A 57,671-nucleotide genomic window follows, 5' to 3' on the forward strand; every position below is an offset into this window, starting at 1 on the left:
CGCCTTTTTGCCGTCGATCAGCATGGAATCCTTTTTAGTAATGACCGATCGAAATGCAAATAAAGAGTCGCTCCTTTTTAAATAACTATTTACCGATTTGACGTACCCGGTATCGATACTGACATATGGTTTGAATTTTGCCGACATAAACGACAATACAATATTTTCGCTGGTATAGCTTGAGGCGGTAATTTTCTCAATGTTAAGATTATTAGTATTGGAAGTACTTGAATCGGGCGGTATGATAAATGGAGACCTTATCGAAAATGTAGAGTCGAAAAGCCTATACTCGATTGCTTTTGAATCCGGTGAAATATTCTTGTCCTTTTTATACCAGTGGTATAGTGCATTAAGTACAAAAAAAATCACAAAAACAACCGCCATTGCTTTTAAAAGACTATTTGAACTTTTTGACATTTATTACGAATTGGTATCACAACTAAAATACAAAAATTACCATGCTATCCTACCATCGCCCAACCGCAACACCATCTTTACAAGTCGTTAACATTCAACATCAATAATTCCCGTATATTTGCTCTCCATATTATTACCAAAATATCATGACTGCATCTGTGTTAGCGCAAAACCTGCGGGGATCTGAGATCATCAAGATCGCCGGCGAGGTGAATGAAATGAAACGACAAGGGCAAAACATCGCCAATTTAACCATCGGCGATTTTGATTCGAACATCTACCCTATACCCAACGAACTGAAGCAAGGCATTGTTGAAGCGTATGCCCAAAACCAAACCAATTATCCGCCTGCGGATGGCGTGCTGGCTTTGCGCGAATCGGTGTCGGACTTTCTGAAAGCTAACTACAAACTCGATTATAAGGCCAACCAGATCCTGATCTCGGGCGGCTCGCGTCCGCTCATTTATGCTACTTACCTGGCACTGGTTGATCCGGGTGATAAAGTTGTTTTCCCGGCACCATCGTGGAACAACAACCACTACTGCGACCTGTTGAAAGCTAACGGCGTTTCGGTTGATACCCAACCCGAAAACAATTTTATGCCTACCGCCGATGAACTGCGCCCGCATATTAAAGGCGCTACCCTGCTGGCTTTGTGCTCACCATTGAACCCTACGGGTACCATGTTCAGCAAACAAAACCTGGAAGAGATTTGCGACCTGGTTATTGAAGAAAATAAAACCCGCAAAGCAGGCGAAAAACCATTGTACATGTTGTACGATCAGATCTATTCGCAATTAACCTTTGGCAGCTACCAGCACTTCGACCCGGTTACCTTACGCCCGGAGCTGAAGGACCTTGTAGTTTACATCGACGGCGCTTCGAAATGCTTTGCCGCTACCGGCGTGCGCGTAGGCTGGGGCTTTGGCCCGGCCGATATCATCAACAACATGAAAGCCATCGTAGGCCACATGGGTGCATGGTCGCCTAAAGCCGAACAGGTTGCCATGGCAGCTTTTTTAAAACAAACTGCCGACGTTACCAACTATTTAACCAAGCTGAAAGGCAATGTGCAAAAAAGCCTGCAAACTTTATACACCGGTTTTAAAGCGTTAAAAGCCGAAGGCTTTGCTGTTGACGCCATCGAACCGATGGGCGCCATTTACCTTACCGTGAAAATAGACTATACCGGCAAGACCACCCCGGATGGCGACCTGATCAAAAACTCAACGGATATGAATTTTTACCTCATCCGCGAAGCAGGCTGCGCACTGGTACCGTTCTCGGCTTTCGGTACCGAAGAAAGCCTGAACTGGTTCCGCGTATCGGTCGGTGCAAGTACGCTGGCTGATATAGAAGCTGTGTTACCAAGGGTGAAAGCAGCGTTGACTAAGTTGAAATAAACCGAAATAGCGATGGGTTTGAAACCCATCGCTATGGATATATAACACAAAAAGCCCCGGCAATCGCCAGGGCTTTTCTATAAAAAAATCGCAAATTCTTTTTAAAGTCCTCCCTACCGGGGGAAGATTTAGGATGGCCTGATTAAAACGGCAAATCATCGTCTTCACCCGGTGCAGCGCTCAGGTTAACCGGGGCAGCATACTCGGGCGAGGCAGCAGCAGCTCCGCCACTCAGTATATTAACTTTCCACAATTGCAGCGAGTTAAAATAGGTTTTTTTGCCTGTTTTATCAGTCCATGGGCGGCCTTTGAGGTTAAAAAACACTTCCACATCTTCGCCAACTTTTACATTATCCAACAGGGCGCACCTGTCTTGTATAGCTTCAAACTTTAAATACTCAGGGTATTGCGGGTTTTCTATATATTCAAGTATCAATTCTCTTTTTTTAAGCGACTCGGTAACCTGCATGGTGGCCGAAACTTCGTGTACTTTGCCTTTTATTTCCATTACTCTTAAAATTAAAATGTAAAGTTAAGCGATTGTAAATAAAATCGGCAGGTTTTAATCCGTAAATTCGCACAATATCATGCAAGTTTTCCACAACGAAAGTAAAATCATCCTAACCTGCAATAAAAGGTTATCATCTTATTTACGCGATGAAGTTGAAGCACTGGGCTTTAGCATAAAGAGAGAGTTCTCCACGGGTATCGAACTAAGCGGTACCGTTACCGATTGTATCCGCCTTAATCTTAACCTGCGCTGCGCAAGCCAGATTTTGTACTCGCTGCAAAGCTTCAAGGCCGCCGATCCGAAAGAACTTTACGATAACCTCGTGAAAATAGAATGGGAAAAACTGATCGATTTTGCAGGCTATTTTTCCGTAACATCCAATGTTAATAACGAGCATATTTTAACGCCGCTTTTTGCGAATGTGAAGGTTAAGGATGCCATTGTCGACAGGATTAAAGAAGTAAAAGGTATCCGCCCAAACTCGGGCCCGGAGCTCAACAAAACCGTTATCCACCTGTACTGGCAGGATGATAACGCCGAAATATTCTTAGATACATCGGGCGAAACCCTGGCCAAACACGGTTATCGTAAAATACCCGGTAAGGCGCCTATGTTAGAAGCCTTAGCCGCCTCAACCATTATGGCTACCGGCTGGGATAAAAAATCGCCTTTTGTAAACCCGATGTGCGGTTCGGGCACTTTAGCCATCGAGGCTGCTTTGCTGGCAACCGATAAAACACCGGGCATTTTCCGTATGAATTATGCCTTTATGCATATTTTAGGTTATGATGAGCAGGTATTTTTTGTGGAGCGCCGCCAGTTAAAAGATAAAGCCATCAAACAATTGGATTTTAAGATCGTTGCTACTGATATTTCGGCCGACGCGGTCGACATTGCACAGAAGAACGCCAAGACAGCCGGTGTCGACCACCTGATTGATTTTGCGGTGTGCGATTTTGCCGATACCGAAATACCGGAGCAGGCCGGTATAATTATGTTTAACCCCGAGTATGGCGAGCGCTTGGGCACCCATACCAAGCTCGAGGCAACATACAAACGCATGGGCGATTTTATGAAGACCAGTTGCAAGGGTTACAAAGGTTATATTTTTACCGGCAACCCCGACCTGGCCAAGAGGATCGGCCTGCGGGCTTCGCGCCGGATAGAGTTTTATAACGGTAAGCTGGATTGCCGCCTTTTAGAGTACGAATTGTACGAAGGCAGTAAACGCGAACCTAAACCAGAAGAGTAAAATGAGGAAAATATTTATTTTGCTTGCCGCGATCATGATATCGGGTATGGCCATCGCACAAAAAAAAGAAACACAACAACCTAAAGAGCAAGCCCAGCAAAAAGAATTGCCACAGCCTTTTCAAGGTGGCAACGAGGCCTACAACCAGTTTTTTAAGGATAGCTTACAGGTTACCGGGGATATCATCAAAGCTAAAGCATCAGGCACGGCTATATTTAAATTTACAGCCGATGCTAAAGGTAATATCAGCAAGATCGTAGTTTATTATGCCGATGATTACCTCATCGCGCAACCGGCAATCGAAGCGTTGAAGAAAACAAACGGCAAATGGGTTATCCCCGATAAAATGAAGTTTTACGATTTTGTGATCCCATTCACCATCAACTTCATCCCATCAAATGCCAATCGCTTGCTCACGCAAAAGGCTATGTACACGTTTTACACCACCCGTAAGCCGATTGTAGCTACTAACCAGGTACCTTTAAACCAGGCCACCTTGTTGCCAACGGTTGTGGTAAATTACGAGCAGTAATATCTTCTCAACATATGGATACCAAACAAGTGATAGAAAGCACGGTTATTTTTGTGCGCGAAACTTTGGCCGGTGCCGAAGCCGGGCACGACTGGTGGCACATCAACCGGGTTTGGAACAACGCTAAATTGATAGCCAGCCACGAGCAGGCCGACCTGTTCGTAGTTGAGCTGGCGGCCCTGCTACACGATATTGCCGACCCCAAATTTCACGGTGGCGACGAAGAGGTTGGCCCGCTCACGGCAGGCAATTTTTTGAGCGGCTTGGGGGTTCAGCAAGCCGTTATCGAGCATGTACAAAACATCATCAGGTATATGTCGTTCAAAGCAAGTTTTGGCGAGGTTACCTTTCATTCGAACGAGTTAGCCATCGTGCAGGATGCCGACCGTTTAGACGCTATAGGCGCCATCGGCATAGCCCGCGCGTTTACTTATGGTGGTTATAAAAACCGCGAAATGTATAACCCGGATATTGCGCCTAACCTCAACATGAGCAAAGAGGAATATAAAAACTCCTCGGCGCCAACCATCAACCACTTTTACGAAAAGCTGCTATTGCTCAAGGATAAAATGAACACCCAAACCGGAAAAGCCATTGCGCAGCAGCGCCATGCCTTTATGGAGCAGTACCTGGAGCAGTTTTATGTCGAGTGGAACGGGATAGAACGGGAACAGAATCCGGAGAGGCAGTAGATAAGATGTAAAATAACTTATGATCTATGGCAATGCAAGTGCCCATATAAGATGCCCGAACATAAAGAAAAAGAAAATGATGTGGTTAAAAACTACATTTAACCAGCCGAGTGCATATTTTTTTACCACCTCGGGGAGTGTTGTCCGTCGTTGCATCCGACGTGTAGCAAATATACCTATACTATAAACGACCAATAATTGAATTACCATGCCACACATCGTGGCAAAATCTTTAAATTTTGCAAGGTACGGGACATGTAAAAACGGCAAGTGAATTATAAAAGCAACTACCAGCGCGCCCACGGCGATCTTAAGCCAGAACTCCGTTCTTAAAACGCCTCGGCCTAAACGCAGATAAAGTAAAATATCTAAGGAGACAAAGAGCGTGAAATAGTAGATTTTTAAAAGTATTTGCATGAAATAGTAGACCAATGTACAACATTTTTTGCGAAGCAGATACTACACCTTTCAGAACCCGCAAACAAAAAGCCCTTAACATCAAATGCTAAGGGCTTTCTTTATATCAAAATACGTTTTATACCGCTTTTCTTAACCGTATCAGCCGCATCCAGTGCATCACTTTCATCACCGGGTAAACCGGGTCGAACTCGAACCATTTTTTGGCAAAATTGGCGCTGTTGGGGTGTTTGTGATGATTGTTCTGGAACAGTTCGCCCAGCATTAAAAAGTCGAACGGAGTGGTGTTTTTTGATTTATCGTTGTTATCAAAATTGGCATAGCCGTATTTGTGCCCGCACCAGTTAACAATAGCGCCGTGTATCGGCCCCATTAAAAAGTGGATCGGCAGCAGCAAAAACATCCACCACTCGGTAGCAAAAGCAACGTAGAACCAAACGTATAAGGCACCAAAAAAAATACGAGAGGCGATAGTCGAGCCGATACGGTCGATCAGCGGCCATTCTGGGTAATTACCGGCAAAACGGGCCTCGGGCTCGCGGGTGCGGCGCAGGTGATCGCTATAGGTCAGTACAGTCGCCCACATCATCCTGAAAACATCCTTAAAAAAGTGCGGCGAGTGCGGGTCTTTTTCGGTATCGCTGTAAGCGTGGTGTTCGCGGTGCATAATGGCGTAGGCGCGCGGGTTTAAAAACGAGCTGCCCAGGCATATATAATCCAGCAGGTACAAAATACGCTCAAATACCTTACTGGTGGTGAACATTTTATGGGAGGCGTACCTGTGCAGGAAAAAGGTTTGGAAGAACAGCGACAAAAACCAATGCGCCAGGAAGAATATAAGGATGTACATGTTATAATTAACGGAAATAGAACGTCTAAAGTTTTCGGCTGCAAAATTATTAATTTTGGCTTAATACACGAATCTAATTTTGCGATATTGATAATTTCGCAGCCGAAGTTCTTAATGCACGCGCATTACAGGCGTATCGGGCTCTATCCGTTTTAAATTAATGTTACTCACGGGCTTAACCACGAGCGGTATTTTTTCGATACGCGTTTCGCTGGTATCCAAACCAAAGGCTTTGGCCTCGCTTTGCGCCAGTTTTTTGATGGCGAAATAACTGTTCAGAATAAAGCTTTCGCTGGCATTGAAAAGGTTATTGTACGACAGGAATTTTTCCATGATCACGAACCTGAAATCGGCCGCCAGGTGGTATTGGCTCAACGATTTGTATTTGCTGGTGATGTCAATCTCCTTACGTTTCACCATATCTTCAACCACATGGCGGAACAGCACATTTACCCGCGGCTGTATCCTGAAACCCAGCCTGAACTCTACCCTGATCACTTTACCCTTTTCAAGTTCATCGACACTGTACTCCATGGTATACGGTTCGTCAGTCTGCTCAATGTGGACGAACCAATACGTATCGGCCCGCTTAGGCATCCGGCTCATGATGGAGTAAATGATCTTTTGCTCTATCTGTTTGCTGTTATTGGCTTTGGTTAAATAAATGAGGTGCGTAGAGTATTTCGGTACGGATTCATCGGCGCTCAGGGCATTCAGCATCGGTATCTGGTCTTTCAGATCGATAAAATGCAGAAAGCGGTTATTGATCTTACGGGCCTTATACCAGATGTACATGGTAAATATCAGGCCAAACTCAAACACCAGGAAGAATAACCGTTTAACGATCTTAACTGCGTTCGCTACAAAAAAGGCCGACTCGACGCACAAAAACACGCAAAGGATAATGGTTACCAACCAAACCGGCCAATGTTTAACATACCGCATAAAGTAGTACATTAAAATGGTGGTCATGAGCATGGCGATGGTAATGGAAAAGCCATAAGCGGCCGTCATGTGTTCGGATGTACGGAAGTACAGCGATACTAAAATACAGCCAATACACAATATCCAGTTAATGCTGGGGATATAGATCTGCCCGCGGATATTGGATGGGTATTTGATGGTGATGCGCGGCCAGAAGTTCATGCTCACCGCTTCGCTGATCAATGTAAACGAACCGCTTATTAACGCCTGGCTGGCTATTATGGTAGCCAAAGTGGCTATAACCACGCTTGGTATTAAAAAAAAGTGCGGTACGATCTCAAAAAATGGGTTCACACCTTCAAAATTATACCCTTGAGGGCGCGTTAATACCCATGCTCCCTGACCCAGATAATTTAACATCAGAGCGGTTTTAACAAATATCCAGCTTACCTGGATATTTTTACGGCCACAGTGCCCCAGATCAGAGTATAGCGCTTCAGCACCGGTGGTACATAAAAACACTGCGCCCAGAAGCCAGAAGCCGCTTGGGTGATCAACGAGCAACCTGGCGCCGTAGTACGGATTTAAAGCTCTTAAAATGCTTAAATCGCCGGCTAACTGCACCGAACCCAGATAAGCTATCATTAAAAACCATATGGCCATCACCGGCCCGAATGCCGAGCCTACTACCTTGGTGCCAAACTGCTGGAAAAAGAACAGCAGCAACATAATGCTGATCACGATAATTAAAACAACGGCATTACCCGGAACAATATCCTTTGCAAAAGCCGGCACCAGGTTCAAACCTTCGATGGCCGAGGTTACCGAGATTGGTGGCGTGATGATCCCATCGGCAAGCAGGGTACCCGCGCCAACGATAGCAGGTATAGCCAGCCATTTGCCATAGCGCCTCACGAGTGCGTAAAGTGAAAATATACCGCCCTCGCCGCGGTTATCGGCCTGCAGGGTGATCACGATGTATTTGAATGTGGTTTGCAGGGTAAGCGTCCAGAAGATACAGGATATCGAGCCTAAAACAAGCGGGGCATCAACTTTGCCGCCTTCGTGCAAAAGGGTTTGAAAAACATACAGCGGTGAGGTACCGATGTCGCCAAAAATTATTCCGAGTGTGATTAAAAGACCAGCGAAGGTGACTTTTTTTAGATGGGGGTTCATTAAGGTGGTGTTATCAGGGGCATTTATTCATTGCGATAGATCAGATCGGCTTTATCGAAATGATAATCGCTATCAACGCACCCTGTGCCAATACAATGCCACCGGTAAACCTTAAATCTAAATCACTATTAAAATTCTGATTTTAAGTTAATTAAAAAAGAAAGGCCTGATCCCGGTCAAAAACAAATCCTATCAAAACGATAATTAATTTATCATTTTGATAGGGTAAATATGAGGGCGTTAGTCTCTATCGCGGCTCAATTTTGCAAAAACGAGCGGGTTTTCGGCCAGTTCGGCCGACTCTTTACGGTTACGTACAATATGGATAGCCGCAAACAAAGCTTCGCGAAACGAGGTTTCGGATGCCTGGTCTTTTCCGGCGATATCGTAAGCCGTACCATGATCGGGCGAAGTGCGCACTATGTTTAACCCAGCAGTAAAATTAACGCCTGATTCGAACGAGATCTGTTTAAACGGTATCAGACCCTGATCGTGATACATGGCCAGCACAGCATCGAATTTTTTGTACGATCCGTTGGCAAAAAAACCATCGGCTGCATAAGGCCCCATCGCCAGTATACCAGCCGATTTCGCTTCTTCAATGGCAGGGATAATGGTTTCTATCTCCTCGCCGCCAATCAGGCCGTTATCGCCGGCATGCGGGTTAAGGCCCAGTACGGCAATCTTTGGTTTACGTATCCAGAAATCCTTCTTTAAACTTTCATTCATCAGTTTCAGCTTCGAGAGGATACTTTCTTTGGTTACCTTTTGCGGGATATCGTTCACCGGGATATGGCCTGTAACCACCCCCACACGCAGGTCGTCGCTGATCAAAAACATCAGCGAGTCCTGACCGCCGGCTTTTTCCTGCAAATATTCGGTATGGCCGGCAAAATGGAAATTCTCGTTCTGGATGTTGTGTTTATTAATAGGCGCGGTAACCAGGGCATCAATTTTACCGGCAACAACATCATCAACGGCACGTTCGAGCGATTTAAAAGCGTATTTACCGCCGGTTTCGGTAGCCTGGCCCATTTCTATCTTCACATCCTCTTCCCAGCAGTTGATCATGTTGGCACGTTTGGCATTGGCCTGTGCGGGCTCGGTGATCACGTTAAACTGAAAATCGGTAATATTTAACGCCTTGCGATGAAACGATGCCACTTTGGTGTGCCCGTAAACAATAGGGGTACAATAATCCATTATGCGGCTATCGGCTAAAGTTTTAATAATTACTTCGAGGCCAATGCCGTTTACATCGCCTATGCTGATACCTATTTTTATTTTATCACTCATTTTATTTATGATTTCACCGGTGGGTTTTGATTTCACCGATTACATTCAAAGCTTATTAATTTATAATTGGTGTTCGCTTTCCGCTTTTGGCTTTCAGCTTTCTGCTCAAAATACAAATAAAAAGATTTTAAACCTCATTATCCGAACAAAGCACAAATATGACGTTATTTGCGTTAATATTAAATTTTATCGATGAGTATAGTTAAGGCGAAAAAACATTTGGGTCAGCATTTTTTAACCGATAAAAACATTGCGGGCAAAATTGTCGACAGCCTGAAACTACATGATCAATACACCCAGGTGCTTGAGGTTGGCCCGGGGATGGGCATTTTGTCCGATTTCCTGCTGCAAAAAACTGAATATGAGGCCTATCTTATCGATATCGACACCGAATCGTACCAGTTCCTGCAAAAAAAATACCCGCAGCTGGGCAGCCGGCTCATCAACGCCGATTTTTTGGAGATGGATTTTAAAACCGTTTTCCAGAACAAATTCGCCATTATCGGTAATTTCCCTTACAACATCTCATCGCAAATACTTTTTAAGGTGCTGGATAACCGCCAGCAGGTGATTGAGGTGGTAGGCATGTTCCAAAAGGAAGTTGCCGAGCGCTGTTCAGCTAAGCCTGGCAGCAAAGAATACGGCATACTGAGCGTTTTCTTGCAGGCCTACTATAAAGTTGAGTACCTATTTACTGTAAAAGCTGGTGTATTTAATCCGCCACCAAAGGTACTTTCGGCAGTTATCCGCTTAACGCGAAACGAAACAGGGCTGTTGGATTGCGACGAAAAGCTATTTTGGCAAGTAGTAAAAGCTGGTTTTAACCAGCGCCGCAAAACTTTACGCAATGCTGTTTCGGCAATTATCCCTAAAGATAGGATACCAGAAGATGCCCTGCTCGACCTGCGTGCCGAGCGTTTGAGCGTGGCGGATTTTGTAAGACTCACTAATATGATTAGTGATCAACGTTAAAACTTAAAAACCTCCTCAGTATACTTCGGCGCTTTTAAGTTGCCTTTGCCTTGCGCCAGTCTGGCTGGCGTATTCTCGGTTGAATGCCCATAGAAACGGGCAAAGTAAGTTTGATGTTTTTTAAAGGGTGTATCGGGTTTAAAGATGATCAGGCTATCGGTAATCTGATAAATACCCGGCTGCTCATTTTGATAATCTTTCATATCGGTGTCGGCAGGCATCCGGTAAACCGCCAATAGTTGTCGAAAGCCTTCTGCCGTAAGCGAGTCTTTTTTTAACTCCTGCAAAACAGCATAATCCAGCCCGCCCAAAATTACCGTTTGCGAATCCCTGCTTAGGCCAATGCGGCTATGATCGGCTTCGGTTACCGAAGCTGAGCGGCAACTTAAACAGGCCATCACCAAAAAAACAAGGTATCCGCGCCTCATATTTGAAATGCTTTTTATTAAAATTGTATCCTCAAATATACTCCGATGAAATTCATAGTCGAAATTTTGCTGACCGGCCTCGCCATTTTGATAGCCTCGTATTTTATACCGGGCGTACATGTTAACGGCTACTTTACCGCGGTCATCGCGGGCGTATTGCTGGCTGTAGTCAATGCCACCGTCGGCCTCATATTGCGTATATTGACCTTCCCGCTTAATATTTTAACACTGGGTTTGGTATCATTCATCATCGGGGTTTGTATGATATTGCTGGTAAGCCACCTGTTGGATGGTTTTTACGTGCATGGCTTTTTCAGTGCAGCGCTTTTCGCCATTGTGCTGGCCGTTATCAAAATGATATTTCACGGCGCCGAAAAAAGCCGGTAGTTATTTTTCAGCCAGGAGATCGTCGTTCAGCTTTTCAAACTCGCTGATAAATTCGGCATAGTAGTTACCCGTACCCGGCCCGCTAAAGCCGGTATGTATTTTACGCACATCGCCTTTTTTATCAATAATGATCGTTGTAGGGAAACCTAAAAAATTAGCGAGCATCGGCAGGCTTTTGGTAAGCTCCTTTTTATCGTTGGTATAACCGGTAATCAATACGGGGTAAGTTATATTGAAACGTTTTTTTAACTGTTCGATACTTTTTTTCGACCGGGCAAAATCTGTGCTCCGCTCATAAGCAAGGCCAACTATCTCTACACCTTTCGGGTGATATTTTTTGTAGAAATTTACCAGGTAGGCGGTTTCATCCATACAATTTGGGCACCACGAACCCATGATCTGCAGAATGACCACCTTGTTTTTGAAGCGGGCATCGCTTAACGATACCTTTTTACCGTTCAGATCCGTAAAGGTAAAGGCCATTTTTGTATAGCCGGGTTTTAAAGCTGTGAGCGAATACGCATCCGGTAACTTGGCGTTAGGGTCTTTTATGGCCGACCATTCATCGCTGCCCGAATAGCCCGAATAGAACTTGCCGCCGGTTAAGATGCAATTATTATTATGATTGATGGCAGCGGTAAACAAAAAAGCATGGCCGCCATCAAAGCACGAAAGGTACAGGCTATCGTTAGTGGTGGTACCCTCCAGGTACCGGTAATCGCCGGTGGTGGTTAAAAAGGTACCGGTAACTTTGGCGTCGGCCTGTTTAAATTCGGCAACGGTAGTATCACCACTGGCAAATATCGCGCTCCAGCGGCCTTGAACATTACAAGCTGCTTTGGGATCTTTAAAAAAACGATAATTTCCCGGTTCAGCGGCGAAAGCCATGGCCACATCCTTTTGTGGCAGGTGTTTTATCCAGTTCCCTTGCAATTTTCCATCAACCAGTCTGGCTTTAAATTCCGAATCGAATAACGGCATGTGGATAAATACCGAATCGCGCACCTGCTTTACGTCGGGCACTTTAAAACGCTCATTGCCGTTAATAATAACGATCTCTTTTTTGCCGAGTGTATCTTTAACCTCAAAGTTAAAAGGTATTTCGCGGCTGATGGAGTTTTGCAGCGTAGCATGCCAGATGCCGTTTTGAAGCCTGTTTTGTGCGAAAGCAAATGAAGATGCCAACAGCGCCGAAAGTAATATCAGGATTGATTTTTTCACAAAAATCAGATTAAAGTTTGTTGGATATCTCGTCAAGCTTGTCTAAAAAGCGTTCATTGAAAATCTGCTGACGTTCTAAAGCTGATAAAAACTTCTCATTAAAGGCTTCCTGAATTTCAGCTTGCTTGTGCTGCCACTCAAATTCCTTTATTGAAACATCGGTTAACACCTGCAAACGCTCATTAGTCTGGCTAATGAGTTTAGTATGAAGATCCAATATTTCAGCCTGTTGATCCTGCTTCCGCAGGAGTTCAGATATTCCAACCGGTAGATCTTTATCCGTCATATCACAAATATAACGAATCAATATTTATTTATTTCAGTACCTGTCGCGAGATGACAATCTTCTGTATTTCGGATGTCCCTTCATATATCTGGGTGATCTTGGCATCGCGCATTAAACGTTCTACATGGTACTCTTTCACAAAGCCGTAGCCGCCGTGTATCTGTACGGCTTCAACGGTGGTTTTCATGGCTACTTCGGATGCAAAAAGCTTGGCCATCGAGCTGGCCTGGGCGTAGGGTTGCCCATGATCTTTCAACCACGCGGCCTTTAAGCAAAGCAAACGTGCCGCTTCAATTTCGGTGGCCATATCGGCCAGTTTAAACTGGATGGACTGATGCTCGGCAATAGGCTTGCCGAAAGTTTTACGCTCTTTGCTGTAAGCGAGGGCCAGTTCGTATGCGCCCGACGCTATACCCAAAGCCTGCGAAGCGATACCGATGCGGCCGCCCTCGAGCGTTTTCATGGCAAAGGTAAAGCCGAAACCATCCTCACCTATGCGGTTTTCTTTAGGTACCTTAACATCGGTAAACATCAGCGAATGCGTATCCGACCCGCGGATACCCAATTTGTTTTCTTTAGGGCCAACGGTAAAACCCGGCGTGCCTTTTTCTACAATAAAAGCGTTAATGCCCTTGCTTTTTTTCTCAGGGTGTGTTTGTGCGATAACCAGGTAGGTTGACGCGGAGCCGCCATTCGTGATCCAGTTTTTGGTGCCGTTTAACAAGTAGTGATCGCCCATATCAACCGCGGTTGTGTGCTGCGATGTAGCGTCAGATCCGGCTTCAGGTTCAGAAAGGCAAAATGCCCCTATCTTTTCGCCTTTGGCCAAAGGCACCAGGTATTTTTGTTTTTGTTCTTCGGTAGCATAGTGCTCCAAACCATAGCACACCAGCGAATTATTAACCGAAACTACAACCGAAGCCGATGCATCGATCTTTGATAATTCTTCCATCACCAGCACGTAGGATATGGCGTCCATGCCGCTGCCGCCGTATTTAGGGTCGACCATCATCCCTAAAAAGCCCATTTCGCCCAGTTTTTTTACCTGCTCGGCAGGGAATTTCTGGTGCTCATCGCGTTCAATAACTCCGGGTTTCAGTTCGGTTTGGGCAAAATCTCTTGCGGCTTGCCTTATCATCAAGTGCTCTTCTGACAGGTCGAAATACATAAAATTGATAATGAATGGTTAGTTAACTGCACCAAATATAATAATATGCATGCATAGTAAATAAATTTTTAGCAAAAAAAGAGAGCTCTTTTGAAGCTCCCTTTCCCCTAATTAATTTAAACTATTGATTAAACCCAAAACAAAGAACACAAATCACTCAGCTTGGGTGTCTGAGAATTCAAGAACAATTTTTCATTGGTAGATGTAAATGTCTTTTTTTTCAATCGCCACACAATTGCTCTGTGGTTTAATAATAACAAAGGTATAGGCTGAAGGCTCGTCAAACAAATACGTATACGTCAGGAATTTTGATCTTTATCTAATATTTTAGTGCGTTTACTTATTCCACGATTAAATAATGAGGTAATTTTTTTAATAATTTGTTTAAAGAAGGCCCTTTATCAACGCATTGTTACATTTATAAAAATTTAATTCTTTAACTTTAGTTTTTCAACACCATACACACCGAGCACAATGTTGTTAACTGATTTTGAATATCTTAATACCTCCGAAATAGCTTTCAAAAAAAAGGTGGCGTTGCAGATCAAACGCCTCCGCAGGCAGAATCAGGTTAGCCAGGAAAAATTTTACAGCGAAACCAATATCAATATCGCCAGGCTCGAATCGGGCCGGGTTGATATCCGTTTAGATACTTTACGCAAAATATGCTACTATTTTGATGTATCGCTGTCGGGCTTTTTTCAGGGAATCTATTAAATGGACTTTGTAAGGGCGGTTGAAGCTTGGTGGCATGTGCAAAGCACACTCGAACTGATCGGGGTATTTACCGGTTTAATTTGTGTATGGCTGGCCGCCATCAATAACATCTGGAACTGGCCGTTCGCTATTATATGTACGGCTATTTATGTTTACATTTTTGAGCAGGCTGCCCTGTATGCCGATATGGGCCAGAATATCTATCTGCTGGGCATCAATATTTACGGCTGGTATTACTGGATCAAAAAACCAAAGGGTGAAGAAAAGCGACCGGTACTGCTCATCACTAAAAAGCAAATACTATGGTCGGTAATCGCGGTAACTGTTGTAACTCCTGCTTTGGGTTTTACCCTGGTTAGCCTGGCGCCGATATTAAATTACAAACCGGCCGCGTTCCCTTATCTCGATAGTTTTTGTACGGCCTGTAGCCTGGTGGGCCAGTTATTCCTGGCCCGCAAGGTATTGGAAAACTGGCTGATCTGGATTTTTGTTGACGTAATATACGTAGGCATTTATATTGTTAAAGACTTGAAGCCGACGGCTTTTATGTTTGGCGTGTATGTTGTGATAGCCTTATTTGGTTATCTCGACTGGCGCAAGGAGTATCGCAGACAAATACAAGCGGCAAATGGATAATGGCATAGTTAAAATAGCGATCGTCGGCGGCGAATCGACCGGCAAGTCGACCATGTCGGCTTACCTTGCTGACCATTACCATACGGTTTGGGTACCCGAGTACGCCCGCGAGTATTGCGAAAAGCTCACCGGGCCGCCTACCTGGCAGGATGAGATCAATATGTTCGACGGGCAGCTTGCGCTCGAAAATAGTTTGATCGGTAAAGCCAACAGGATACTGATTTGCGATACTACTTTTATTACAGTAAAGATCTGGAGCGACCATATGTTCGGGCAGGCGCCGCAGCAGGTGGTCGACGAATTGAGCCGTCACCATTACGATTTTTATTTACTGCTCAATATCGACCTGCCCTGGCAGGACGACCCGCTGCGCGATTTCCCCGATAAGCGCGAACATTTTATGCAGGTTTGGCATGATGAGCTTAAGGCCCTCAACGCCAGTTATGTATTGATATCAGGCTTGGGCCAGGATAGATATGACAATGCGGTACGCGCTATTGACAATTTTCTAAAATCTCTTCATTAAATTTAAGTTTTCGTGCAACGTTTTAAAAAACGTGGTGTCATTTATATCGAAAGCTAAAAACAACACTTGGAAGCCGTTTATGTCGACAAGCATTATGACCTGGTGGTCGAATGCAAACAAGGGAGCAAAAAGGCTCATTACGAATTATACAAGCTATACTCGAAGGCGATGTTAAATACTGCCTTCAGGATAGTGGATGATTTGGATGAGGCGCAGGATGTACTGCAGGAAGCATTCCTGGATGCATTCGCCCGTATAAACGATTTCAGGCAGGAAACAACCTTTGGCTTATGGTTAAAACAAATTGTGGTTCACCGGGCTATTAACCTGCTGCGTAAACGCAAAATGGATCTGGTTAGCATCGATGACGAACAAATTGAAAACCTGGCCGATGATGGTTTTTATGATGACGACGACCTGCAATACAAAGTGGCACAGGTAAAAGAAGCCATGAAGCTATTGCCCGAAGGTTACCGGGTTGTACTATCGCTTTACTTACTGGAGGGTTACGACCACGAAGAAATAGGGCAGATACTGAACATCAACGAAAACACATCGCGCACGCAATTTTTAAGAGCAAAAAGAAAGTTAATTGAAATTTTGAAACAGAGAGGTATAACATCATGAGCAAGCGATTAGAAAATTTCATCAAAAACAATAAACAAGAATTTGATGAACTGGAGCCGGATTTTGATTTATGGAATAAGATAGAACAGGGGCTAAACGTAAAGGAAGCAGCCATCCCAAAGCGCGAAGCCAAAACTTTTACATTGGGTTTTGTACTGCGTGTGGCCGCCATAGTATTTGTGGTAATGACGATAGGGTTTGTGTTTTATGTAAAAAACCAAAACTCAGGTAAAGCGACTCCAACAACCGAAATAGCCAAGGCCATTAACCCTGAATATGCCCAGCAACAGCAACATTATGCAAGCCTGGTGGCCAACAAACGCAGCGAATTAAAAACTTTGGCCAAGGCCGATCCTGAACTGTACAAAGAGTTTAGCGGCGAAATAGCCAAAATGGACTCGACCTATAAAAAACTGAATAATGATTTAGCAACCAGCCCTAACCAGGAAAGTGTTTTACGTGCAATGATCCGGAATTTGCAAATACAAACCGAGGTGCTCAATCAGCAATTACAGGTAATCGAACAGTTTAATCAAATGAAAAAAGAACAACAAAATGAAATCAAGAATATTTAACCCCTTATTAATTACTATAGTTATAGTAACCGGCATACATGGTATTGGCAAAGCCCAGACCACGACAGCCGAACAGCAAAAAGACATGGAAGCCCGCCTGAAGCAAATGGAGCTAAAGCTGCAGAACATGCAGGTAAAGATAGACAGTATGAAGCGGGTCGATAGCCTGCGGCTAAAGGAGAGAGTGGTTGTAGGCTACGGCTCAAATTTATACACCACGCCAAGGGCCATGAAGGTTACGCCAAGGACACCAACCACCGCAAGAACTCCAATGACCCTGACGGTACCTGCAACACCCATGAAATCGCTGGAACCGCTGGCTTTTAACAAAAGTTTTTCACAGGCATTCGCCAAATCGCTCAATTTGAATTTCGATGCCAGCGATAAAAAACTGGAAGAGCGCGTTAAAAGCGGCGAGGTGAAAGAAGTTAATAAAAGCTTCAGCAAAAGCTATACTATCGATCGCGACGACAAACTGGTGATCGATAATAAATGGGGTAAAGTAACCGTAAATACCTGGAACAAGAACGAGTTTAAGGTTGAAGCCCAGATACGCGCCGATGCCATGGAAACCGATGAAGCTCAAAAACTGCTGGATGCCGTTAAAATAGACGACAGCAAGGATGGTTCGGCCGTAACGTTCACAACAAAAGTTGAGTCGACCGATGGCAATAACTCATGGGGCTGGGGCACCAATAACGGCAAACCTTTTGTGCGCAAGGTGTTTATTAACTATACCATATATATGCCTGCAAAAAACCCGCTGCAAATAACCAACCGTTTTGGCGGTGTCGAACTGCCTGATTTTGATGGCAAAGTGACCGTTAACAGCAGCTTTGGTAATTTTACTGCTAAAAAGCTCGGCAATACCGCTAATGAGATAACTTCACGCAACGGCGCAACTACTATCGAAAGTTTGAACGGGGGCCAGCTAAAGGTGCAATATGGCAGCCTTGATTTGGGTACGGCAGAGAACCTGACCGTTGATGCCAATATCAGTGCGGTAAAGATCGGAAAGATCAAATCGGGCGCAACATTGAATGTGAAATATGGCCCGGGCGTACAGATAAGCGACCTGGATAAGAATGTAAAAAACCTGAACGTTACCACTTACATCGCGCCGCTCGAAGTTAATTTCAACAACAGCCAGAACTTCGATTTTGATGTAACGGTGCACAACAACAGTTTTGATTATGGCAACCACGATGTTACGGTAACCAGCCAATCGCCCGATGATACCCGCCGGTACAGCGCAACTAAAACCTACAAAGGGCACTTAGGAAAAGGTAACCCCGATAAACTGATCACCATTAAATCAAACTACGGGCCGGTAAAGTTTAATTTACAATAATCAACTCCACATATATCTATCTATTTAAAGCTCCCGCCTAAACGGTAAGGGAGCTTTAAACATTTTTGCTTATTATGCGTTGCCAAACCAACGTATACTTTATGCCGCAAAAAATCAGCATTTTTTGGTTCAGACGTGATTTAAGATTAGATGACAACGCCGGGCTTTACCACGCACTGAGAAGCGGGCACCCGGTTTTACCTTTATTTATTTTCGATACGGCTATCCTCGATAAGCTCGAAGATAAAGATGATGCACGCGCTACATTTATCTATCAAACCTTATCAGCGCTGAGCTTGCAATTGAAAAAATACCACTCGGATATCCTGGTAAAGTATAATACAGTTACCCATGCCTGGGATGAAGTGCTTAAAGAGTATAACATTACCGAAGTATACACCAACCATGATTATGAACCCTATGCCAGGGAGCGAGATGCGGCCATCAGAAAAAAACTGGCAGTCAGCGGCATTGCCCTTCATAGTTATAAGGATCAGGTGATATTCGAAAAAAATGAGGTTGTAAAAAATGATGGCAAACCCTACACCGTGTTTACGCCATATAAGCGAAGATGGTACGAAAAACTAAAACCCTTTTATCTGCAATCATATCCAACCGAAAAATACCTGCGCAACTTGTACAATACAGAATCCCTGAAAATGCCATCCTTGCAACAAATAGGGTTTACAGAAAGCCGTGCCGCTTTTCCCGATAAGGAATACAGATCTGTTATTAAGAATTATGCCGAAACACGCGACTTTCCTGCACAACCCAAAGGCACCTCGCATATTGGGCTGCACCTGCGCTTTGGTACGGTAAGCATCCGTAAACTGGCAAGCGATGCTTATCAGGCAGACGATAAAACCTGGCTCAACGAACTGATATGGCGGGAGTTTTATATGATGATCCTGTATCATTTCCCAAAAACTGCTGGTCACGCTTTCAAACCTGAGTACGATAATATTACCTGGCGCAATAATGAGCACGAATTTGAGGCCTGGTGTAAGGGCCAAACCGGTTACCCGTTGGTTGATGCCGGTATGCGTGAGCTGAATGCCACAGGTTATATGCACAACCGGGTACGCATGGTTGTTGCCAGTTTCTTAAGTAAACACTTATTGATAGACTGGCGCTGGGGTGAACGCTATTTTGCACGGAAGCTTTTGGATTACGAAATGGCCAGCAATGTTGGCGGCTGGCAATGGGCTGCAGGCAGCGGCACCGACGCCGCACCCTATTTCAGGGTTTTTAACCCCGAAATACAACTTAAAAAGTTTGACCCTAACCTTGAATATGTAAAAAAATGGGTTCCGGAGTATGCTGATTTCAGCACATATCCAAAACCTATTGTAGAACATGCTTACGCACGCGACAGATGCTTAAAAGCTTTTAAAAAGGCGCTGGCCGAAAAGCATTAATTGGTAACGCTTACTACGGTAACCTCAAATCTTAAGCAACTAAATGCAGGTATACTGCCAGACGATGCGTTGCCGTAACCCAAGGAAGAAGGTATCAATATAGATACTTGGCCGCCTGCAGTAGTTTTACTTATGCCCTCTGCAAAACCCGAAACCACATCGTATAATGTAAATGATGTAGCTGCGGTGCCATCGGTAGTTGTTTGCGTATCGAAAGTGGTGCCGTTAAGCAATGTACCGGTATATTGCACTCCAACAGTTGATGCAAGGCTGATAGGGTCGGTACCGGTGCCGGCTTTTACAATTTTATAGTAAAGGCCGGATGTGGTTTTGGTATAGCCCGACAGGCTGTTTGCCGTCATGTATTTTTGTATGCTGATATCGTCATAAATATCCTGGTTATTAATGTAGTTACCGGTTGCTGTGTTAATAACGGGTTTGCCGGTGGTCGGGTTAATATAAACGTCGTTATTAACCAGGCTAACCGTATAATCAAGGCATTGGTTACCATTAATGGTTATTGAGCCCGAATAATAGCCATTAACGCCAAATGCCAGGCGTGATGGTATCAGTAAGCGAACCTTACCGCCTTTTTTCTTTAGTATATTTTTAACCGCTATCTGTATATACAGGGGTGCGATGTGCCCAACATAAGTATTGGTATGATTGACGATCGTATCCGTTGCCGAATAGTCGTTATCAAAAGTATGATACGAGTATACATACGACACCAGGTCGGGGTAATCAACAACCGAGCCTGTGCCCTGCGTAATAATTTTGTAATAAATACCTGTAGTGTCGCCGCCCGTAGTATCGCGTTGAAAACCGGTTAAACCGTTTTGCGACATATAGGTTTGTATCGAGTTCTGGTCGAATTGTTTTATGGTAATATTATCGGAGCTTTTTCTGCATGATACTGATCCAAAAGTGACAACTGCGATAATGACGTAAAATAGTTTTTTCATTAAAATTTGTTCTTAGGCAGCGGGCTCGTGGCCTGTTGCCGCACGTTCAATCACGAACCTGGTATGTAATTAATTAGTTATATCGTAAAGTTTAATCGTAAAATCCAATATCGCATTGGCCTGCAGCCCCAACTGCGGTTGTGCATATGGGCCATAAGCATAACCCGAAGGTACAAACAAGCGGATAACACCGCCCTTTTTTATGTGCGGTATACCAATTTGCCAGCCTTGTATCACTCCGCCCAATGCAAACGACGGGTGAAAACTGTTGGTTTGTGCAAAATAGGTACTGCTGCCAAGCACCTTGCCCGTATAACCTACAGTAATAAGCGTTGAGCTTGTAAATAGTGCGCCCCCGGTTCCCAATGTATCGATAATGTAATACTCGCCTGTTGTTTTATCCCGGGCAGCCGAACTTAACAAATTATTGGCTACCAGGTAATTTTTGATGATCACTGTATCTTTGCCCAATTGTATCTGGGCCAACTCTGCATCGGTAGTTACCTTTTGACAAGCTGCGGCACAGCAACATAAAAACAAACCAATTAACAGTAACCTGCTCATAAACTATTCAAAGGGCAAATTTATCCTTTTAAAATTCAAAAACAGAACCTTAACATATTTTAACACATTTTATTGTGAAGTTTTTGCGGAAATAGAAAAGTCAGATTGAATTGCTTGTCACAAAACACAACCTTAAGCCCCCTTTCGAGCGGGTAATAGCCTATCATTTAACTAAATATTCGCGTTTAGTTCCCTCCTCGGGGAGGAGTGCGACAGGTAGTGATGTGGCAGGGAGGGGTTTGTTCGCCATACCCTGCGGAGAAACCCTCCCTACATCCTCCCAGGGGAGGGCATCGCACTTACCCTGTGCCCTTAAAACACAACCTGTCATCTGATGAGCTACGACCTCCGCAAGGAGGAAATAAAGCACAACAAAAAGGGCCATTACCTTTTCAGGTAACAGCCCTGGATATATATTAATGGTCAGTTAATAACAATATTTATTAGCCTCAATCAATTGTTTGGCAATACGTTGCCTTGCATCCTTGATATTAAAAGGCTCGGTTTTGGTAAAGCGTTTTAAGCCTACCATCATGGCCCGGTATTCGTCGCCCTCGGCAAAAGAGTTTAAAGCTTCTTTACCGGCAATGTACACATGGTCGGCAGCTTCGTGCAGATAAACGCGCATCATATCTAACTGGCCAGCGCAGGCTTCTTCGCCGCGTTGCTTTACCAGTTTTTCGGTACGTAATATAGTCGACTCTGCAATATATACATAACCAATAATATCTGCAATGTTCATTAAAATTTCCTGTTCTTTACCCAGGGTCATCATCAGTTTTTGCACTGCAGCACCGGCTATCATCAAACCTGTTTTCTTCAGGTTCTTCAGGATCTTTTTCTCGTACGCAAAAGGCGTTTCGTCAGGTTCGGCAAAATCAGGTATCGACATCAGTTCGGCCGAAACCGCCATGGCGGGCGTCATCAGGTCGAGCTCTCCTTTCATGGCACGTTTTAACAGCATGTCCACGATCAGCATGCGGTTGATCTCGTTGGTACCTTCGAATATGCGGTTGATACGGCTATCGCGATAAGCACGCTCCATTGGCGCCTCGGCGCTGTAACCCATGCCACCGTAAACCTGTAGGCCTTCGTCGACCACATAGTCTAAAGCTTCCGATCCCCAAACTTTCAGAATGGCGCACTCTACGGCAAACTGCTCAACCGATTTGAGCTTAGCTTTCGCCAGATCCATGCCGCCGGTGTGCAATGCTTCGTAAGCATCGTCAATGTTTTGCCCGGCGCGGTACGCGGCGCTCTCCACTGCATAAATGCGGGTAGCCATTTCGGCCAGTTTGTAACGGATGGCGCCAAATTTTGAGATTGGCAGTTTAAACTGGATACGCTCGTTGGAATAATTGAGCGCATGGTTAAACGCCATACGCGATGAACCTATGGCTGCCGCACCTAATTTGATACGGCCGATGTTGAGTATGTTAACGGCAATTTTAAAACCGTTTTGCCTTTCGGATAACAGGTTTTCGACCGGCACAGGGCAATCGTTAAAGAAAATCTGGCGGGTTGACGAGCCTTTGATACCCAATTTATGTTCTTCGGGGTTCATGGTAATGCCGCCGAAAGTTTTTTCGACGATAAAAGCGCTCAGGTTTTCATCGTTATCAATCTTGGCGAAAACAATAAATACATCGGCAAAACCGCCGTTGGTGATCCACATTTTTTGGCCGGTGATGAGGTAATGTTTTCCATCCGGACTTAATACTGCCTTGGTGCGGCCCGAGTTGGCATCCGAGCCCGAATTGGGTTCGGTTAAGCAATAGGCTGCTTTCCACTCGCCTGTACCCAGTTTAGGGATATATTTTTGTTTTTGCTCTTCGTTGCCGTAGTACAGAATCGGCAAGGTACCAATACCCGTGTGGGCTGATAGCGCCACCGCGAACGAGAAGCCTGCGCCAACAGCATCGGCCACCAGCATACTGGTATTGAAATTTTTGCCGAAGCCGCCGTATTCTTCAGGGATTGAAACACTCAGCAAACCCAACTCGCCGGCTTTATCCATTAAAGTTGGCATCAAGCCTTCCTCCTGCGCGTCTATCCTATCCAGGATCGGTAAAACCTCAGCGGCTAAAAAATCTTCGCAGGTTTTTTTGATCATCTGCGATTCTTCGTCGAACTCCTCAGGGATAAAAATGTCTTCGTAGGAGGTTTCTTTGATTACGAATTCTCCGCCTTTGATCGCCTTTTTTTCTACAGTTTCCATATGTTTTAGTATTGAGATATGCGTATTGCGTATTGCGATAGCTTATACGATAATATGCATTCGTTTTTTTTATGGCTTATATTTACTTTTTATCGGTATCAATTTTTTTCCGTCGCAGTACGCATAACGCAATACGCAATACTACCACTATAATATTTCAAAAACTCCCGCTGCACCCTGCCCGGTACCTACGCACATGGTTACGATACCGTATTTTTGTTTACGTTCTTTTAGCTCGTTTATTAATTGCACTGTTAGCTTGGCGCCCGTACAACCAAGCGGATGGCCCAATGCTATCGCACCGCCATTTACATTCAGCTTGCTTTGATCGATGCCTAATTCGCGTACAACTGCTAAAGATTGCGACGCGAAAGCCTCGTTTAACTCAAACAGGTCGATCTGATCCAATTTCATACCGGCTTGTGCCAATGCCTTTGGTACGGCGTATATCGGGCCGATCCCCATGATGCGTGGCGGCACACCTGCCACGCCGTAGCTTACCAGGCGGGCCAGTGGTTGTACGTTCAGTTCTTTTAGCAGCTTTTCGGAAACCACCAGCACAAATGCCGCACCATCCGATGTTTGCGATGAATTACCAGCGGTAACCACGCCATCGGCGCTGAATACCGGCTTTAGTTTCGCCAGCTTATCGATGCTGGTATCGGCACGCGGGCCTTCGTCGGTATCAACTACGTACTCGCGGGTTTTCTTTTTCAGGTTATCGTCGAGGTAGGTTTCCTTTACGGTGACGGGCAGGATGCCGTTCTTCATCCGGCCATCGGCAATAGCTTTGATGGCTTTTTGGTGCGACTGGTATGAAAACTCATCCTGATCCTCCCGGCTAACTTTATATACTTTGGCCACTTCTTCGGCTGTCAGACCCATGTTCCAGTACCAATCTGGGTGCGTTACCGCGATATCCGGGTTCGGCACGATCTTCCATCCGCCCATCGGTATCATCGACATGCTTTCCACACCACCGGCGATGATACAATCGGCCATACCCGAGCGGATCTTGGCGGTAGCTGTAGCAATTGTTTCCAGGCCGGACGCGCAATAGCGGTTCATGATGACGCCCGGAACTTTATCGGTATCCAACCCCATCAGCGAGATCAGGCGTGCCACGTTCAAGCCTTGCTCCGCCTCGGGCGAGGCATTGCCTACGATCACATCATCGATACGCTCTTTATCCAGGCCGGGCACCGATGCCACCAACCCCCGGATAACTTCTGCGGCGAGGTCATCCGGACGGGTGAACCTAAAAACGCCGCGCGGTGCCTTTCCTACGGCGGTACGGTATCCTGCTATGATATATGCTTCTTGCATCTCTTTTCAAGTATTTAGTAGTTGGTACAGAGTAGTTAGACTTTTTTCAATTTTTGTTGCAAAGAGAAATTCATCTTTTGTAATTCTTCTATACTCTCCAATAATTTATTTAACTCTTCTTTTTTAATATATCCCAAATTATTTGAGACTATTAGTTGCGTTTCTAATTCGTATGATGAAGCATGAGCAATTGATAAAAACTGAATAAACTCTTTATCTGAATTTCTACCAGCACCTTCGGCAATGTTTGATGGAATTGAAACCGCTGCTCTATTTATTTGGCTAATCAAGTTAAATCTTTCTTTGTCAGGAAAAGAACCTGTTACCAGATAAATTTCAGTTACAAGCGTTATCGATTTTTTCCAAACTATCAGCTCTTTGTATTTATGCATCCTCCATCTAAATACTATGTACTAAATACTCAGTACTAATTCCGTAACGTTTTACCTTTCGTTAGTATACTCTGTATTCTCTCCAACGTCTTCCTCTCTCCACATAGGCTCAAAAATGCTTCGCGCTCCAGGTCGAGCAGGTATTGCTCGGTTACCAGGGTTGGCGATGACAGGTCGCCGCCGCACATCACATAACCTAACTTTTCGGATATCTTTTTATCGTGCTCGGAGATATAATGGCCAGAGTACATCGAATTTGCCCCAATGTAAACCATGCCCAGTCCCGACTTGCCCAGCACCTTAATATCTTTACGGTGTGATGGCTGCGTGTACCCGGCATCGGCCAGTTCGATGGCTTTTTCTTTCGCATCGGCTATCAATCGGCTGCGGTTCATGCTGATGGAGTATTTATCTTTCAGCAGGTAACCCAGGTCGTAAGCTTCGGGCGCCGAAGTGGACACTTTGGCCATACCGATGGTGAGGAAACGGTCTTTCAATACGTTTTGCTCGATCTGCCCTTCAGTAAACGCATCCGAAGCGCGCAGGGCAAACTCCTTGGTACCGCCACCACCAGGGATCAGGCCTACACCAAATTCGACCAAACCCATATAGGTTTCGGCGTGTAACTGAACATGGTCGGCGTGCAGGCAAAACTCGCAGCCACCGCCCAAGGCTAAATTAAACGGAGCCGCCACAACCGGTATCGACGAGTAACGGATGCGCATCGACGTCTTCTGGAACATGCCCACGGCCATATTGATCTCGTCCCACTCCTGCTCAACGGCCATCATAAATATCATGCCCACATTGGCGCCAGCCGAAAAGTTGGCGCCATCGTTACCGATCACCAAGCCGCGAAAATCTTTTTCGGCAATATCGATGGCCTTATTAATACCCTGTAAAACCTCGCCGCCAATGGTGTTCATTTTGGTATGGAACTCGAGGTTCAGGATGCCATCACCAAGGTCGGTAAGCGTAGTACCGCTGTTTTTCCATACGGTTTTGCTTTCGCGGATGTTATCGAGTATGATAAAACTTTCGGTACCAGGTACGGTCTTATAGCTTTTGGTTGGGATGTCGTAATACTTTTTTACGCCGTTCTCAACCTTGTAAAACGATTCGTTACCACCATTCAACATTTCGTGTACCCAGGCGGCGGCTTCGTTGCCTTTGGCCTTCATGGCGGCAACGGTTTCTTTTACGCCGAGCGCATCCCAAACCTCAAACGGACCAAGCTCCCAACCGAAACCAGCACGCAGGGCATCGTCGATGCGGTACAATTCGTCGGATATTTCGGGGATACGATCGCTCACGTATTCGAACAGGCCGTAGAACGAGGTGCGGAAGAATTCGCCCGCTTTATCGGTGCCTTTGGCGTAAACCCGCATCCGCTCGCGCAGATTTTCGATGGGTTTGGTTGCTTCGAGCGTCGCCGATTTAACCTTGATCTGCGGTTTATATTCTAAGGTCTTCAGATCTAAAGCCAAAATTTCGCTCGAACCATCGGCATTTTTTACTTTTTTGTAGAAACCCTGTTTGGTTTTATCGCCCAGCCATTTGTTTTCGGCCATTTTTTTCACATAGTCGGGCAGCACGAACAGGTCGTGCGCTTTATCGTTGGGCAGGTTGTTGTACAGGCCGTTGGCTACGTTGATCATGGTATCCAAACCCACCACATCGCTGGTGCGGAAAGTGGCCGACTTTGGACGACCCAACGCCGGGCCGGTAAATTTATCGACTTCCTCAACCGTCAGATCCATTTTTTCGACCAGGTGCAGCAGCGCCATGATGGAGTAAACCCCAACACGGTTGGCGATGAATGCCGGCGTGTCTTTACATAAAACCGTCGTCTTACCTAAAAATTTGTCGCCGTAGTGCATCACAAAATCGATTACTTCGGGCGAAGTTGAAGGTGTCGGGATAATCTCTAACAAACGTAAGTAGCGCGGCGGGTTAAAAAAGTGCGTTCCGCAAAAGTGCGCCTTAAAATCGTCGCTCCGGCCTTCGGCCATTAAATGGATCGGAATACCTGAGGTGTTTGAAGTGATCAGCGTACCCGGCTTGCGGAATTTTTCGACCTGGTCGTACACTTTCTTTTTGATATCGAGGTTTTCAACAACAACCTCGATAGTCCAGTCGCAACCGGCAATATCCTTCATGTTATCGTCAAAGTTGCCGGTGGTGATCCTGTTCAAAACAGCTTTAGTAAATAGCGGTGAAGGGTTCGATTTGGCGGCGGTATCTAAGGCAGCATTGACGATGCGGTTTTTAACTTTAGGGTTATCCAAAGCCAAACCTTTGGCCTGTTCATCGGGGAGTAATTCTTTGGGTGCGATATCCAGCAATAATACCTCAACGCCGATATTGGCGAAGTGGCAGGCAATGCGCGAGCCCATCACACCCGAACCTAAAACCGCTACTTTTTTTATTATTCTTTTCATGGTAAATAAGCCCCTCCTAAATCCTCCCCGGGAGGGAGGACTTATAAAGAGGAATTTTTATTCGGGTTTATAATCAATGGTCAGTTGGTTGATCTTTTTAAGCGTATCGATCAGTTGCTGTTTTTCGCCGTCGCTGATGTGGGCATCCAGGTAGTCGTTAAATTTACGCACCACAACACGGGCCAGGTGGCGTTTTTCTTTACCCAGGTCGGTCAGTTGTATCTTTACCGAGCGTTTATCGCCCTGGTTCGATTCGCGGTAGATGAGGCCCATATCCTCCAGGTTGCTCAGCATCCGCGATAAGCTGGTTGATTTTAAACCCAGCAGGCCGGCCACTTCGGTAACAGTGGTACCCTCTTTATCGTCGATATTAATTAACAGGTAACCGATGGATTGGGTGATGCCAAACTCGGCTGCCAACTGGTTGTAACGGTTTGCTACCGTTTGCCATACTATCTTTAAAAAATAATCGGTGGTTTCCTGGTGTTTCATTAATTTACTATGCAAGCATAACAAATATATGGAGTAGAAATTTAGTATGCAAGCATAATTTTGAGAAAAAGTTTTGGCTGGTAAAACTTGATATTCGGTTAAATTTTATGTATATTTAAAGGAGCTCCTTTAACCGGAGCTTTTATGTACGTTGGTGATGATACCGGCAAAGGTTGCGAATTTTTCCTACAATTTCCCCCCTGTGTGCTTGCGAAGGATTGAATGGGAAGTTTTTTGCAGAACACCCATAAATACCCATGTGCCCTGATCGGCATTGATTATCAGTGTGTCAAAGTCACTTTTTCGGGAACAAAATCATTTACGGCCAAAAAGCTCCGTAAATTAGTTATAATTAGCCCTTTTTAAATGAAACACCTGTTTATAACTCTCGCAGTATTGTTTGCAGCTCTTGCTGCAAAACCTCAAAACACCAGTCATATTGATTTTGCCAAACTACCCTCATTAGCCTGGAAGTTTAAGACCGACAGCGCGGTAATGGCCTCGCCGGTGGCTGAGGGAACGACTGTTTATATCGGCAGCCTGGATGGCAATTTATATGCGCTTAACCTGGTGACGGGTAAAATGAGCTGGAAATTCAAAACCGGCGGGCAGATACGGTCGACGGCCTGCATTTACAAAAACAGCCTGATGTTTGTTAGCGGCGACGGTTTGTTTTATTGCCTTGACAAACGCAGCGGCAAAACGTTGTGGACATTTAAAACCAGGGGAGAGCGGCAGTACGAGTTGTTTAGCTTTGCCGATTACTACCAATCGTCGCCCATAGTGGCAGATGGCTGGGTTTATTTCGGCTCGGGCGATGGAAACGTTTATGCCTTAAACGCCGGCAACGGCAGCCTGCGGTGGCAATTTAAAACAGGCTCGGTGGTACATGCCACGCCTGCCATTGATAAAGGCAAATTGTTTATCGGCTCGTTCGACGGGTACTTTTATGCGCTCGATGCGGCCAATGGGCAGTTGATCTGGAAGTTCAAATCGGTCGGGCATAATTATTTCCCCAAAGGTGAGATGCAAGGCTCGCCTGCGGTGTTTAACGGACTGGTATACGTGGGCAGCCGTGATTATAATTTGTATGCTATTGATGAAGACGGCGGTTACTGCCGCTGGAACAGGCCTTTCCCGCGCGGCTGGGCCATGGCTACCCCGCAGTTTAAAGATTCGGTAATGTACGTGGGTACATCTGATGACTACGAGATGCATGTCATCAACCCGCGGTCGGGTGCCACTAAACTCAAAACCAACTTAAGGTTTAACATTTTTGCGCCCTGCAGCTTTACCGATTCGATGTATTACGTAGGCACGCTGATGGGCAAACTCTTTGGCGTATCGGTAAAGGACGGTAGCATCAGGTGGTCCTTCAATACGGATAATTATAATAAAAACCGGTTCAGCTACCTAAAGGAAAATGATGATTACCGCGATGATATCGGCCAAATATTTACCGCCGAACACGGGCAATTGCGATCGTTATACCAATTGGGTTCGGTTTTTTCGCAGCCTTGTATTGCACAGCATTACATTGTGTTTACCAGTATGGATGGTAATGTGTATTGTTTGACTTCGTGATTTTGAGGAGCGTTCTTTGAAAATACCCATAAATACCCATGTGTGTTGAAAGTATCAAGTAGTTAGTATCAAGTAGCAAGACAAGAGGAAAATCAAATACTTGATACCTGATACTTGCGACTTGATACTAAACTCAAAATACCCACTTTTACCACCCTATCTTGGTATCATCCCCCCTCGGGTCGGCGCCGCCTTCGTAGTAGCCCCATTGGGTAAGCAATATGGCATCTACCCGGCCGCTGGTACTTTTGCGCTGTACCAGTTTGTAACCTTTTTGGGTAAGACGGATCTGTGCAAGGCTATCTATGGCCCCTTTTTCAAAGTCGACCTGATCGGGCAGCCATTGGTGGTGAAAGCGTTTTGAGCTGACGGCCTTTTGCATGCTTTGGTCAAACTCGATAACGTTGAGGATGGTTTGAAAAACCGAGGTGATGATGGTTGAGCCGCCGGGCGTACCTACCACCATGAACAGCTTACCGTCCTTTTCGATGATGGTGGGCGTCATGGATGACAACATGCGTTTGCCGGGTTGTATCGCGTTGGCTTTACCGCCTATCAAACCAAACATATTTGGAACGCCGGGTTTGGCGCTGAAATCGTCCATCTCATTGTTGAGTAAAAAGCCGGCGCCCTTGACAAATATTTTGGAACCGAAGCCGCCGTTCAATGTGGTGGTTACAGAAACCGCGTTGCCATCACGGTCGACGATGGAATAATGAGTAGTCTGATCGCTTTCATAGCCCACAAACGAGCCTGGCTGAATAGCCGTACTGGGCGTAGCGGCCGCAAGGCTAAAGGTTTTCATGCGCGATGTAACATAGGCCGGATTGAGCAGGCTGTCGACCGGTACTTTGTAAAAATCGGGGTCGCCCAGGTATTTGGAACGGTCGGCATATACCCGGCGCTCGGCTTCGGCCATCAGCTGGATAGTTGAATCCTTATTGAAACCCCATTGTTTGATGGGATAGGGTTCAACCGATTTGAGCAGTTGCAGCAAAGCTATGCCGCCACTCGATGGCGGCGGCATCGTAATTATTTTGTAGCCTTTGTAGGTACCAACAATAGCGTTACGCCAAACGGAGTGATAAGCTGAAAGATCGGCCTTAGTGACCATACCTTTGCCGGCCTGCATTTCGGCAACCAGGCTATCGGCAACGGCGCCCTCGTAAAAACCGGCGCGGCCCTTATCGCGGATCAGCTCGAGGGTTTTGGCGAGGTCTTTCTGCACCAGCAGGTCGCCTTCTTTCCAGGGCGTGTCTTTAATGAGATAGGTTTTGCCGGGGTTGCGTTCTTTGAAATCTTTTTGCGATGCGTTGAGCGCATCGGCCAGTTTTTTGGTGATCTTGAAACCATCGCGGGCCAGATCGATGGCCGGTTGCACCAGCACTTCCCATTTGAGTTTACCATATTTCTGATGCGCGGTGATCATACCGTCGACACTGCCCGGCACACCCGATGCCTGATGTGTGGCAATACTCATGTTTGGCACTACGTTGCCGGCAGGATCCAAAAACATATTTACCGAAGCTGAAGCCGGGGCTTTTTCGCGAAAATCGAGCGTATTGGTTTCGCCTTTACCCGAGCGGTACACCATAAACCCGCCGCCGCCGATATTACCGGCTTCGGGATAGGTAACAGCCAGCGCGAACTGCACCGCAACGGCTGCATCTACAGCGTTACCACCTTTTTTCAAAATATTGATGCCTACCTGCGCAGCATCCGGGTAGGCACAAACTACCATGCCGTTGGTAAATTCGTCGCCGTTGTTCCGCCCCAGCTGACCTTGCACACAGCCCAAAGGCAAAAAAAATCCTGCCAGTACAAGCAGGATGATATATCTTGATCTGAATGGAATTTTATACATGATGCGTATCTGCCTGATAAATTTTCTCGACTAATTTATCATATTTTTTCAAGATCACCTTACGCTTTAAACTTAGTTTGGGTGTCATCTCGCCTCCGGCTATCGACCATTCATCAGCAACAAGCTCAAATTTTTTTACCTGCTCCCAATGGCCGAAGTTTACATTATACCGGTCGATCTCGCGCTGATACTTGGCAATAACCTGCGGATTGGTGATGATCTCTTCGCGGGTAGTATAGGCGATACCTTTCTTTGTGCACCAGTCTTTCAAAGCATCAAAAGCGGGCAGGATGAGTGCTGCCGGAAAACGCTGGTTCTCGCCGATAACGATGATCTGCTCAATAAGCGGCGACTCTTTAAATTTATTTTCGAGGGTTTGAGGCGCTACGTATTTACCGCCGGCAGTTTTGAATATCTCTTTTTTACGATCGGTAATACAAAGGTATTTGCCATCAAGCAGCACACCAATGTCGCCGGTATGGAAAAAGCCGTCGGTATCGATCACCTCGGCTGTGGCATCGGGGCGGTTATAATAACCTTTCATTACGTTCGGGCCCTTTACCAGGAGTTCACCGTCTTCGGCAATTTTTACGGTAACGCCTTTCAAAACAGGGCCAACGCTGCCCAGCTTGGTTTGACCGGGGAATGGCGCATTTACAGCAATAACCGGCGAGGTTTCGGTGAGGCCGTAGCCTTCGAGCACCTTGATATCGGCAGCCCAGAACACACGGGCCAAACGGGGCTGCAACGCTGCCCCGCCCGATACGATAGCAATAATGTCGCCGCCAAGCGCCTCGCGCCATTTGCTGAATACCAGTTTACGGGCAATCTTCAACTGTGTTTCGTACCACCAGCCATTGGCGCCGTCGAGCTCGTATTTCAACCCCAGTTTCAGCGCCCAGTCAAAAATTGCCCGTTTGGCGCCGGTCAGCTCACTGCCTTTGGCCACGATCCTGTCATAAACCTTTTCTAACAGGCGCGGTACCGTAGTAAAGCAATGCGGTTTAACATCCTGCATATCGGCAACAATGGTATCCATGCTTTGGGCATAATAAATGGAGATACCGAGGTAGATATACATGTAGATCACCATGCGCTCAAAAATATGGCTCATGGGCAAAAAGCTCAAAGCCCGGTTTATTTCTTTAGGGTAGAGTTTGGATGATTCGAGCACGTTGCTTACCAGGTTACCATGGGTCAGCATCACTCCTTTTGGCGTGCCTGTTGTACCCGATGTATAGATCAGGGTCAGCAGGTCGTCGGGTTGTACACTTGCCCGGTAAGCATCCAGGTCGGGTTGCTGGTTCGCCTTACCGGCTTCCACAATCTCGAGCCAGTGTTTAACTCCGGATATCTTTTCGTAGCTGTATATCTCCAGTTCAACGCCGGTTTTAGCTTTCACCTGGCTTATTTTGGTACAGATATCCTTGTCGGATACAAAAATGAGCTTGATACCGGCATCTTTTAAAATGTATTCGATATCGGCGTCGGCCAGGGTTGGGTACATCGGTACCTGGGTGGCGCCTATCTGCATAATACCGAAATCGCAAAAATTCCATTCGGGCCGGTTGGGCGACATGATAGCCACTTTATCATTTTTTTGAATGCCGATGGATAACAGACCGTAACTCACATAGTCAATCGTTTCGGCAACCTGCTGTGTTGCATACCTGCTCCATACACCCGATTCTTTATGCGCAAGCATATCGGCCTTCGGAAATTTTTCCAGATTGTACGGTAGCAGATCAAAAACCCGGGTGATGGCCATGGTAGTAAAATTTAAGTTCAAAATCGGTTTAAACGGTCGGCAGTACGGTTTTTATACCATCCTTACCAAAGGTATAATATAATACTTTTTATAACAAGGGAGTTTTAAAAATATTATGCATGCATAGATATTTTTTTACAAAAAACGGGGAGGCCCAATACTTATTACTGTTTTGTAACGTTTTTGTGGCTGATGGCAGAAAATTTGTTTCTTTGCCGCAGTTCAACTAAAACGCTATTATGAAAAAGCTACTACCTTGTTTAATCGTATTTAACCTGTTCTTATTTGCTGCACAATCTGTAAGCGCGCAAACCTATCAAACCGCCTTTGGCCTCAAATTCGGCGGTTACGAAAATGGCATTTCGGCTAAATATTTCTCGACCAAAGATATCTCGCTCGAAGGTGTATTAGGGTTCCGTTCGCACGGTATCGTTTTTACCGGATTGTACGAGATCAATCAAACCGCGTTCGACCTTGCCGAGCTTAAATTTTATTATGGCGCCGGCGCTCACATCGGTTCTATCAGCAGCTCGTATCAACGTATAGGCAGCAGCAGCCAGGATTACAATGGTAACTCTCTTTTGCTTGGAGCCGATGCCGTTGTTGGTTTGGAATATGTGATCCCGAAGTCGCCTATCGCGATCAGCCTCGATCTTAACCCGCGCATCGAATTGGCTTCCGGTCCGTTCTTCGATCTGGCTCCGGGCCTTGGTATCAAATACACGCTTTGAAGTTCGGCACGATGCAAACAAAAAGGCTCCCTGGTACCGGGGAGCCTTTTTGTTATTTGAGTACGGTTATTCGTCGTACATAAGTTTTATCGTCTATCTTCAGCTGCAAGAAATACACCCCATCCGGCAGGTTAGCTACATTCACAATAGTATTAAATGGCCCCTGCGGTAGCTGCTGCGTGCTGGAGAAAACACTTTGGCCTATCGCATTTTTGATCATCAGCGTAAGCGGTTCGCTCTTTGTAGCAACAAAGGCTATATGCAGTTGCGTGCTTGCCGGAACCGGGAAGACGGCCAATGATATGTCCGAGCCGTCGCCGGTACTTGTTGCGGGCAATACAAAACTAAAATCGTCTGATTTGGATACACAACCACTGACCGTTGTTACGTCAACACGGTATATACCGCTTACCAGGGGCGTATAGGTTTGGCTGGTAGCGCCCGGAATAAGTATCCCATTTAGGTACCATTGGTTATTTGATGTAAAATTTGATGTAAGCTTTGTGCCATTTAATGTTATGGCAGGCTTGGCAAAATTAACAGCTATCCTTGGCCCGCCAACACAATCAAGGCTCTTAACCTGCATATTGTAGAAAAAGTAATAAAAGTTTCTGTAGTATGTAGTATCTGATGGATTGGTTGCCGAGGTTGCACTATTGCCCGTAATGCTAAAGATACCGTTCAGGGTAAAAGGATAGCCCGTTACACCGCCGTTGTTACGGTAGATAGTAGCCGCGTCCGGATAGCTTACGTTGATGGAATAAGTACCCGCAGTTGGCAAAGCCAGGTTGAGCTGATAAACTTTACCCTGATCATTTGGATCATCCGGCTGATCTCCTGCAGCGGCCACAGTTCGTGTAGCAGTAACGTTTAATGTGGTCGTCGAAACCGTAATGCCGCTTGAATTAGTCACCGAAAACACAATGGTGCCCGGGTTGCCTATATACAATTTTGCACTCTGAATAAGGATAGGAACTTTTGTACTGATGTAAACGGCAGGCGTATATTGGTTGTATCCGCCGGCAGTAAATGTGTTTTTAGTTGGCGGACCAATTGTACCGCTAAAATCGTTAACCCCGGCATAATAAACGTTGTTAACCGGCGCTACTGTTGTATTTACGCTTGCACCGGCAGTAAAAGGCAGGGCGTCGCCTATATTTTTGTACCAGAAAATAGTTCCGTTTGCGGTTCCGCTTAAATTATAAAGTTTTAGGTCGGTACAATACGAGGCCAGTGCCGACGATATTACCGGCACGGTATTGATCACTTCATTGGCCGTTACCTGGTTATTGGTGCTGTTCAAATCGGTACTCAGATTCGATGCCGCGGTAACTGAATAGCTTGCGCCGGCCACTGCGTTAAATGTTCCCGATAGTTGAAAATCGGCTTGCGAACCTGCGGTTAGCGGCCCGGCATAAACTTCGTTCAATGTGGTTACAGCGCCTCCTGCGGTTGGTGTTATGGTTACCGTTACCGGGATGTTACTTAACGTCGTTGTTCCGAAGTTTTTGATCTTAACAGATACCGGGCTGGTTGCCGATGCACAGGTCCCGCTGACAGCGGGGCTATTTACCGCTATCACGCCCGCATCAATGCTCGCTTGTAAAAATTTCACTGTATAGTCCTGGGTTTCACCTTTTGCGTACGAACCGCACGCGCTGATAGTTGCCGGATCGGTAGTTTCGCTCAACACCAGGCGCATTGCACTTAAATTACCCGGTGTAACTGTGGTAGGCACCGTAATATTTGTGGTAAAAACACCATTAGCCGCGTATACTCCCGACGTTGCTACCAGTTCGTTGCTATCGAAGGTGCCATTACCGTTCCAATCGATATAGGCTTTAACTATCTTGTTAAAATTTGAGCCGCAAGTACCTAAAGATATGCTCAGAGCATAAGTTTTACCTTGTTCAAGAGATGCAACCATGCTTGTATTATTAGTATAGGTGGTACATCCGGTTGGCGAAGTATAATTCAGATCGGCAAGGGTTACGTTGGTAATTTTCGAATCTGCGTTCGATGCAGGAGCAGATGCACAATACACAGAGCCTCCGATACCTGTCACAATTAGCGAGTAAGGCTGGCTGGTAAAGGTAAGCGTACCTTTGTGGGTTACCGTTATCGTGTAAGCTTTGCCCGGAATAGTGCCTTGCACATATACCTGTTCAACATTATCGCGGGTATTATCGCCGGTTGTTGCATTAGTCGATGGCGAATTCGGGTCCAGCACCCATGGCTTAAAAGTTGTTGTGCCATCGGTAATCCTGATATCCAGGTCGTTAACCAGTTTCGGGGTACGATCGTTTATTACACCTACTGCGTTTGCTGTACCGGCCGGGTCTGTCCAGCATATTGTTGCCATTAACGCACCATTGCCCGATGCCACAACATTATAAGTTTGAGTCTGCCCCTGCGTCAATGTCTTCTCGGCAATCATGCTTTTTGTCCCGTTATCGGTAATGGCCTGTGCTGCCGCGCCCATATCCAGTAAGCCCCAGCCATACACATAATCGGGGCCGGGGTTACCTGCATCGAGTGCAGTATGGCACACCAAACCCTTTAAGGTGGATGCATTCATGAAGCTGGCATACTTTTTTGTATAGTACTCCTGCAATAAGTATAGCGAGCCGCTGACATTTGGTGTTGCCATTGATGTACCTGAAAGCACGCCATAAGCATTTGTAGCAGTTGTAATTGACGAAAGCACATTAACCCCCATGCCACAGATATCGGGTTTTACCCTGCCGTCGTCAGTCGGGCCCCAGCTGCTAAAAGATGACATTTGAACCGAGCTGCTCCCGCTCGGGCCGTTCGGCAACTGGTTTACTGCACCAACTGTCAACACGTTTTTTGCTACCGCATGCGAATCAAGATTATCGTAGGTTAGCTGGCTGCTGAGGTTGGCCGGGCGCGGCCCTTTATTTACTATTGTCTGATCGGTACGGCTGGTATACCCATAATAGGTTGAGCCCACCGCCGGACCATTATAACCACGTGCATTACCGGCCGCAAACACCATCAAATAAAGCGGAGCCGCAACCGCTGTCTGATCTAAGGCGATAGAAGTAGAGTTATACTGCCCAAAGTTATAATCTTCCGAGTCTCCCGGTAAACCGTACCACTCCCACCTTGTGCCTGTATAGTTCCAGCCAAAAGTATAACCATACGAATGGTTTGAAATGAGCAGGCCCGATGCTGCGGCCGCAATTTCGGATAGCTCGTTATTAAAATCGTAAGATAACAATGATGTTGCCCCGAATGACATGCCCTTGGCCGGCGCGTACACCCCTTTAGCTATCATGGTACCCGCTACGTGGGTCGAATGATCGATAACTGCTGCCGTCGAATTATCCTTGTTGACGATATTCTTGCCGGCAAACTCCTGATGAGCTGCATACACGGTACTACCATCCCAAATAGCCAATTTATTAACCAAGCCCGCGGTCGACCCATCCAGGTTCAGATTAAGGGCGCCTCCGGGTTGTACGGTATTGGTGCGGGTGGTTGCTGCCGCAATCACGTTATCGTTTGTTTTAAGATAAACGGGGAAACCAAGTTCGTTAACCCCATCCAATACCAACACAACACCCTGCGGCGCAGTTTTAAATACCGGCCAGCCTTTTTGTTTGGCCAGTTCGAGCGCGCGTTTGTGTTTTTCCTGGTAGGTGGTATTTAAAGTTTTCGACAGATCCGTCAAATGTTCTTTTTTTATCGCGTCTGTTACCAGGTCCTGCGAAAACGCATTCCCGGCACCAAAAACAAACATTATTAACAATAAAAAAGATAAAGAGTAAAGTTTCTTCATATATAACCTGCAGTCAAAGTTTAACAGTTTAATTTAACAGAGAATAATAAAAATGTAAAACGTTATATTAGTATGAAAGGTATGAAAAAAAAATTATTATTTATGATGTTGCTTACTTCTTTTGCTTTTGCTAACCAGGCGACGCGTATTAAGCAAGGCATCAGCGGTACAATTTTGTTAAAAACAGGTAATGCAATGCCATCTCCCGGTCGTCCGGTTAGCAACGGCACACCAGTGGCCCGCAATATTTTTATTTACGAATTAACGCGCCGAACGGACGCCATAGCTAATGGCACCTTGTACAATCACATCAAAACCAAGCTGATAGCCAAAACAAAAAGCGACACTACGGGCCGGTACGCCGTAGCGCTTCCAACCGGTAAATATTCTGTTTTTGTCGAAACCGAGGGCGGCCTGTTTGCAAATCTACTCGATGATAAAGGAAACATCAACATGGTTGAGGTAAAAAAAGATAGCGTAAGCAAGTGCAATATCGTGATCAATAACTTAGCTTTTTACTAAGCAAAGTTGCTACGATAGATATTTACCCACGATAGGCATCCGTCGGCCCATTCCGAATGCCTTTGGCGAAACCCTTAATATCGGTGGCGTTTGATAACGTTTATGCTCGGCGCTGTTAACCAGTTTAATAATACGTTTTACTACGGCCTCCTCGTAACCCATTGCAATAATTTCGGTGGATGATTTACGGTTTTCGATGTATTCCAGCAAAATGGTATCCAGTATATCGTATTCAGGCAGCGAATCCGAATCTTTCTGCCCTGGCCTCAATTCGGCCGATGGCGGTTTCACTATCGAGTTTACCGGTATGATCTCGCGGTCTTTATTGATATGATGTGCCAACTCGTAAACCTGGGTTTTATAAACATCTCCCAAAACCGAAATACCGCCGCACATATCGCCATACAATGTTCCGTACCCTACCGCCGCTTCGCTTTTATTAGAAGTGTTGAGCAGTATATAACCAAATTTGTTACTCATGGCCATCAATAATACCGCCCGGCTGCGCGATTGAATATTTTCTTCGGCAATGTTAAATGGCAAGCCTGCAAATTGCGGGTGCAAAGCAGCCTCAAAAGCATCGGTTACATCTTTTATCGCAATAGTTTCGCTTTTGCATCCTAAATTCTTTACCAGATCTTCAGCGTCGGTAATAGAATGGTCTGTCGAATACTTTGACGGCAGCAGCACTGCCATCACATTTTCGGGGCCTAAAGCTTCTGCGGCAAGCGCGCATACCACTGCCGAGTCTATCCCACCCGATAAACCCAGTATGGCTTTGGTAAATCCCGATTTATAAAAATAGTCGCGTATACCCAGTAACAAGCCTTCGTGTATCTGTTCAATATCCGTCGCACGTTGTGGTTTTATTCCTGTAGCATGCCCGAAGCTCACTACCGACCCATCATCTTTTTTATCAACCTGGTAATAGGCAATATGTTCTTTAAAATAAGGTAATTCATCGATCAGGGTCCCGGTCGCATCAAACACAAGCGATCCGCCATCGAATATCAGCTCGGTTTGAGCGCCTACCTGGTTAATGTAAAACAGCGGCATTTGATACTGTTTGGCGTTATTGCTTAAGATGTCGATACGCTCCTCGTCGTGGTTATACGCAAACGGCGATGCTGCTATATTGATCATTACATCGGGCTTCTGCTCAATCAGCTTGTCCATTGGCCGGGTAATATAGAGCGGATTTTCGATCGTGTTCCACAAATCTTCGCATATCGTCAGCGCTATACGATGCCCCTTAAAATCGATGCAGTTAAAATCGGTTTCGGGTTCAAAATAACGGTACTCGTCAAATACATCGTAGTTTGGCAGCAATGCTTTATTCACGATAGCTTTCACCTGCCCATCGGCAATAAAATAGGCAGAGTTAAACAGATCCTTACCTTCGTCTTTTAAATTATAAGTTGGCAACCCGATAATACAGGCAACATCGGTACATTCGGCAGCAATCTGTTTTGCCGATTCTTCGCAAAGGCCAATAAATTCTTTGAACTCCAAAAAATCGCGGGCAGGGTAGCCGCAAACACACAGCTCGGCAAACACAACCAGGTCGGCGCCATTTTTTTGGGCAGCCCGTATGGTATTTATAATTTTATTGGTGTTCGATTCAAAGTTCCCAACGTGATAATTAAGCTGTGCTAACGCTATTTTGATCATATATATTCAAGGTAGTGAACAATAGTACCGGCAAAAATCAGTTTTTAAATATAATTTTGTGTTCGTATGACCGTATTCCGCCAGTATCTTCCGAAGCAAATTTACCTTTTTTTTTCGATCGCCGTACTGCTGATGGCTTGCAGCCGCCACAAAAAGGTTGATGTAAGCAATATCAATGTTAATATTCACATCATCAGGTTTGATGCCGATTTCGATCAGCTGCATACCAAACCCATGTATACGCAGGCGCAGTTCCTGCAAAAAAAATACGGCGCATTTTACGATGATTATATACAACGCATTTTAGAGGCCGGCAGTACACGCGATACAGCTTACTTCGAAACGCTTCGCCGCGTGTTCGGCAATAATGGTTATATCGATCTGAAAAAGGAAGTCGATTCGGTATATCCCAACCTCGACAGGCAAAATGCTGAACTTACTGATGCTTTTCGTCGCATAAAATACTATTTTCCACAAGTAAGGGTGCCGGTTTTTTACGCCTACTTTTCAGGCTTCAAGGCTCAAACATCCATCGGCAATAACTATTTCGGCATCGGGCTGGATATGTTTCTGGGTGCAAGCTCAAAGTTTTACCCGGCGATTATCGAGTCGTTCCCGCATTATGTTTCGCGGCGCTTTACCCCCGATAACATTGCTCCGCGCGTGGTAGAGGGCTTTGTGCGCGAAAACATGTTCCCCGAAAATGACAACGACCGGTCGTTGCTCTCAAAGATGATCTACGCCGGCAAGATCATGTATTTTATGGATGAGACCCTGCCCGACGTCGAGGACTCGACCAAGATTGGCTACACGCCCCAGCAATTAAAGTGGTGCACTGATTTTAAAGCCGATATATGGGGATATTTCCTGGAGGATAACTTACTTTACGAAACAGATTTTCAGAAGATACAGAAATACATCAACGAAGCTCCGTTTACACCCGGGCTGGGCGAAAAGAACGAATCGGCGCCTAAGCTGGGCGTTTGGACCGGCTGGCAAATTGTACGGGAATATATGGACAAACATCCCGAGGTAACGCTGGCTAAATTAATGGCCGACGATGACGCACAAAAAATACTGAATGAATCCAAATACCGACCCAAATAACCCTCAGAAAATTGGCCTTGCCTTATCGGGTGGCGGCATACGCGGCGTAGCACACTTAGGGGTAATGCAAGCCCTCTCAGACCGCGGTATCGAATTTTCGCATATATCAGGCACAAGCGCAGGTGCTATAGCGGCTGCATTTTATGCTGCCGGGTACGAGCCCAAGGAGGCTTTAAAAATAATTAAGGATGCCCACCTCCTGCGATTGTTAAGACCATCAATAGGCAGTACCGGCCTCCTGTCGATACTACGTGTTGAAGACCTGTTGAAAGAGTATTTCCCCGATAATGATTTCGACAAACTTAAAATACCCATTACCGTTACGGCGGTTGATCTGGGCGAAGGTAAGCTGGTATATTTTAACAAGGGCGAGTTAGTTAAGAGTTTGCTGGCCTCGTGCTGTTTGCCGGGCATTTTTAAGCCCATCATCATTAACGGGCACATGTTTGTTGACGGCGGTATACTGAATAATTTCCCGGTCGAACCTTTGGTAGGTAATTGCGATATGATTATCGGTGTAACCTGTAATCATCTGGCACCTGTTAGCGAGATACATTCGTTTGGGCAGATGGTCGACCGTGCAGCCATGCTGGCTATTAATTCAAGCCTCGATAATCACAAGAAACTTTGCGATGTGGTGATTGAGCCACATGGCCTGGGTACTTACGGCATATTCGATACCAATTATGCCGAATATATTTATATGATAGGCTACGAAGAAGGGCTTAAAGCATTAGACGGGAACGAGGTGCTCAAAACTATTTTACCATCCCGCAAAAAAGACAAGTAGGTTGCCCACAAATAAAAAAAGCGCTGTTGAATACGGCGCCTTTAAAATATTTAAAACTATGGGCTTTATTTCATTATGGTGAACACTGCTTTTAAAGCAACGATGATCCCTATAACCAGGATAATGTTAGAAGCGATGTTCCAACCGCGGGCGTCGCCTGCAAAACGCAGATAAACACCTACCATGCCTATAACGATGGCAAAAGTTAACAGTAGATAATGGCGGGGAGCATTTGCTTCTTCTCTTGTACTCATTGTTGTATTTTTTTGAACGCCCAAAAATAGAAATGTTTACCGAAAACCAATAATTTATCGCTACAAAAATTAATAATTTAATTACTGATTGCTTAACAATAGCCGATATTGCCTTATGTATTCATTTATCAATAGTTCCTGGGCAAAATTATCTTCAATAATTTGGCGGGCTGTTTTGTTAATACGTTCCCGCTTTTCATTGTCGAGCGTAGCCTGCAATATGGTATTGGTTATGATGTTGATATCCAGTGGGACCACCCAGCCCAAATCGTTAGCCTTTACAAACGACGACAGGCCTACCATATCCGTGATGAGTACCGGGGTGCCCATGTACAATGATTCGGCTATCACATTCCCAAAGTTTTCGTTATATGATGCGAGGACACACAGGTCGGCTTCCATCAATTGCTGAAATTTAGTTTCCGAACTTTGCCAGTTCATCCACGCTATCTTTCCTTCAATTTTCAGATCTTTTGCCAGTGTTTTTAATTCATCGATGTATACCGGACTTCCCGTACCGAAAATTTTCAGCCTCACATCGACACGCAACCTGGCCATTGCCTCGAAAACAAACTCCAACCCCTTTTTGGGATCAATACGGGATAAAAAGACTATAGTAAAAACATCGTTTTGTTTTTTTTGAACCGGAGGGCCCGTTAGTGGCAGTATATTGGGGACAATAAAGCCTTCCCAGCCAGGTATCCGCTGCTGGCATTCGTCGTATTCCATTAAAGCAGTTGCATGGAAGCGAGAACGTTTCAGTAAACTTTTACCCATTAAAACATGTATGCATTTTTTTATAAAGCGATTGTTGCCGTTAAAGACATAATCGCATAACATACCCCGTGGCGAAATAATAACCTTTACTCCTTTGAGGTAACATATCATTGCCGAAACCAGTACCAGGATGTTCCACCAGGTATGGATGTGCACTATGTCGTATTCATTAACGTGCCGGTACAGGTACCTCCACAGGTCGGGCGAAATAAAGGTGTTATTTTTTGTATACCGTTTAAAGTAAATTACCGGAACCCCATCAACTATGATCTCTTTCTCAGTTTCAACATCCAATTCATCGGGGCCGTTGCCGGTTGTGGTAAGCACTTGCAGATAAGTACCCTTTTCGGTCAGTAATTCGCATAACTTACTTACCGATTGAATCGGCCCACCATATCGGTAGGCTGGTTTATAACAAGGTACTATATGTAGAATTTTCAATTTTATAAAAAACGTAACAAGATTGTATAACCAACTATTAATTTGATTTTTTAAAGAATAGAAAATTATAGGGGACTTCTACAAGTATCGGGATTTTAAATATAATTTCCTCGCTAAATACGCTAACAATACAATGTTTTTAGAGGTGAAAAGGTATTTTTATGGGTAATGGCCTTTTATTGTAACTACTATTTTACAATTTAAAAAGATCTTTTAATAATTTAGTTACTATTCGTTTAAAGAACTTAATATCGTACAGGGGGATAAAACGCCAGTATCCTTTATAATTAAAAACCCATGCAAACAACCCCTTAAAATCTTTATGCTTTGCACATCTGCGCAGGTCTCTGTCAAATATGGCAATCTCTACTTTTTCATTTTTATTACTACCCGGAGCGTGGCTAAAATCGCCTGCCATGATACGTTTTATACCGTCCGAAAAACTATGGCCGGTGAATCTCGAATAAGGCATCCAGCCATTTACCCGCGCATCAACTTCAATCAGGTAGTATTTGTTGCGCCCGGGATGATAAACATATTGTATGCTGGCAAACCCATTTAAGCCGACGCTCTTCCCAAGTTTTTTGAGCAGGCCGGCAATCTCATCGCTCTGATAATACAACCTGCGGGTTGTGAACGAGAACTTATTGTACATGTAAGTTAATACCTCCGCACAATTGTAAGTAATCAATTCCCCGTCTTTAAACAGGGCCTCTACACCTATGTCTTCGCCCTTGATAAACTCCTGCAATACCAGGTTATTTTTAACCCTTACTTTTTCAAGGCATGCAGGTAGTTCAGCTTCTGTTTCGCAGTACTGAATCCCCATCCCCGAAAAACTGTAGTCCTCTTTCAGCAATATCGGAAAGTTCAGTTCTTTTATCGCGGCTTCTGCATCATCAGCTTCCGAATAATTAACATAGCCGGGGGTAACGATATCGTATTTTTTGCAGATGTTTGATAAACCCAGCTTTGACGATAATATCTCGCGGTTCTCGATTTTAGTTAAGGGGAGTATTTTTTTAAATAACCGCTCGTCGGTTATCGATTCGTTCATCAGCTTTACCGATGCATCATCCAATACTACTACCCAATCGTAATGATCGAACTTTTCTTCAACCAATTTGATCAACCCTGCTTTAAATGGCTCGTGCTCTACACTTGTTTCAATCCAGTTATCATAAAATTTGTTTGAAAGGAGCCAGGAGTCGCTGTTGCAATATACATCGACGGTTTTGCAACCGGCTTTTTTGAATATAAATGGGATCTCGGCGGTCGAATCAAAGCCCGTTAACGAGGCCAGTAAAACATTATACATAAAAATTTCGTAAACCTATCTGCTGGTTTAACTATAAGCGTGTTTATTATTTAGCCCTGGTTAAAAAATGTTCGCAGCAAAATACTTCAGATTTTTCACAATTCAAACCAAATTGCATTATAATTTTAAATAATCTTTGTTAATTTAACGTATATTCTTTCGCGGACTACATATGCAATTACCCCGATTATCCGATCTAAAAAATAAACACGTGCTGGCATTGCTGGGTAATTTTGTTATTGCAGGCGTTAGTTTCGGTATGATGGCCGTATTGGCCCGCGTTATGGAAAAAGGCGATCTGGGCGTATGGTTTTATTTTTTAATGATCTATGGTTTTGCCGATTCGGTACGCAACGGTTTATTAACCACAGCCACGGTTAAGTTTTATGCCGGCACCGGTACCGGGCGGGCGGCCGAAGTTTTAGGATCGGTATGGTTTTTAGCTTTAGGTGTAACCGGACTGTTGGGGATAGTAAACCTTGCCGTGTGGCCCTTTATCGGATCGATAAGCAATCTCGAAATAAAAGTATTGATACAATGGCTTGGCTTAACTGTACTGAGCTCATTGCCTTTTAATGTTACCTTCTGGATAATGGTTGCCGACAACGAGTACGGTAAAATCCTTTGGCTCCGTATGGTTAACAACGGTACCATGATTTTAACCATCTGCATCTTAGCCTTTTTTCATCAGGCTACGCTGCAGAACCTTTTGCTGGTTAATTTTCTCACCAACGTATTGACAAGTTTTATATGCATGGTACTTGGTTACTCCAGGTTTGTAACCTTATTTAAGCGCACCGGCAGCACTACTATGGAGTTATTTAATTTTGGCAAGTTTAGCCTCGCCAGTAACATGAGCTCCTATTTGCTCGGGATGGCCAACGGGCAAATAACCATCAGTTTGCTGGGCGCTCCGGCACTGGCGGTTTATACCATCGGCACCAAGCTGATGGAAGCTGTTGAGATACCGCTGCGCAGCTTTGTTGGCACAGGCATGAGCGCCATGGCGACGGCCTATAACAACAACAATATGTATCATTTAACTTTTGTAAGCAAAAAATACCCGGGCATGCTCACCCTCGCCTTTATCCCCATGGCCATTATTACTTTTTTTGCTGCCGACCTGGGCATCTGGATATTGGGGGGCAAAGGTTATTTGACAACCGAGGCGCCTAATATTTTACGTATTATGATGTTTATTGCCATCCTCTACCCCATCGACAGGTTTAACGGGGTTACGCTCGATATTATTCACCAGCCTAAGATCAACCTGTACAAGGTGATTACCATGGGTACGGTCAACATCATAGCAGCATTTGTAGCAGTGTCGCTGTTAAAAAGTGTTTATGGCATCGTGATAGCCGTATTTTGTGCTACTATTGCAGGGCTGACTGTTGGCTACTACCACTTGCGCAAGCACCTCGATTATTCGTTACGGGGCATCATTGTCCTGGGTGTAGTTGAGATGAAGAACTTTTTTAACGAGAAGATACTGAAGCGGCCGCCGGCAAATCCACCATATACCGAACCATGATCATCCGCTTAGCTACTACTACCGATATACCTGCCATTATGCAGGTTATAAACGCCGTGGTACCTGTTATGCAGGCCGCCGGAAACTTTCAATGGGATAGTGCTTATCCTAATCCCGAAGCTTTTGAAAAAGACATCGCCCTCAAGCAATTATGGGTTGCCGTTATTGACGGTACGATTGCAGGCATAACTGCGATAACTACTGATCAATCGCCCGAATACGCCCACGTTGGCTGGGATATTAACGAAACCGCCATAGTTACGCACCGGCTTGCCGTGCACCCAAAATTTGGCGGCAGGGGCATCGCCGCAGCTTTATTAAAACAAGCCGAGATAGTTGCAGCAGAGCGTGGTATACCTATCCTTCGCATAGATACCAATACGCAAAACCAGGCTACACAGGCATTGTTTCCTAAGATGGGTTATGTTTTTGCGGGAGAGATCGGGTTAAGCTTTCGGCCCGGGTTAAGTTTCTATTGCTACGAAAAACGCATCTGATGAAAACGCTGGCCGACCGGATCATTGGCTTTAATACCAGCCTTAATTTTAAAGGCAATCTTCCGAATGGTATCCACATCATGAACCCGTTTAAGGAAAGCCCGGCTGCGTTAACGGCATCAACCGAATTCTACAAAAAGTATTATAGCGATAACCATCCACGCCACCTGATCCTGGGCATCAACCCCGGCAGGTTCGGCTCCGGGCAAACGGGCGTGCCGTTTACCGATCCGAAACGACTAAAAAGCGCTTGCGGCATCAACTTCGAAGGCCCGGTTACTCATGAACCATCATCGGTTTTTATTTATGATATGATTGCTGCCTACGGCGGGCCAGAGAGGTTTTACCATGATATTTACATCAGCTCTGTTTCGCCGCTTGGCTTTACCAATGTAAATAATTTAGGTAAGCATGTTAATTACAACTACTACGATAGTGCGGAGTTAACCAAAGCTGTTTATCCTTTTATGATCGAAAGTTTAAACAGGCAGCTGCAAATGGGCATCGAAACCGATCTTTGCTTTTGTTTCGGCACCGGGCAAAACGAAAAGTTTATCCGTAAGCTTAACCAGGAGCATGGGTTCTTTAAGGAGATCATCAGCTTGGAGCACCCACGTTTTATTATGCAGTATAAATCGAAAAACAAACAGTTTTATATTGATAAGTATTTGGAAGCGTTTGGGCGAATCACCTAATAATCAATCTCAAATCACAAACCATTGTTATGAATAAATTATTACTCTCATTCTTTTTTCTTTTAAATTCATCAATCGCATTTAGTCAGACTGAAAGATTATTTAGTTATACTATTACTCCAGATAAAACTGGCGCTACTTGCACATTTATAGACAAGGGTAAAGCATTCTCGCTTCACATCAACGGCAAGGTTGTTAAAAATGCAAAAATGGCCAATCCGCATACAGATGCTAATCAACACTTTATCAATGCTGATGATATAACAATTCAACTGTCTATCGTACCGCTTCCTGGTTCTATTCCTTCATCATATAATTTAAATAAACTTACGTTTGAGCAACAGAAGGATATTTTATCCGGGTACATTTATTACGAAATGGACTATTTTAAAAATGAACTAAAAGTACAATACAGTGATTACAAACAAATGTGGGTAGATAATGGCATTAAACCATACCTGCTGTGGGCGTTTAACCAAAAGCCCGTTAACAACGCCGGTAATGCTGTTAATGGCCAAATATATGGTGCTATGGTTTGTTATAACCAAGTATTGGTGATCAATATCCCGTTATTTAAAAAAGCTGGGGATATGGATAAAGCGGAAAAGCTAATTAATGATATCGCGTCAACTTTAAGGCTCTATAACAAATAGTAAATCTCCCAAACAAAAAAAGCCTCCCTGGTTCGGGAAGCTTTTCATTTAAGGTTATAACGGATAGTATTAGTTGCTTGATAAGGCTGCCGCGCCGCTCACAATCTCGGTAAGCTCGGTAGTGATGGCTGCCTGGCGTGCCTGGTTATAGCTTAAGCGTAAGTTACGCAGAAGTTCGCCGGCGTTATCGGTAGCTTTGTCCATCGCCGTCATCCGGGCGCCATGCTCTGATGCATGCGAATCCAATACGGCTTTGTACAATTGTATCTTGATATTTTTCGGTATCAGTTGCTCAACGATCTCCTCCTTCGATGGCTCTAAAATATAATCGACTTTAGATGCAGCTGTTGTGCCTTTGCTTTCTTTTTGGTCGGCCTTTGGTACCGGCAACAATTGCTCAACTTTAACAATCTGTACAGCCGCGTTTTTAAACTGGTTGTACACCAGTTCAACACGATCGTACTCGCCTTTCAAAAAGCCATCCATGATAGATTGGGTAACTTTTGAAACGTTTTCGAAGTTAAGCGCGTTAAATATCTCGTTATTGTTACCGATAACATTGTATTTACGGCGCTGATAAAACTCCTGCGATTTTTTACCGATACCTACGATAGATACGTTGCCTGCTTTTAACTGGGCGCTGTATTTTTCGGCGATGATGTTGTTGGCCGCTTTAATTACGTTGGTATTGAAAGCACCGGCCAAACCACGGTTCGACGATACTACCACTACCAATACCTTGTTCGGCTCGCGCTCCTGCAGGTATGGCGAAGAACCATCTTCTAAACTTGCAGAAAGATTAGCCAGGATATCGTTCAGCTTATTGGCATAGGGCCTTAACTGGATGATAGCATTGGTGGCACGCTTCAGCTTGGCCGCCGAAACCATTTTCATGGCTTTGGTGATCTGCTGTGTCGACCTTACCGACGCGATCCGGTTTCTTACTTCTTTTAAATTTGCCATTCTTTTTTAGTATCAAGTAGTTAGTATCAAGTATCAAGTATTCAGACTTTCATCTTGCTACTTGATACTCGATACTTGCTACCAAAACTTAATATTTCCCAGCTAATTCTTTAGCTACTGTTTCTAATACGCTGGTTAACTGATCGTCGAACTTACCTGCTTTTAAGGCCGATAAAACTTCAGGGTGACGCAGTTCCAGCTGGCTTAAATATTCAGCCTCAAACTCACGTACTTTGTTAATTGGCACGCTACGCATCAGGTTTTTGGTACCGGCATAGATGATCGCAACCTGTTTCTCAACAGTCATTGGCGAAAACTGGCCTTGTTTCAGGATCTCTACGTTACGGGCGCCTTTATCTAATACGGTTTTAGTTGAGGCATCAAGGTCTGAACCGAATTTAGAGAAAGCTTCCAACTCACGGTACTGAGCCTGATCCAGCTTTAAGGTACCGGCAACTTTCTTCATCGATTTGATCTGTGCGCTACCGCCCACACGTGATACCGAGATACCTACGTTGATAGCAGGGCGAACACCAGCGTTGAATAGGTTAGATTCTAAGAATATCTGACCGTCAGTGATCGAGATCACGTTAGTTGGGATGTATGCAGATACGTCACCCGCCTGTGTTTCGATGATCGGAAGCGCCGTTAGTGACCCGCCGCCTTTAACGATACCTTTGATCGACTCCGGCAAATCGTTCATCGCTTGTGCGATGCTATCCGAAGCGTTGATCTTAGCGGCACGCTCCAACAAACGGCTGTGCAGGTAAAATACGTCGCCAGGGTAAGCCTCACGGCCCGGCGGACGACGTAACAGCAACGAAACCTCACGGTAAGCCACGGCTTGTTTCGATAAGTCATCATAAACGATCAAAGCCGGACGGCCTGTGTCGCGGAAGAACTCACCAATTGCAGCACCTGCAAACGGAGCAAAGAACTGCATCGGAGCAGGATCAGAAGCCGAAGCTGCAACGATGATAGTGTATGGTAATGCACCGCTTTCTTCCAAAGTACGCAATACGTTAGCCACGGTCGAGTTTTTCTGGCCGATAGCAACATATATACAGTAAACCGGTTTGCCGGCTTCGTAAAATTCTTTTTGGTTAATGATGGTATCGATACAAACAGCCGATTTACCGGTCTGCCTGTCGCCGATTACCAGCTCACGCTGGCCACGGCCGATCGGGATCATCGCGTCGATAGCTTTGATACCGGTTTGCAGCGGCTCGTTAACTGGCTGGCGGTAGATAACGCCCGGAGCTTTACGCTCTAAAGGCATTTCGTAAGTGGTGCCTGCAATTGGTCCTTTACCGTCTATAGGCTCGCCCAAAGTGTTTACCACACGGCCAAGCATCCCTTCACCAACTTTGATCGAAGCGATCTTGCTGGTGCGTTTTACGGTATCACCTTCTTTAACACCATCTGATGGGCCTAACAATACCACACCTACGTTGTCTTCTTCAAGGTTAAGTACTATACCTTGCAGGTTGCTGTCAAACTCAACAAGCTCGCCCGATTGTACTTTTGTTAAGCCGTAAACGCGGGCGATACCGTCGCCTACCTGCAATACGGTACCTACTTCTTCTAATTCAGATTCTGACTTAAAGCCCGACAACTGCTGCCGCAAAATTGCTGATACTTCGTCTGGTCTTACCTCTACCATTGTTTAAAATTTATTTTAGAGTTCTATTTACAATTATTTAGCTACCTCGTGGGCAAATTCGTTCTTCAATTTCTTTAAGCTGTTGGCAATGCTGTTGTCTATTTGTTTATCGCCAACGGTTAAAATAAAGCCACCGATCAGGCTTGGGTCAATCTTGGTTTCCAGTATAACATCACAATTACTGCCAACTTCTGCCTTTACTATCTCACTAACAGCTTTCTTGTTAGCTGCCGACAGCTCAACCGCCGAAACGATTTTAGCTTTAACGATATTCTTTTTGGCGTTGTATTGGTTAATAAATTCCTGTGCGGTATAAAATAAAACTTCACCGCGGCTTTTATTGATCATGATCTTAAAAAAACCGATGGTTGCTTTACTTACTTTGCCTTCGAAAAGGGCATCCAGTATGTTGATCTTTTTATCGTGCGATATAATAGGGTTACTCAGCACAATTTGCAACTGGTGGTTAGCCTTTAAAGTTTGCACAAAAAGATCCATATCACTTTTAACCTGCTCGAGCGAATTTTGCTCGATCGCAAGATCGATGAGCGACTTGGCGTACCTTGAACCTACTGTTAATTCAGACATTATTATTACAGTTGTGAGTTGTTGGTTATCGGTTGTGAGTTAGCCATTTTTTGAACTGACTACTGACAACAGACCACTGACAATTTAATTTAATTTAACTTTTTTCAACAGGTCCTCAACCAGTTCTTCCTGTTTTTTCTGATCCTCGAATTGCTTGCGCAAAATCTTTTCGGCTATCTCGAGCGAAAGTGTGGCAACCTGTTCTTTAACACCTGCCATGGCAATAGCGGTTTGGTTATCGATCTCGATACGGGCTTTTTCGATCATGCGTGCGCCTTCTCTTTGCGCAGTTTCTTTAGCTTCGCCTACGATCTGGTCCTTCATCTTTTTAGCTTCGCGCAGGATGAGGTCGCGTTCGGCACGGGCTTGTTTCAGCAACTCTTCGTTCTCGCCGGTTAAGCGCGCCATTTCTTCTTTAGCGGCAGCAGCTTTTTGCAAAGCATCCTCTATCGATTGCTCACGCTCGCTCAATGCAGCTACGATGGGTTTCCATGCAAATGCCCTTAACACAATAAACAAGATAGCAAAAGAAACCGCAGACCATATAAATAGACCCGGATCGGGGCTAACTAATGGGTTTAATGATAATATCGTCATTTTTAAAACTTAGTGTCTGTGTTGTAAAAGGTAAAAAAACAAGACTGCAGCCAACCGCGGCAGCCCTGTTTTAATAGTTTTAATTACTTGGTTAAGAAAGCAACAACCACAGCAAATAATGCTACCGCTTCAACGAAAGCAGCTGCAATAAGCATTGCAGTCTGAATTTTGTTTGCAGCTTCTGGTTGACGGGCCATGCCCTCCATAGCTTTTCCACCAATACTTCCGATACCGATACCTGCACCTATCGCAGCTAAACCGGCACCAATTCCAGCAATACTTCCAGTCATTTTACTAATTATTAATATATGTGTTAAAAAAAATGCAAATTAATGATGCTCATCGGCGTGGTGCTCTTCAATAGCCATACCGATAAACAATGCAGATAAAATTGTAAATATAAACGCCTGTAAAAAGCCAACCAGCAATTCAATCGCACTGATAAACAACGCAAACGGAATTGCGAAAGCCGACGCATACACCGATTTTAAAATTACAATAAGCGCAATTAAGCTTAATACTAGGATGTGGCCCGCAGTTATGTTGGCAAACAAACGGATCATTAAGGCAATTGGCTTGGTGAATATACCAATAAACTCAACAACAGGCATTAACGGTACAGGGAATTTTAACCACCATGGTACGCCTGGCGTGTTAAATATATGGCCCCAGTAGCTTTTGTTACCGTTTACTGTTGTGATGATAAAGGTAGTTAAAGCCAACATCGCAGTTAAAGCAATATTACCTGTCAGGTTAGCGCCACCTGGAAAAATAGGCACCAGGCCTAAAAGGTTATTGATCCAGATAAAGAAAAACACAGTTAGCAGGTAAGGCATAAACTTAGCGTATTTATGACCCAACTGCGGGATCGCAATATCATCGCGAACGAAGAGGATAAACGGTTCGAGTGCCGACTGCATACCTTTTGGCGCCTTACCTACATTCTTTTTATACGAACGGGCAATGCCTAAAAAGATGATCATCAGCAACGCCACCGAAATAAATAAGGCTAAAACGTTTTTGGTGATCGACAGGTCGAGCGGTTTTTCGTTAACCGGCACTTGGTTCTCGTCTACCTTAACATAAGTACCGTTTTCGTACTTGGCAGCGGCCGGGTAGTAGTATTTACCTTCGTAGTTAACCAGGCTCTCGCCTTTCTCGGTAAATATCTCGGCGCCTTTTTCGTCTTCCTCGTGTTTGCTCGATAAAAAGGTAACAAAACCCGACTTAGTGTATAATATCACCGGTAAAGGGATAGCTACTTTATCTTTGCCTTCGCCCCAGAAATGCCACTCGTGCGAATCGGCAATGTGGTGCAAAATAACTGCGGAAATATCTTCGTCTTTTTCGGCCTTTGTTTCTGTTTTCAGCGAATCGGCAGTAACGTCTTTTACGGCTTTAACTGTATCTTGAGCTTGAATGTTGCCTGCGGCAAACATTAAAAAAAGCGTAAAAAGTACAATTGGCGTAAAAAATTTTTCGATAAAAGGGCGTTTATTGTTCATTCTTGCAAGAAAACTACTTTCAATTTTGGTTGCGCAAGTTAATCAACAAACAATAAATTTCAAACACTGTATTGAATAAATATAGATAAAAAAAATTGCCTATAAATTTCGGGGCATCGATCTGGATTTTAGTGGTATAAGCCAATATCACTATCATAAAAACAATAAACCTGATGAATGTGCCCCCAAGGAAGGTTTTTACCGAATTTTTACTGCCTTTTATAAAGCCGGTATGGTTAAGCAAGTGTATAATTAGTGTTAAAACTGCAAACAGCCCGAACAACTGCCAGAAGTAAGGGATGATCAGATTTAACGGTGCGAAATAAGTTTGGATGATGGCCGGCGGTATAGCCAGCAACAGGTTAAATACGATGAAGTAGGTGTAGTACTTGTTAATTTTCATTTACTGAGCTGCCGGACGGTTAGATAAATAGATAAGCATACGCCGGTAAGGGCCAGCAACGCGGTTATCCACTGCACATCGTGTTTAAGGCATGCATCGAGTTTATACCCCGCGTAGGTGAACAGGCCGATCACGGCCGCCATCTGGAAAACCACCGAACTATACTTTGCATAGTTATTGGCGTTATTTTTAACGTCGCCGTTATTTTCGGGTTCAAGCTCTGCCATCGTGCAAAAATATCAATCAATTTGAATAATGTGTAGTAAATTGGCCCAACAATTAATATATCAGATATCTTTGTATTAACGTTATCTGTTAAAAATCGGGATACCATTTTGAGGCTTACATCATCTACCCTTTATAAAAACCTTGGCTATTTGCTGCCGGTGTTATTATTTGCTGCCTGTAACCTCGAAAAGGAAAGCGGTTTTAACCGGATGATGCAGAACCTGACGGCCAGGTACAATATTTTATTCAATGCCAACGAAGTGCTGCGCCAGCATCAGGAAACCATGGCGCTGAACTATGTGGATAATTACGGGCAGCTGCTCAGCGTTTACCAGGATACCGCCGCCAAAAGCCCGGCGGCGGACAAAGCGCTCACGAGCGTTATCGAACGCGGCAACACGCTCATCGCAGAGAAGGAACAAAGCCATTATATACCTGATGCATACATGCTGCTGGGCAAAGCCAACTTTTTGCAGTATAACTATTACAACGCCATAGAGTTTTTTAGTTATGTGATACGTACCTACCCTAAAAGCCGCGATTTGGTACAGGAAGCCCGCGTGTGGAAAGCTCGTGCGCTGATGCATACCGACCAGTTGGCTGTAGCGGATACGTTACTGGATACCGCCCTACAAAACATCTTCCCGAAAGAACAGCACACTGCCGATGTATATGCTACCAAACTGCAATATGATATCTATGCAGAAAAATACGCAGATGCCGAGGCGATGGCGGCACAGGCTGTCCATTTCAGCAGGGATATTAACCATAAATTGCGCTGGACATTCATCCTCGCACAATTACAGGAGCTTAACCATAAACCTGCCGAGGCCGTTAAAAATTACAGCAGGGTAATGAACAGCAACGCCTCGTTCGAGATGGCTTTTAATGCCAGCCTGAACAAGATACGTATTGAGGATACCCAGGCCGGCGATAAAACAACCCGCATCGACCGTTTACGCAAATTGCTGAAGAACGAGAACAACAAAGAGTTTATCGACCAGATTTACTACCAGATAGGTGAGATCTATCTCGCCCAGGGCAATTATAACGAGGCTATCAAAAATTATCAGCTATCGATACGCAACAGCACCAAGAATCAAGATCAAAAAGGTCTGTCGTACCTGCGCGTTGCCGATATCAATTTTAAAAACAAAGCCGATTACGCTACGGCTAAGAAATATTACGACAGTACGCTCACTAACCTGTCGCCCACCTACCCGGGCTATCAAACCATCCGGAAAAAGGCCGATAACCTGCAACTGCTGGCCGACAGGCTCCAAACCATTGCCCGCGAGGATACTTTACAAATGCTGGCTAAGCTGAATGAAAAAGATCGCGCAGCCAAAATCACCGCCTTAGCATCCGGTACCTTATTACAACAGCAGGCTATAGCCACAGCCAGCAAAAACGTACAAACCGCGTCGGTACGGCAACAGTCCCAGCAAGGTGGCGGCCTTAATGCAACCGGCAATTTTTATTTTTATAACACCCAGGCCGTAGCCCAGGGCTATACCGATTTTAAACGGATATGGGGCAACCGGCCATTAACGGATAACTGGCGGCGCAGCGTACAATCGAATAATAATACGACTACTAATCCTTCGGTAGCGGCCATCGCCCAACAGAATACTACCGCATCGCCCGACCAGGTAGCCAAACCGGCGGCAAACCCTGCTTTAACCAAGTTGGAGAACGATCTGGCTCAGAATGTACCGCTTACACCAGCGCAATTGACCTTATCGAACACTAAAATTTATAACGCGTACCTGGATATCGCCAATTTTTACCGCGATGTACTGGAAGATAACAAGGAAGCCATCGGCATATTCGAACTGCTGTTACAGCGCTTCCCTAATACGGTGAATAAACCATCGGTTTATTATAACCTGTACAGGCTTTACAGCGATATCGACAAAGCCAAATCTGACTATTATAAAGACCTGATCCTGAAAAATTATGCCGAAAGCAATTTTGCCAAAGTTATCCTCGACCCGGATTATAACCAGAAGCTGAACGACCAGAACGCGGCTTTTACCTCATCGTATACCGATCTGTTTGATCTGATCGTTAAACGCAAATACACAGAGGCTGTCACTAAAGCAAACGCAGTGATAGAGCAGTTCCCGGGCAGTGCTTTTTTAGCACAGGTTTATTACCTGCGTGCCATTGCTATGGGTCACCGGCAAAAGCTCGATCCGTTTAAAACCGAACTGGATGAGATCGTCAGCAAGTTCCCTGACGATAGACTCATCACGCCACTGGTTAAACAACATCAGGCTTTTATCGCTGCCAACGAGAGCGACCTTGCTGCCCGCGAAGTAGTTTTGGTAGATACCGACCCTAACGAGGTACTGCCGTTTATGCAAAAGCAACCGGCCTATGTTAATCCGTATACCCCGGCGGTGCCCAAGGCACAGCCTAAGCCGCAGGTGGTAAAGCAAAATCCGCCGGCTAACAATAATCCTGTAATAAATAAACCTGTTACACCACCGGTTAGCACTCCGCCTGTAGCAAACCCGGTTGTTAAGAATACGGACAGCGCTACCATCAAACCACCGGTAATTGTTAAAGAAACGCTGTCAATCTATACAGCGGGGATGGCTGACAGTACCAATTACTATTTTGTAATTAACGTAAACACCAATAAGGTAAACATGGCCTCGTCGCGCTTTGGCATCGGGCAGTTTAACCGCGGGCGTTATACCGATAACAGCATCAGGCACCAGTTAAAACCGGCTAACGAGAACCAGTTGATCTATGTCGGCCGTTTTACCAACCTGGCAGCAGTAAAGGCTTATGCCCGAGCCATTGTACCGCTTTTGCCCGAAATTATGACCGTGCCGGCCGACAAATACAACTTTTTTATTATCACCCAGCAAAATCTGGATAAATTAGCCGACAAGAAAACAATCGATAATTATTACGATTTTTATCAAAAACATTATTAAACATGTGGACCAAAACCAAGGATAATCAGTTAACATCGCAGGACATCAAACGATACAACCTGGTGATATGGAAAGTTATTGGCGGCTTTTTCGCGTTTTTAATTTTGATGATCGTGTTGACCTGGTTCGGCGTGTTTGGCGCACTGCCTTCCTTCCGCGATCTGGAGAACCCCAAAAGCAATCTTGCTTCGCAGATCATATCCGAAGATAATAAGCAATTGGGCGCCTGGTTTGTGCAATACCGTACGCCGGTAACTTATAAACAGCTTTCGCCGAACGTTGTACATGCCTTGGTTGCCACCGAAGACAAGCGTTTTTACGAACATTCGGGTATCGACTTTGAAGGCTTGTTCCGCGGGGTGGTTTACACCATGATCGGCAAAAAACAAGGCGGCAGTACTATTACCCAGCAGCTGGCGCTTAACCTGTTTTCGGACAAGGGCCGTGCCAAAAACAAACTGAAACGTATCATTCAAAAACTACAGGAATGGATCATTTCGGTGCAGATTGAACGCCGTTATACCAAGGAAGAGATCATTACCATGTATTTCAATACGGTCGATTTCGGCGCATATAATACTT

The 57,671-nt window shown here is 45.0% G+C and carries 56 protein-coding genes (2 of these 56 only partly in view); 24 read left to right on the forward strand and 32 right to left on the reverse strand.

All coding sequences use genetic code 11. The features are described 5' to 3' along the window. A protein-coding gene (locus BEL04_RS24095; protein ID WP_139113119.1) for a hypothetical protein crosses the window boundary here: on the reverse strand, positions 1-147 show its 5' end (the start). It extends 198 nt beyond the left edge of the window; 147 of the gene's 345 nt are visible here — the first part of the coding sequence; its start codon is at positions 145-147; its stop codon lies off the left edge, out of view. A 416-nt stretch (positions 148-563) separates the two neighbouring features. Here BEL04_RS24095 and BEL04_RS19615 point away from each other — a divergent pair, with 416 nt between their 5' ends. Continuing rightward, the gene (locus tag BEL04_RS19615; protein ID WP_066006662.1) at positions 564-1,820 is read left to right on the forward strand and encodes a pyridoxal phosphate-dependent aminotransferase; all 1,257 of its coding nucleotides are present in this window, start codon (positions 564-566) and stop codon (positions 1,818-1,820) included. Positions 1,821-1,962: 142 nt separating this feature from the next. Here the strand turns inward: BEL04_RS19615 and BEL04_RS19620 are convergent, their stop codons facing one another. Beyond that, positions 1,963-2,328 carry a DUF3127 domain-containing protein gene (locus BEL04_RS19620; RefSeq protein WP_066006667.1) on the reverse strand — a complete coding sequence of 122 codons (366 nt, stop codon included), beginning with the start codon at positions 2,326-2,328 and terminating at the stop codon, positions 1,963-1,965. Between the two features lie 79 nt (positions 2,329-2,407). On the opposite strand from BEL04_RS19620, the gene BEL04_RS19625 reads away from it, so the two are divergent. From BEL04_RS19625 to BEL04_RS19635, 3 genes are read left to right on the forward strand one after another with little or no spacing between them, the layout of a single operon-like run. Further along, positions 2,408-3,583, forward strand: a complete 1,176-nt coding sequence (locus BEL04_RS19625) for a class I SAM-dependent RNA methyltransferase (RefSeq protein ID WP_066006668.1) — start codon at positions 2,408-2,410, stop codon at positions 3,581-3,583. Between the two features lies 1 nt (position 3,584). After that, positions 3,585-4,115, forward strand: a complete 531-nt coding sequence (locus BEL04_RS19630) for a hypothetical protein (protein ID WP_139113120.1) — start codon at positions 3,585-3,587, stop codon at positions 4,113-4,115. Positions 4,116-4,129: 14 nt separating this feature from the next. Then, the gene (locus tag BEL04_RS19635; RefSeq protein WP_066006672.1) at positions 4,130-4,807 is read left to right on the forward strand and encodes an HD domain-containing protein; all 678 of its coding nucleotides are present in this window, start codon (positions 4,130-4,132) and stop codon (positions 4,805-4,807) included. Between the two features lie 24 nt (positions 4,808-4,831). On the opposite strand, the gene BEL04_RS19640 is transcribed toward BEL04_RS19635, so the two are convergent. From BEL04_RS19640 to pdxA, 4 genes are all read right to left on the reverse strand, one after another. Further along, the gene (locus tag BEL04_RS19640; protein WP_066006674.1) at positions 4,832-5,224 is read right to left on the reverse strand and encodes a hypothetical protein; all 393 of its coding nucleotides are present in this window, start codon (positions 5,222-5,224) and stop codon (positions 4,832-4,834) included. A 118-nt stretch (positions 5,225-5,342) separates the two neighbouring features. After that, entirely contained in the window at positions 5,343-6,074 is a 732-nt protein-coding gene (locus BEL04_RS19645; RefSeq protein ID WP_066006676.1) for an acyl-CoA desaturase, read from the reverse strand. A 111-nt stretch (positions 6,075-6,185) separates the two neighbouring features. Beyond that, entirely contained in the window at positions 6,186-8,174 is a 1,989-nt protein-coding gene (locus BEL04_RS19650) for a KUP/HAK/KT family potassium transporter (RefSeq protein ID WP_066006678.1), read from the reverse strand. A gap of 240 nt (positions 8,175-8,414) precedes the next feature. Next, the gene (gene pdxA / locus BEL04_RS19655) at positions 8,415-9,470 is read right to left on the reverse strand and encodes a 4-hydroxythreonine-4-phosphate dehydrogenase PdxA (RefSeq protein ID WP_066007302.1); all 1,056 of its coding nucleotides are present in this window, start codon (positions 9,468-9,470) and stop codon (positions 8,415-8,417) included. Between the two features lie 192 nt (positions 9,471-9,662). On the opposite strand from pdxA, the gene rsmA reads away from it, so the two are divergent. Next, positions 9,663-10,442, forward strand: a complete 780-nt coding sequence (rsmA, locus tag BEL04_RS19665) for a 16S rRNA (adenine(1518)-N(6)/adenine(1519)-N(6))-dimethyltransferase RsmA (RefSeq protein WP_066006686.1) — start codon at positions 9,663-9,665, stop codon at positions 10,440-10,442. Here the strand turns inward: rsmA and BEL04_RS19670 are convergent. Next, complete coding sequence (locus tag BEL04_RS19670; protein WP_066006689.1) at positions 10,439-10,870, reverse strand: hypothetical protein; 432 nt, start codon at positions 10,868-10,870, stop codon at positions 10,439-10,441. The two genes, rsmA and BEL04_RS19670, sit on opposite strands and share 4 nt — an antisense overlap. Positions 10,871-10,915: 45 nt before the next feature. Between BEL04_RS19670 and BEL04_RS19675 the strand changes: the two genes are divergently transcribed. Continuing rightward, complete coding sequence (locus tag BEL04_RS19675; protein ID WP_066006690.1) at positions 10,916-11,257, forward strand: phage holin family protein; 342 nt, start codon at positions 10,916-10,918, stop codon at positions 11,255-11,257. Here BEL04_RS19675 and BEL04_RS19680 read toward each other — a convergent pair whose 3' ends face one another. The 3 genes from BEL04_RS19680 to BEL04_RS19690 are packed head-to-tail and all read right to left on the reverse strand — an operon-like array spanning position 11,258 to position 13,932. Then, entirely contained in the window at positions 11,258-12,478 is a 1,221-nt protein-coding gene (locus BEL04_RS19680) for a TlpA disulfide reductase family protein (protein ID WP_066006691.1), read from the reverse strand. It abuts the gene before it with no gap. Between the two features lie 10 nt (positions 12,479-12,488). After that, entirely contained in the window at positions 12,489-12,764 is a 276-nt protein-coding gene (locus BEL04_RS19685) for a hypothetical protein (protein WP_066006692.1), read from the reverse strand. 28 nt (positions 12,765-12,792) lie between these two features. Continuing rightward, positions 12,793-13,932: an acyl-CoA dehydrogenase gene (locus BEL04_RS19690; RefSeq protein WP_066006694.1), complete on the reverse strand. Its 1,140-nt coding sequence runs from the start codon at positions 13,930-13,932 to the stop codon at positions 12,793-12,795. A gap of 474 nt (positions 13,933-14,406) precedes the next feature. On the opposite strand from BEL04_RS19690, the gene BEL04_RS19695 reads away from it, so the two are divergent. The 7 genes from BEL04_RS19695 (at position 14,407) to BEL04_RS19725 (ending at position 19,782) form a co-directional block, all read left to right on the forward strand. Continuing rightward, positions 14,407-14,649: a helix-turn-helix domain-containing protein gene (locus BEL04_RS19695; protein ID WP_066006697.1), complete on the forward strand. Its 243-nt coding sequence runs from the start codon at positions 14,407-14,409 to the stop codon at positions 14,647-14,649. Further along, positions 14,650-15,285: a nicotinamide riboside transporter PnuC gene (gene pnuC / locus BEL04_RS19700; RefSeq protein WP_066006699.1), complete on the forward strand. Its 636-nt coding sequence runs from the start codon at positions 14,650-14,652 to the stop codon at positions 15,283-15,285. Further along, positions 15,278-15,811, forward strand: coding sequence for an AAA family ATPase (locus BEL04_RS19705; protein WP_066006701.1), 534 nt, complete (start codon positions 15,278-15,280; stop codon positions 15,809-15,811). Before pnuC ends, BEL04_RS19705 begins: the two co-directional genes overlap by 8 nt. A gap of 66 nt (positions 15,812-15,877) precedes the next feature. Beyond that, positions 15,878-16,438 (forward strand): RNA polymerase sigma factor, encoded by a 561-nt coding sequence (locus BEL04_RS19710; protein WP_066006703.1) that lies wholly within the window; start codon positions 15,878-15,880, stop codon positions 16,436-16,438. Continuing rightward, on the forward strand, positions 16,435-17,013 hold the full coding sequence (locus BEL04_RS19715; RefSeq protein WP_066006705.1) for a hypothetical protein: 579 nt from the start codon (positions 16,435-16,437) through the stop codon (positions 17,011-17,013). The genes BEL04_RS19710 and BEL04_RS19715 overlap by 4 nt, the downstream gene beginning before the upstream one ends. Continuing rightward, positions 16,994-18,364, forward strand: coding sequence for a hypothetical protein (locus BEL04_RS19720; RefSeq protein ID WP_066006707.1), 1,371 nt, complete (start codon positions 16,994-16,996; stop codon positions 18,362-18,364). The genes BEL04_RS19715 and BEL04_RS19720 overlap by 20 nt, the downstream gene beginning before the upstream one ends. A gap of 101 nt (positions 18,365-18,465) precedes the next feature. Further along, the gene (locus tag BEL04_RS19725; RefSeq protein ID WP_066007304.1) at positions 18,466-19,782 is read left to right on the forward strand and encodes a deoxyribodipyrimidine photo-lyase; all 1,317 of its coding nucleotides are present in this window, start codon (positions 18,466-18,468) and stop codon (positions 19,780-19,782) included. On the opposite strand, the gene BEL04_RS19730 is transcribed toward BEL04_RS19725, so the two are convergent. From BEL04_RS19730 to BEL04_RS19765, 7 genes are all read right to left on the reverse strand, one after another. Continuing rightward, entirely contained in the window at positions 19,779-20,747 is a 969-nt protein-coding gene (locus tag BEL04_RS19730; protein ID WP_066006709.1) for an FKBP-type peptidyl-prolyl cis-trans isomerase, read from the reverse strand. The two genes, BEL04_RS19725 and BEL04_RS19730, sit on opposite strands and share 4 nt — an antisense overlap. Before the next feature lie 69 nt (positions 20,748-20,816). Continuing rightward, the gene (locus tag BEL04_RS19735; RefSeq protein WP_066006711.1) at positions 20,817-21,311 is read right to left on the reverse strand and encodes an FKBP-type peptidyl-prolyl cis-trans isomerase; all 495 of its coding nucleotides are present in this window, start codon (positions 21,309-21,311) and stop codon (positions 20,817-20,819) included. Between the two features lie 427 nt (positions 21,312-21,738). After that, positions 21,739-23,529, reverse strand: a complete 1,791-nt coding sequence (locus BEL04_RS19745) for an acyl-CoA dehydrogenase family protein (protein ID WP_066006715.1) — start codon at positions 23,527-23,529, stop codon at positions 21,739-21,741. 147 nt (positions 23,530-23,676) lie between these two features. Beyond that, complete coding sequence (locus BEL04_RS19750) at positions 23,677-24,855, reverse strand: acetyl-CoA C-acyltransferase (RefSeq protein ID WP_066006716.1); 1,179 nt, start codon at positions 24,853-24,855, stop codon at positions 23,677-23,679. A gap of 35 nt (positions 24,856-24,890) precedes the next feature. Then, positions 24,891-25,247, reverse strand: coding sequence for a four helix bundle protein (locus BEL04_RS19755; protein WP_066006717.1), 357 nt, complete (start codon positions 25,245-25,247; stop codon positions 24,891-24,893). A 35-nt stretch (positions 25,248-25,282) separates the two neighbouring features. After that, positions 25,283-27,688 (reverse strand): 3-hydroxyacyl-CoA dehydrogenase/enoyl-CoA hydratase family protein, encoded by a 2,406-nt coding sequence (locus tag BEL04_RS19760; RefSeq protein WP_066006718.1) that lies wholly within the window; start codon positions 27,686-27,688, stop codon positions 25,283-25,285. Between the two features lie 57 nt (positions 27,689-27,745). Continuing rightward, positions 27,746-28,180 carry a MarR family winged helix-turn-helix transcriptional regulator gene (locus BEL04_RS19765; protein WP_066006720.1) on the reverse strand — a complete coding sequence of 145 codons (435 nt, stop codon included), beginning with the start codon at positions 28,178-28,180 and terminating at the stop codon, positions 27,746-27,748. Positions 28,181-28,546: 366 nt separating this feature from the next. Here BEL04_RS19765 and BEL04_RS19770 point away from each other — a divergent pair, with 366 nt between their 5' ends. Beyond that, positions 28,547-29,764, forward strand: coding sequence for a PQQ-binding-like beta-propeller repeat protein (locus tag BEL04_RS19770; RefSeq protein ID WP_066006722.1), 1,218 nt, complete (start codon positions 28,547-28,549; stop codon positions 29,762-29,764). 148 nt (positions 29,765-29,912) lie between these two features. Here the strand turns inward: BEL04_RS19770 and ggt are convergent, their stop codons facing one another. Then, positions 29,913-31,628 (reverse strand): gamma-glutamyltransferase, encoded by a 1,716-nt coding sequence (ggt, locus tag BEL04_RS19775; protein ID WP_066006725.1) that lies wholly within the window; start codon positions 31,626-31,628, stop codon positions 29,913-29,915. Then, the gene (locus tag BEL04_RS19780; protein ID WP_066006727.1) at positions 31,621-33,396 is read right to left on the reverse strand and encodes a long-chain fatty acid--CoA ligase; all 1,776 of its coding nucleotides are present in this window, start codon (positions 33,394-33,396) and stop codon (positions 31,621-31,623) included. The genes ggt and BEL04_RS19780 overlap by 8 nt, the downstream gene beginning before the upstream one ends. Before the next feature lie 239 nt (positions 33,397-33,635). Between BEL04_RS19780 and BEL04_RS19785 the strand changes: the two genes are divergently transcribed. Further along, positions 33,636-34,127, forward strand: coding sequence for a hypothetical protein (locus tag BEL04_RS19785; protein WP_066006729.1), 492 nt, complete (start codon positions 33,636-33,638; stop codon positions 34,125-34,127). A 52-nt stretch (positions 34,128-34,179) separates the two neighbouring features. On the opposite strand, the gene BEL04_RS19790 is transcribed toward BEL04_RS19785, so the two are convergent. Further along, complete coding sequence (locus BEL04_RS19790) at positions 34,180-37,893, reverse strand: S8 family serine peptidase (protein ID WP_175404119.1); 3,714 nt, start codon at positions 37,891-37,893, stop codon at positions 34,180-34,182. 120 nt (positions 37,894-38,013) lie between these two features. On the opposite strand from BEL04_RS19790, the gene BEL04_RS19795 reads away from it, so the two are divergent. Beyond that, positions 38,014-38,454, forward strand: a complete 441-nt coding sequence (locus BEL04_RS19795) for a carboxypeptidase regulatory-like domain-containing protein (RefSeq protein WP_139113121.1) — start codon at positions 38,014-38,016, stop codon at positions 38,452-38,454. Positions 38,455-38,463: 9 nt separating this feature from the next. On the opposite strand, the gene BEL04_RS19800 is transcribed toward BEL04_RS19795, so the two are convergent. Next, the gene (locus BEL04_RS19800) at positions 38,464-40,122 is read right to left on the reverse strand and encodes an NAD+ synthase (protein ID WP_066007306.1); all 1,659 of its coding nucleotides are present in this window, start codon (positions 40,120-40,122) and stop codon (positions 38,464-38,466) included. Between the two features lie 69 nt (positions 40,123-40,191). Here BEL04_RS19800 and gldB point away from each other — a divergent pair, with 69 nt between their 5' ends. Continuing rightward, entirely contained in the window at positions 40,192-41,232 is a 1,041-nt protein-coding gene (gene gldB, locus BEL04_RS19805; protein ID WP_066006735.1) for a gliding motility lipoprotein GldB, read from the forward strand. After that, positions 41,207-42,022: a patatin-like phospholipase family protein gene (locus BEL04_RS19810; RefSeq protein WP_066006737.1), complete on the forward strand. Its 816-nt coding sequence runs from the start codon at positions 41,207-41,209 to the stop codon at positions 42,020-42,022. Before gldB ends, BEL04_RS19810 begins: the two co-directional genes overlap by 26 nt. Before the next feature lie 65 nt (positions 42,023-42,087). Here BEL04_RS19810 and BEL04_RS19815 read toward each other — a convergent pair whose 3' ends face one another. The 3 genes from BEL04_RS19815 to BEL04_RS19825 all read right to left on the reverse strand — a co-directional run bounded on the left by BEL04_RS19815 (position 42,088) and on the right by BEL04_RS19825 (position 44,812). Continuing rightward, positions 42,088-42,276, reverse strand: a complete 189-nt coding sequence (locus BEL04_RS19815) for a hypothetical protein (RefSeq protein ID WP_066006739.1) — start codon at positions 42,274-42,276, stop codon at positions 42,088-42,090. Positions 42,277-42,357: 81 nt separating this feature from the next. Next, positions 42,358-43,494 carry an XrtY-associated glycosyltransferase XYAG1 gene (locus BEL04_RS19820; RefSeq protein WP_066006741.1) on the reverse strand — a complete coding sequence of 379 codons (1,137 nt, stop codon included), beginning with the start codon at positions 43,492-43,494 and terminating at the stop codon, positions 42,358-42,360. Positions 43,495-43,687: 193 nt separating this feature from the next. Then, positions 43,688-44,812, reverse strand: coding sequence for an ATP-grasp domain-containing protein (locus BEL04_RS19825; RefSeq protein WP_066006743.1), 1,125 nt, complete (start codon positions 44,810-44,812; stop codon positions 43,688-43,690). A gap of 172 nt (positions 44,813-44,984) precedes the next feature. Between BEL04_RS19825 and BEL04_RS19830 the strand changes: the two genes are divergently transcribed. From BEL04_RS19830 to BEL04_RS19845, 4 genes are read left to right on the forward strand one after another with little or no spacing between them, the layout of a single operon-like run. Then, complete coding sequence (locus BEL04_RS19830) at positions 44,985-46,346, forward strand: hypothetical protein (protein WP_066006745.1); 1,362 nt, start codon at positions 44,985-44,987, stop codon at positions 46,344-46,346. Then, a complete protein-coding gene (locus BEL04_RS19835; protein ID WP_066006747.1) occupies positions 46,343-46,843 on the forward strand; it encodes a GNAT family N-acetyltransferase in 501 nt (166 codons plus the stop codon). Before BEL04_RS19830 ends, BEL04_RS19835 begins: the two co-directional genes overlap by 4 nt. Then, a complete protein-coding gene (locus tag BEL04_RS19840; protein WP_066006752.1) occupies positions 46,843-47,538 on the forward strand; it encodes a uracil-DNA glycosylase family protein in 696 nt (231 codons plus the stop codon). The genes BEL04_RS19835 and BEL04_RS19840 overlap by 1 nt, the downstream gene beginning before the upstream one ends. A gap of 29 nt (positions 47,539-47,567) precedes the next feature. Next, the gene (locus BEL04_RS19845) at positions 47,568-48,191 is read left to right on the forward strand and encodes a hypothetical protein (RefSeq protein WP_066006754.1); all 624 of its coding nucleotides are present in this window, start codon (positions 47,568-47,570) and stop codon (positions 48,189-48,191) included. Positions 48,192-48,260: 69 nt separating this feature from the next. Here the strand turns inward: BEL04_RS19845 and atpG are convergent, their stop codons facing one another. The 8 genes from atpG to BEL04_RS19885 form a co-directional block, all read right to left on the reverse strand. Further along, the gene (atpG, locus tag BEL04_RS19850) at positions 48,261-49,154 is read right to left on the reverse strand and encodes an ATP synthase F1 subunit gamma (RefSeq protein WP_066006756.1); all 894 of its coding nucleotides are present in this window, start codon (positions 49,152-49,154) and stop codon (positions 48,261-48,263) included. Positions 49,155-49,242: 88 nt separating this feature from the next. Next, positions 49,243-50,817, reverse strand: a complete 1,575-nt coding sequence (gene atpA, locus BEL04_RS19855) for a F0F1 ATP synthase subunit alpha (protein ID WP_066006757.1) — start codon at positions 50,815-50,817, stop codon at positions 49,243-49,245. Between the two features lie 33 nt (positions 50,818-50,850). Continuing rightward, positions 50,851-51,405 carry an ATP synthase F1 subunit delta gene (gene atpH, locus BEL04_RS19860; protein WP_066006759.1) on the reverse strand — a complete coding sequence of 185 codons (555 nt, stop codon included), beginning with the start codon at positions 51,403-51,405 and terminating at the stop codon, positions 50,851-50,853. Positions 51,406-51,489: 84 nt separating this feature from the next. Next, entirely contained in the window at positions 51,490-52,002 is a 513-nt protein-coding gene (gene atpF / locus BEL04_RS19865; RefSeq protein WP_066006761.1) for a F0F1 ATP synthase subunit B, read from the reverse strand. A gap of 83 nt (positions 52,003-52,085) precedes the next feature. Continuing rightward, a complete protein-coding gene (gene atpE, locus BEL04_RS19870) occupies positions 52,086-52,292 on the reverse strand; it encodes a F0F1 ATP synthase subunit C (protein ID WP_066006763.1) in 207 nt (68 codons plus the stop codon). 39 nt (positions 52,293-52,331) lie between these two features. Beyond that, positions 52,332-53,507: a F0F1 ATP synthase subunit A gene (atpB, locus tag BEL04_RS19875; protein WP_066006765.1), complete on the reverse strand. Its 1,176-nt coding sequence runs from the start codon at positions 53,505-53,507 to the stop codon at positions 52,332-52,334. A 19-nt stretch (positions 53,508-53,526) separates the two neighbouring features. Beyond that, the gene (locus tag BEL04_RS19880; RefSeq protein WP_066006767.1) at positions 53,527-53,910 is read right to left on the reverse strand and encodes a hypothetical protein; all 384 of its coding nucleotides are present in this window, start codon (positions 53,908-53,910) and stop codon (positions 53,527-53,529) included. Next, positions 53,907-54,137, reverse strand: a complete 231-nt coding sequence (locus BEL04_RS19885) for an AtpZ/AtpI family protein (protein WP_066006769.1) — start codon at positions 54,135-54,137, stop codon at positions 53,907-53,909. The genes BEL04_RS19880 and BEL04_RS19885 overlap by 4 nt, the downstream gene beginning before the upstream one ends. A 159-nt stretch (positions 54,138-54,296) precedes the next feature. Here BEL04_RS19885 and BEL04_RS19890 point away from each other — a divergent pair, with 159 nt between their 5' ends. Both BEL04_RS19890 and BEL04_RS19895 read left to right on the forward strand, forming a co-directional pair. Further along, the gene (locus BEL04_RS19890; protein ID WP_175404120.1) at positions 54,297-57,089 is read left to right on the forward strand and encodes a tetratricopeptide repeat protein; all 2,793 of its coding nucleotides are present in this window, start codon (positions 54,297-54,299) and stop codon (positions 57,087-57,089) included. Positions 57,090-57,091: 2 nt separating this feature from the next. Beyond that, positions 57,092-57,671 carry the 5' portion of a transglycosylase domain-containing protein gene (locus BEL04_RS19895; RefSeq protein WP_066006774.1) on the forward strand. It continues 1,679 nt past the right edge of the window, so the window shows 580 of its 2,259 coding nt (coding positions 1-580); its start codon is at positions 57,092-57,094; its stop codon lies off the right edge, out of view.

The organism is Mucilaginibacter sp. PPCGB 2223, from assembly GCF_001705515.1.
Lineage (GTDB): Bacteria > Bacteroidota > Bacteroidia > Sphingobacteriales > Sphingobacteriaceae > Mucilaginibacter.

Bases quoted from the DNA above. Each gene is read 5' to 3' on its own strand.
- BEL04_RS19620 (WP_066006667.1), bottom strand. From the start codon at position 2,328: ATGGAAATAAAAGGCAAAGTACACGAAGTTTCGGCCACCATGCAGGTT.
- atpF (WP_066006761.1), bottom strand. From the start codon at position 52,002: ATGACGATATTATCATTAAACCCATTAGTTAGCCCCGATCCGGGTCTA.
- BEL04_RS19675 (WP_066006690.1), top strand. From the start codon at position 10,916: ATGAAATTCATAGTCGAAATTTTGCTGACCGGCCTCGCCATTTTGATA.
- gldB (WP_066006735.1), top strand. From the start codon at position 40,192: ATGACCGTATTCCGCCAGTATCTTCCGAAGCAAATTTACCTTTTTTTT.
- BEL04_RS19715 (WP_066006705.1), top strand. From the start codon at position 16,435: ATGAGCAAGCGATTAGAAAATTTCATCAAAAACAATAAACAAGAATTT.
- BEL04_RS19845 (WP_066006754.1), top strand. From the start codon at position 47,568: ATGAATAAATTATTACTCTCATTCTTTTTTCTTTTAAATTCATCAATC.
- atpA (WP_066006757.1), bottom strand. From the start codon at position 50,817: ATGGTAGAGGTAAGACCAGACGAAGTATCAGCAATTTTGCGGCAGCAG.
- BEL04_RS19640 (WP_066006674.1), bottom strand. From the start codon at position 5,224: ATGCAAATACTTTTAAAAATCTACTATTTCACGCTCTTTGTCTCCTTA.
- BEL04_RS19840 (WP_066006752.1), top strand. From the start codon at position 46,843: ATGAAAACGCTGGCCGACCGGATCATTGGCTTTAATACCAGCCTTAAT.
- BEL04_RS19635 (WP_066006672.1), top strand. From the start codon at position 4,130: ATGGATACCAAACAAGTGATAGAAAGCACGGTTATTTTTGTGCGCGAA.
- BEL04_RS19830 (WP_066006745.1), top strand. From the start codon at position 44,985: ATGCAATTACCCCGATTATCCGATCTAAAAAATAAACACGTGCTGGCA.
- BEL04_RS19755 (WP_066006717.1), bottom strand. From the start codon at position 25,247: ATGCATAAATACAAAGAGCTGATAGTTTGGAAAAAATCGATAACGCTT.
- BEL04_RS19760 (WP_066006718.1), bottom strand. From the start codon at position 27,688: ATGAAAAGAATAATAAAAAAAGTAGCGGTTTTAGGTTCGGGTGTGATG.
- BEL04_RS19835 (WP_066006747.1), top strand. From the start codon at position 46,343: ATGATCATCCGCTTAGCTACTACTACCGATATACCTGCCATTATGCAG.
- BEL04_RS19730 (WP_066006709.1), bottom strand. From the start codon at position 20,747: ATGAAAAAACTATTTTACGTCATTATCGCAGTTGTCACTTTTGGATCA.
- BEL04_RS19790 (WP_175404119.1), bottom strand. From the start codon at position 37,893: ATGTTTGTTTTTGGTGCCGGGAATGCGTTTTCGCAGGACCTGGTAACA.
- BEL04_RS19630 (WP_139113120.1), top strand. From the start codon at position 3,585: ATGAGGAAAATATTTATTTTGCTTGCCGCGATCATGATATCGGGTATG.
- BEL04_RS19615 (WP_066006662.1), top strand. From the start codon at position 564: ATGACTGCATCTGTGTTAGCGCAAAACCTGCGGGGATCTGAGATCATC.
- rsmA (WP_066006686.1), top strand. From the start codon at position 9,663: ATGAGTATAGTTAAGGCGAAAAAACATTTGGGTCAGCATTTTTTAACC.
- BEL04_RS19745 (WP_066006715.1), bottom strand. From the start codon at position 23,529: ATGGAAACTGTAGAAAAAAAGGCGATCAAAGGCGGAGAATTCGTAATC.
- BEL04_RS19625 (WP_066006668.1), top strand. From the start codon at position 2,408: ATGCAAGTTTTCCACAACGAAAGTAAAATCATCCTAACCTGCAATAAA.
- BEL04_RS19885 (WP_066006769.1), bottom strand. From the start codon at position 54,137: ATGGCAGAGCTTGAACCCGAAAATAACGGCGACGTTAAAAATAACGCC.
- BEL04_RS19825 (WP_066006743.1), bottom strand. From the start codon at position 44,812: ATGTATAATGTTTTACTGGCCTCGTTAACGGGCTTTGATTCGACCGCC.
- pdxA (WP_066007302.1), bottom strand. From the start codon at position 9,470: ATGAGTGATAAAATAAAAATAGGTATCAGCATAGGCGATGTAAACGGC.
- BEL04_RS19725 (WP_066007304.1), top strand. From the start codon at position 18,466: ATGCCGCAAAAAATCAGCATTTTTTGGTTCAGACGTGATTTAAGATTA.
- BEL04_RS19690 (WP_066006694.1), bottom strand. From the start codon at position 13,932: ATGTATTTCGACCTGTCAGAAGAGCACTTGATGATAAGGCAAGCCGCA.
- BEL04_RS19695 (WP_066006697.1), top strand. From the start codon at position 14,407: ATGTTGTTAACTGATTTTGAATATCTTAATACCTCCGAAATAGCTTTC.
- BEL04_RS19750 (WP_066006716.1), bottom strand. From the start codon at position 24,855: ATGCAAGAAGCATATATCATAGCAGGATACCGTACCGCCGTAGGAAAG.
- BEL04_RS19705 (WP_066006701.1), top strand. From the start codon at position 15,278: ATGGATAATGGCATAGTTAAAATAGCGATCGTCGGCGGCGAATCGACC.
- BEL04_RS19880 (WP_066006767.1), bottom strand. From the start codon at position 53,910: ATGAAAATTAACAAGTACTACACCTACTTCATCGTATTTAACCTGTTG.
- BEL04_RS19670 (WP_066006689.1), bottom strand. From the start codon at position 10,870: ATGAGGCGCGGATACCTTGTTTTTTTGGTGATGGCCTGTTTAAGTTGC.
- atpH (WP_066006759.1), bottom strand. From the start codon at position 51,405: ATGTCTGAATTAACAGTAGGTTCAAGGTACGCCAAGTCGCTCATCGAT.
- BEL04_RS19770 (WP_066006722.1), top strand. From the start codon at position 28,547: ATGAAACACCTGTTTATAACTCTCGCAGTATTGTTTGCAGCTCTTGCT.
- BEL04_RS19815 (WP_066006739.1), bottom strand. From the start codon at position 42,276: ATGAGTACAAGAGAAGAAGCAAATGCTCCCCGCCATTATCTACTGTTA.
- BEL04_RS19645 (WP_066006676.1), bottom strand. From the start codon at position 6,074: ATGTACATCCTTATATTCTTCCTGGCGCATTGGTTTTTGTCGCTGTTC.
- BEL04_RS19810 (WP_066006737.1), top strand. From the start codon at position 41,207: ATGAATCCAAATACCGACCCAAATAACCCTCAGAAAATTGGCCTTGCC.
- BEL04_RS19780 (WP_066006727.1), bottom strand. From the start codon at position 33,396: ATGGCCATCACCCGGGTTTTTGATCTGCTACCGTACAATCTGGAAAAA.
- ggt (WP_066006725.1), bottom strand. From the start codon at position 31,628: ATGTATAAAATTCCATTCAGATCAAGATATATCATCCTGCTTGTACTG.
- BEL04_RS19735 (WP_066006711.1), bottom strand. From the start codon at position 21,311: ATGAGCAGGTTACTGTTAATTGGTTTGTTTTTATGTTGCTGTGCCGCA.
- BEL04_RS19650 (WP_066006678.1), bottom strand. From the start codon at position 8,174: ATGAACCCCCATCTAAAAAAAGTCACCTTCGCTGGTCTTTTAATCACA.
- atpE (WP_066006763.1), bottom strand. From the start codon at position 52,292: ATGACTGGAAGTATTGCTGGAATTGGTGCCGGTTTAGCTGCGATAGGT.
- atpB (WP_066006765.1), bottom strand. From the start codon at position 53,507: ATGAACAATAAACGCCCTTTTATCGAAAAATTTTTTACGCCAATTGTA.
- BEL04_RS19795 (WP_139113121.1), top strand. From the start codon at position 38,014: ATGAAAAAAAAATTATTATTTATGATGTTGCTTACTTCTTTTGCTTTT.
- pnuC (WP_066006699.1), top strand. From the start codon at position 14,650: ATGGACTTTGTAAGGGCGGTTGAAGCTTGGTGGCATGTGCAAAGCACA.
- BEL04_RS19685 (WP_066006692.1), bottom strand. From the start codon at position 12,764: ATGACGGATAAAGATCTACCGGTTGGAATATCTGAACTCCTGCGGAAG.
- BEL04_RS19785 (WP_066006729.1), top strand. From the start codon at position 33,636: ATGAAAAAGCTACTACCTTGTTTAATCGTATTTAACCTGTTCTTATTT.
- atpG (WP_066006756.1), bottom strand. From the start codon at position 49,154: ATGGCAAATTTAAAAGAAGTAAGAAACCGGATCGCGTCGGTAAGGTCG.
- BEL04_RS19720 (WP_066006707.1), top strand. From the start codon at position 16,994: ATGAAATCAAGAATATTTAACCCCTTATTAATTACTATAGTTATAGTA.
- BEL04_RS19765 (WP_066006720.1), bottom strand. From the start codon at position 28,180: ATGAAACACCAGGAAACCACCGATTATTTTTTAAAGATAGTATGGCAA.